This window comes from Streptomyces sp. NPDC052040, from assembly GCF_044548405.1.
In the GTDB taxonomy this organism is placed as follows: Bacteria; Actinomycetota; Actinomycetes; order Streptomycetales; family Streptomycetaceae; genus Streptomyces.
On sequence record NZ_JBIUBV010000001.1, the window covers coordinates 1,141,494 to 1,197,088 of the forward strand.

At 73.4% G+C, this 55,595-nt stretch carries 53 protein-coding genes (2 of these 53 cut by a window edge); 24 read left to right on the forward strand and 29 right to left on the reverse strand.

Annotated elements, in window-relative coordinates; genetic code table 11:
- The 3 genes in view from argC to ACIHAA_RS04810 are tightly spaced (each overlapping or abutting the next) and all read left to right on the forward strand, a layout consistent with a single transcriptional unit that may run on beyond the window.
- A protein-coding gene (argC, locus tag ACIHAA_RS04800) for an N-acetyl-gamma-glutamyl-phosphate reductase (protein WP_399813100.1) crosses the window boundary here: on the forward strand, positions 1–406 show its 3' portion. 686 nt of this gene lie to the left of the window's left edge; only the last 406 of its 1,092 coding nucleotides appear in the window; the start codon falls outside the window, past its left edge; its stop codon occupies positions 404–406.
- Positions 396–1,613: a phosphoglycerate kinase gene (pgk, locus tag ACIHAA_RS04805; protein WP_399813103.1), complete on the forward strand. Its 1,218-nt coding sequence runs from the start codon at positions 396–398 to the stop codon at positions 1,611–1,613. Before argC ends, pgk begins: the two co-directional genes overlap by 11 nt.
- A complete protein-coding gene (locus ACIHAA_RS04810; protein WP_399813105.1) occupies positions 1,610–2,731 on the forward strand; it encodes an iron-containing alcohol dehydrogenase in 1,122 nt (373 codons plus the stop codon). Before pgk ends, ACIHAA_RS04810 begins: the two co-directional genes overlap by 4 nt.
- A 172-nt stretch (positions 2,732–2,903) precedes the next feature.
- On the opposite strand, the gene ACIHAA_RS04815 is transcribed toward ACIHAA_RS04810, so the two are convergent.
- The 11 genes from ACIHAA_RS04815 to ACIHAA_RS04865 form a co-directional block, all read right to left on the reverse strand.
- The gene (locus ACIHAA_RS04815; protein ID WP_399813108.1) at positions 2,904–3,962 is read right to left on the reverse strand and encodes a threonine aldolase family protein; all 1,059 of its coding nucleotides are present in this window, start codon (positions 3,960–3,962) and stop codon (positions 2,904–2,906) included.
- Positions 3,963–4,032: 70 nt separating this feature from the next.
- Positions 4,033–5,328 carry an MFS transporter gene (locus ACIHAA_RS04820; RefSeq protein WP_399813110.1) on the reverse strand — a complete coding sequence of 432 codons (1,296 nt, stop codon included), beginning with the start codon at positions 5,326–5,328 and terminating at the stop codon, positions 4,033–4,035.
- Positions 5,321–6,574, reverse strand: coding sequence for an acetyl-CoA carboxylase biotin carboxylase subunit family protein (locus ACIHAA_RS04825; protein WP_399813112.1), 1,254 nt, complete (start codon positions 6,572–6,574; stop codon positions 5,321–5,323). The genes ACIHAA_RS04820 and ACIHAA_RS04825 overlap by 8 nt, the downstream gene beginning before the upstream one ends.
- A complete protein-coding gene (locus ACIHAA_RS04830) occupies positions 6,571–8,196 on the reverse strand; it encodes a class I tRNA ligase family protein (RefSeq protein WP_399813115.1) in 1,626 nt (541 codons plus the stop codon). The genes ACIHAA_RS04825 and ACIHAA_RS04830 overlap by 4 nt, the downstream gene beginning before the upstream one ends.
- The gene (locus tag ACIHAA_RS04835) at positions 8,193–9,287 is read right to left on the reverse strand and encodes an NAD(P)/FAD-dependent oxidoreductase (RefSeq protein WP_399813118.1); all 1,095 of its coding nucleotides are present in this window, start codon (positions 9,285–9,287) and stop codon (positions 8,193–8,195) included. The genes ACIHAA_RS04830 and ACIHAA_RS04835 overlap by 4 nt, the downstream gene beginning before the upstream one ends.
- Complete coding sequence (locus tag ACIHAA_RS04840; protein ID WP_399813121.1) at positions 9,280–9,630, reverse strand: cupin domain-containing protein; 351 nt, start codon at positions 9,628–9,630, stop codon at positions 9,280–9,282. Before ACIHAA_RS04840 ends, ACIHAA_RS04835 begins: the two co-directional genes overlap by 8 nt.
- Positions 9,627–10,871: a lysine N(6)-hydroxylase/L-ornithine N(5)-oxygenase family protein gene (locus ACIHAA_RS04845; RefSeq protein ID WP_399813124.1), complete on the reverse strand. Its 1,245-nt coding sequence runs from the start codon at positions 10,869–10,871 to the stop codon at positions 9,627–9,629. The genes ACIHAA_RS04840 and ACIHAA_RS04845 overlap by 4 nt, the downstream gene beginning before the upstream one ends.
- A 15-nt stretch (positions 10,872–10,886) precedes the next feature.
- Positions 10,887–12,146, reverse strand: coding sequence for an ATP-grasp domain-containing protein (locus ACIHAA_RS04850; protein ID WP_399813127.1), 1,260 nt, complete (start codon positions 12,144–12,146; stop codon positions 10,887–10,889).
- Positions 12,147–12,363: 217 nt separating this feature from the next.
- Positions 12,364–13,104, reverse strand: a complete 741-nt coding sequence (locus ACIHAA_RS04855; protein ID WP_399813129.1) for a class I SAM-dependent DNA methyltransferase — start codon at positions 13,102–13,104, stop codon at positions 12,364–12,366.
- 155 nt (positions 13,105–13,259) lie between these two features.
- Entirely contained in the window at positions 13,260–14,195 is a 936-nt protein-coding gene (locus ACIHAA_RS04860; RefSeq protein ID WP_399813131.1) for a pyridoxamine 5'-phosphate oxidase family protein, read from the reverse strand.
- A 3-nt stretch (positions 14,196–14,198) separates the two neighbouring features.
- Entirely contained in the window at positions 14,199–14,828 is a 630-nt protein-coding gene (locus ACIHAA_RS04865) for a hemerythrin domain-containing protein (RefSeq protein WP_399813133.1), read from the reverse strand.
- 269 nt (positions 14,829–15,097) lie between these two features.
- On the opposite strand from ACIHAA_RS04865, the gene ACIHAA_RS04870 reads away from it, so the two are divergent.
- Positions 15,098–18,451, forward strand: a complete 3,354-nt coding sequence (locus ACIHAA_RS04870) for a BTAD domain-containing putative transcriptional regulator (RefSeq protein ID WP_399813135.1) — start codon at positions 15,098–15,100, stop codon at positions 18,449–18,451.
- 91 nt (positions 18,452–18,542) lie between these two features.
- Here ACIHAA_RS04870 and ACIHAA_RS04875 read toward each other — a convergent pair whose 3' ends face one another.
- Positions 18,543–19,121: a TetR/AcrR family transcriptional regulator gene (locus ACIHAA_RS04875; protein ID WP_399813137.1), complete on the reverse strand. Its 579-nt coding sequence runs from the start codon at positions 19,119–19,121 to the stop codon at positions 18,543–18,545.
- Between the two features lie 283 nt (positions 19,122–19,404).
- On the opposite strand from ACIHAA_RS04875, the gene ACIHAA_RS04880 reads away from it, so the two are divergent.
- The 4 genes from ACIHAA_RS04880 to ACIHAA_RS04895 are packed head-to-tail and all read left to right on the forward strand — an operon-like array spanning position 19,405 to position 24,239.
- The gene (locus tag ACIHAA_RS04880; protein WP_399813140.1) at positions 19,405–19,977 is read left to right on the forward strand and encodes a (2Fe-2S)-binding protein; all 573 of its coding nucleotides are present in this window, start codon (positions 19,405–19,407) and stop codon (positions 19,975–19,977) included.
- A complete protein-coding gene (locus tag ACIHAA_RS04885; protein ID WP_399813142.1) occupies positions 19,974–20,966 on the forward strand; it encodes an FAD binding domain-containing protein in 993 nt (330 codons plus the stop codon). Before ACIHAA_RS04880 ends, ACIHAA_RS04885 begins: the two co-directional genes overlap by 4 nt.
- Positions 20,963–23,104 (forward strand): xanthine dehydrogenase family protein molybdopterin-binding subunit, encoded by a 2,142-nt coding sequence (locus ACIHAA_RS04890; RefSeq protein ID WP_399813144.1) that lies wholly within the window; start codon positions 20,963–20,965, stop codon positions 23,102–23,104. Before ACIHAA_RS04885 ends, ACIHAA_RS04890 begins: the two co-directional genes overlap by 4 nt.
- Entirely contained in the window at positions 23,097–24,239 is a 1,143-nt protein-coding gene (locus tag ACIHAA_RS04895) for an XdhC family protein (protein ID WP_399813147.1), read from the forward strand. Before ACIHAA_RS04890 ends, ACIHAA_RS04895 begins: the two co-directional genes overlap by 8 nt.
- Positions 24,240–24,314: 75 nt before the next feature.
- Here the strand turns inward: ACIHAA_RS04895 and ACIHAA_RS04900 are convergent, their stop codons facing one another.
- The 3 genes from ACIHAA_RS04900 to ACIHAA_RS04910 are packed head-to-tail and all read right to left on the reverse strand — an operon-like array spanning position 24,315 to position 28,732.
- The gene (locus ACIHAA_RS04900) at positions 24,315–25,928 is read right to left on the reverse strand and encodes a GMC oxidoreductase (RefSeq protein ID WP_399813150.1); all 1,614 of its coding nucleotides are present in this window, start codon (positions 25,926–25,928) and stop codon (positions 24,315–24,317) included.
- A 9-nt stretch (positions 25,929–25,937) separates the two neighbouring features.
- Positions 25,938–26,858, reverse strand: coding sequence for a cyclase family protein (locus ACIHAA_RS04905; protein ID WP_399813726.1), 921 nt, complete (start codon positions 26,856–26,858; stop codon positions 25,938–25,940).
- The gene (locus ACIHAA_RS04910) at positions 26,855–28,732 is read right to left on the reverse strand and encodes a glycoside hydrolase family 15 protein (protein WP_399813152.1); all 1,878 of its coding nucleotides are present in this window, start codon (positions 28,730–28,732) and stop codon (positions 26,855–26,857) included. Before ACIHAA_RS04910 ends, ACIHAA_RS04905 begins: the two co-directional genes overlap by 4 nt.
- A gap of 335 nt (positions 28,733–29,067) precedes the next feature.
- On the opposite strand from ACIHAA_RS04910, the gene ACIHAA_RS04915 reads away from it, so the two are divergent.
- The 4 genes from ACIHAA_RS04915 (at position 29,068) to ACIHAA_RS04930 (ending at position 31,899) form a co-directional block, all read left to right on the forward strand.
- Positions 29,068–29,862, forward strand: a complete 795-nt coding sequence (locus ACIHAA_RS04915; RefSeq protein ID WP_399813728.1) for an SDR family oxidoreductase — start codon at positions 29,068–29,070, stop codon at positions 29,860–29,862.
- Positions 29,863–29,928: 66 nt separating this feature from the next.
- A complete protein-coding gene (locus tag ACIHAA_RS04920) occupies positions 29,929–30,603 on the forward strand; it encodes a HemK2/MTQ2 family protein methyltransferase (protein WP_399813154.1) in 675 nt (224 codons plus the stop codon).
- Entirely contained in the window at positions 30,587–30,850 is a 264-nt protein-coding gene (locus ACIHAA_RS04925; RefSeq protein ID WP_399813157.1) for a CDGSH iron-sulfur domain-containing protein, read from the forward strand. The genes ACIHAA_RS04920 and ACIHAA_RS04925 overlap by 17 nt, the downstream gene beginning before the upstream one ends.
- Positions 30,847–31,899, forward strand: coding sequence for an iron-containing redox enzyme family protein (locus tag ACIHAA_RS04930; RefSeq protein ID WP_399813160.1), 1,053 nt, complete (start codon positions 30,847–30,849; stop codon positions 31,897–31,899). Before ACIHAA_RS04925 ends, ACIHAA_RS04930 begins: the two co-directional genes overlap by 4 nt.
- Positions 31,900–31,905: 6 nt before the next feature.
- Here the strand turns inward: ACIHAA_RS04930 and ACIHAA_RS04935 are convergent, their stop codons facing one another.
- Positions 31,906–32,310, reverse strand: coding sequence for a DUF5997 family protein (locus ACIHAA_RS04935; RefSeq protein WP_399813163.1), 405 nt, complete (start codon positions 32,308–32,310; stop codon positions 31,906–31,908).
- Between the two features lie 58 nt (positions 32,311–32,368).
- Here ACIHAA_RS04935 and ACIHAA_RS04940 point away from each other — a divergent pair, with 58 nt between their 5' ends.
- Positions 32,369–33,154, forward strand: coding sequence for a LysR family substrate-binding domain-containing protein (locus ACIHAA_RS04940; RefSeq protein ID WP_399813170.1), 786 nt, complete (start codon positions 32,369–32,371; stop codon positions 33,152–33,154).
- 33 nt (positions 33,155–33,187) lie between these two features.
- Here the strand turns inward: ACIHAA_RS04940 and ACIHAA_RS04945 are convergent, their stop codons facing one another.
- Complete coding sequence (locus tag ACIHAA_RS04945) at positions 33,188–33,664, reverse strand: Lrp/AsnC family transcriptional regulator (RefSeq protein WP_399813173.1); 477 nt, start codon at positions 33,662–33,664, stop codon at positions 33,188–33,190.
- A gap of 228 nt (positions 33,665–33,892) precedes the next feature.
- On the opposite strand from ACIHAA_RS04945, the gene ACIHAA_RS04950 reads away from it, so the two are divergent.
- Both ACIHAA_RS04950 and ACIHAA_RS04955 read left to right on the forward strand, forming a co-directional pair.
- Positions 33,893–35,380, forward strand: coding sequence for an FUSC family protein (locus ACIHAA_RS04950; protein ID WP_399813730.1), 1,488 nt, complete (start codon positions 33,893–33,895; stop codon positions 35,378–35,380).
- Between the two features lie 75 nt (positions 35,381–35,455).
- A complete protein-coding gene (locus ACIHAA_RS04955; protein ID WP_399813175.1) occupies positions 35,456–36,475 on the forward strand; it encodes a lactonase family protein in 1,020 nt (339 codons plus the stop codon).
- A 114-nt stretch (positions 36,476–36,589) separates the two neighbouring features.
- On the opposite strand, the gene ACIHAA_RS04960 is transcribed toward ACIHAA_RS04955, so the two are convergent.
- From ACIHAA_RS04960 to ACIHAA_RS04975, 4 genes are all read right to left on the reverse strand, one after another.
- Complete coding sequence (locus ACIHAA_RS04960; protein ID WP_399813177.1) at positions 36,590–37,513, reverse strand: sirohydrochlorin chelatase; 924 nt, start codon at positions 37,511–37,513, stop codon at positions 36,590–36,592.
- A 167-nt stretch (positions 37,514–37,680) separates the two neighbouring features.
- Entirely contained in the window at positions 37,681–38,688 is a 1,008-nt protein-coding gene (locus ACIHAA_RS04965) for an N-acetylglucosamine kinase (RefSeq protein ID WP_399813179.1), read from the reverse strand.
- Complete coding sequence (locus tag ACIHAA_RS04970; protein ID WP_399813182.1) at positions 38,685–39,362, reverse strand: uracil-DNA glycosylase; 678 nt, start codon at positions 39,360–39,362, stop codon at positions 38,685–38,687. Before ACIHAA_RS04970 ends, ACIHAA_RS04965 begins: the two co-directional genes overlap by 4 nt.
- Positions 39,363–39,491: 129 nt before the next feature.
- Positions 39,492–40,634 (reverse strand): WD40/YVTN/BNR-like repeat-containing protein, encoded by a 1,143-nt coding sequence (locus tag ACIHAA_RS04975; protein WP_399813185.1) that lies wholly within the window; start codon positions 40,632–40,634, stop codon positions 39,492–39,494.
- Positions 40,635–40,814: 180 nt separating this feature from the next.
- Here ACIHAA_RS04975 and ACIHAA_RS04980 point away from each other — a divergent pair, with 180 nt between their 5' ends.
- On the forward strand, positions 40,815–41,411 hold the full coding sequence (locus tag ACIHAA_RS04980) for a hypothetical protein (RefSeq protein ID WP_399813188.1): 597 nt from the start codon (positions 40,815–40,817) through the stop codon (positions 41,409–41,411).
- Positions 41,412–41,456: 45 nt separating this feature from the next.
- On the opposite strand, the gene ACIHAA_RS04985 is transcribed toward ACIHAA_RS04980, so the two are convergent.
- Positions 41,457–42,899: an FAD-dependent oxidoreductase gene (locus tag ACIHAA_RS04985; RefSeq protein ID WP_399813191.1), complete on the reverse strand. Its 1,443-nt coding sequence runs from the start codon at positions 42,897–42,899 to the stop codon at positions 41,457–41,459.
- 226 nt (positions 42,900–43,125) lie between these two features.
- On the opposite strand from ACIHAA_RS04985, the gene ACIHAA_RS04990 reads away from it, so the two are divergent.
- Complete coding sequence (locus tag ACIHAA_RS04990; protein ID WP_399813194.1) at positions 43,126–43,632, forward strand: DUF6214 family protein; 507 nt, start codon at positions 43,126–43,128, stop codon at positions 43,630–43,632.
- A 35-nt stretch (positions 43,633–43,667) separates the two neighbouring features.
- On the opposite strand, the gene ACIHAA_RS04995 is transcribed toward ACIHAA_RS04990, so the two are convergent.
- The gene (locus ACIHAA_RS04995; RefSeq protein WP_399813197.1) at positions 43,668–44,351 is read right to left on the reverse strand and encodes a TetR/AcrR family transcriptional regulator; all 684 of its coding nucleotides are present in this window, start codon (positions 44,349–44,351) and stop codon (positions 43,668–43,670) included.
- A 224-nt stretch (positions 44,352–44,575) separates the two neighbouring features.
- Here ACIHAA_RS04995 and ACIHAA_RS05000 point away from each other — a divergent pair, with 224 nt between their 5' ends.
- Positions 44,576–44,821: a DUF2630 family protein gene (locus tag ACIHAA_RS05000; RefSeq protein WP_399813199.1), complete on the forward strand. Its 246-nt coding sequence runs from the start codon at positions 44,576–44,578 to the stop codon at positions 44,819–44,821.
- 21 nt (positions 44,822–44,842) lie between these two features.
- Here ACIHAA_RS05000 and ACIHAA_RS05005 read toward each other — a convergent pair whose 3' ends face one another.
- The 3 genes from ACIHAA_RS05005 to ACIHAA_RS05015 form a co-directional block, all read right to left on the reverse strand.
- A complete protein-coding gene (locus tag ACIHAA_RS05005) occupies positions 44,843–45,541 on the reverse strand; it encodes an HAD family hydrolase (RefSeq protein WP_399813202.1) in 699 nt (232 codons plus the stop codon).
- Positions 45,542–45,627: 86 nt separating this feature from the next.
- Positions 45,628–46,563: a M56 family metallopeptidase gene (locus ACIHAA_RS05010; protein ID WP_399813205.1), complete on the reverse strand. Its 936-nt coding sequence runs from the start codon at positions 46,561–46,563 to the stop codon at positions 45,628–45,630.
- Positions 46,564–46,692: 129 nt separating this feature from the next.
- The gene (locus ACIHAA_RS05015; RefSeq protein WP_399813208.1) at positions 46,693–47,250 is read right to left on the reverse strand and encodes a DUF5134 domain-containing protein; all 558 of its coding nucleotides are present in this window, start codon (positions 47,248–47,250) and stop codon (positions 46,693–46,695) included.
- Between the two features lie 186 nt (positions 47,251–47,436).
- Between ACIHAA_RS05015 and ACIHAA_RS05020 the strand changes: the two genes are divergently transcribed.
- Both ACIHAA_RS05020 and ACIHAA_RS05025 read left to right on the forward strand, forming a co-directional pair.
- Complete coding sequence (locus tag ACIHAA_RS05020) at positions 47,437–49,080, forward strand: FUSC family protein (RefSeq protein ID WP_399813211.1); 1,644 nt, start codon at positions 47,437–47,439, stop codon at positions 49,078–49,080.
- Positions 49,077–49,646, forward strand: coding sequence for a MarR family winged helix-turn-helix transcriptional regulator (locus tag ACIHAA_RS05025; protein WP_399813213.1), 570 nt, complete (start codon positions 49,077–49,079; stop codon positions 49,644–49,646). The genes ACIHAA_RS05020 and ACIHAA_RS05025 overlap by 4 nt, the downstream gene beginning before the upstream one ends.
- Positions 49,647–49,815: 169 nt before the next feature.
- Here ACIHAA_RS05025 and ACIHAA_RS05030 read toward each other — a convergent pair whose 3' ends face one another.
- Complete coding sequence (locus ACIHAA_RS05030; RefSeq protein ID WP_399813216.1) at positions 49,816–51,003, reverse strand: FAD-dependent monooxygenase; 1,188 nt, start codon at positions 51,001–51,003, stop codon at positions 49,816–49,818.
- A 104-nt stretch (positions 51,004–51,107) separates the two neighbouring features.
- On the opposite strand from ACIHAA_RS05030, the gene ACIHAA_RS05035 reads away from it, so the two are divergent.
- On the forward strand, positions 51,108–51,704 hold the full coding sequence (locus ACIHAA_RS05035) for a TetR/AcrR family transcriptional regulator (RefSeq protein ID WP_399813219.1): 597 nt from the start codon (positions 51,108–51,110) through the stop codon (positions 51,702–51,704).
- Between the two features lie 97 nt (positions 51,705–51,801).
- Here the strand turns inward: ACIHAA_RS05035 and ACIHAA_RS05040 are convergent, their stop codons facing one another.
- On the reverse strand, positions 51,802–52,194 hold the full coding sequence (locus ACIHAA_RS05040; RefSeq protein WP_399813221.1) for a VOC family protein: 393 nt from the start codon (positions 52,192–52,194) through the stop codon (positions 51,802–51,804).
- Between the two features lie 73 nt (positions 52,195–52,267).
- Here ACIHAA_RS05040 and ACIHAA_RS05045 point away from each other — a divergent pair, with 73 nt between their 5' ends.
- The gene (locus ACIHAA_RS05045) at positions 52,268–52,816 is read left to right on the forward strand and encodes a GNAT family N-acetyltransferase (RefSeq protein WP_399813224.1); all 549 of its coding nucleotides are present in this window, start codon (positions 52,268–52,270) and stop codon (positions 52,814–52,816) included.
- A gap of 66 nt (positions 52,817–52,882) precedes the next feature.
- On the opposite strand, the gene ACIHAA_RS05050 is transcribed toward ACIHAA_RS05045, so the two are convergent.
- A complete protein-coding gene (locus tag ACIHAA_RS05050; protein WP_399813227.1) occupies positions 52,883–53,566 on the reverse strand; it encodes a glycerophosphodiester phosphodiesterase in 684 nt (227 codons plus the stop codon).
- Between the two features lie 450 nt (positions 53,567–54,016).
- Between ACIHAA_RS05050 and ACIHAA_RS05055 the strand changes: the two genes are divergently transcribed.
- Positions 54,017–55,414, forward strand: a complete 1,398-nt coding sequence (locus tag ACIHAA_RS05055; RefSeq protein ID WP_399813231.1) for a DUF6421 family protein — start codon at positions 54,017–54,019, stop codon at positions 55,412–55,414.
- 53 nt (positions 55,415–55,467) lie between these two features.
- A protein-coding gene (locus ACIHAA_RS05060) for an SDR family NAD(P)-dependent oxidoreductase (protein WP_399813234.1) crosses the window boundary here: on the forward strand, positions 55,468–55,595 show its beginning. 625 nt of this gene lie beyond the right edge of the window; only the first 128 of its 753 coding nucleotides appear in the window; its start codon is at positions 55,468–55,470; its stop codon lies beyond the right edge, outside the window.

Consider the following 55,595-nt stretch of genomic DNA (forward strand, 5'->3'; position numbering starts at 1 on the left):
CCCCGTCGAGATCGACCTCAATACGACGCACGGCGACTTCGCCCGTGGTATCCACTTGCAGGCCAACGTGGACGTGCCCGAGGGGACGACCCGGGACGATCTCATCGCGCTCTACCAGCAGCACTACGGCGCGGGCGCGGACGGCGAGTACTTCGTCCGCGTCAACGCCCGTGCCGCGCAGGGCGGTCTGAACGTCAAGGACTACTCGCTCTACCCGTCGATCGCCGCGGTGAACGGCTCCAACTTCTGCCACCTCGGCCTGGACGTCGACACCGAGCGCCACATCGCCAAGGTCGTCGCGGTGACGGACAACCTCGTCAAGGGCGCGGCCGGTTCCGCGATCCAGAACATGAACGTCATGCTGGGCATCGACGAGACCACGGGGCTGCGCCATTATGCGCTCTGAGGCCGCCCCGCCCGCTGTGTCCCGCGCGGCGCCCCTTCCGCTCCTGCGGGAGCAGCGGATCTCGGCCGGTGAACGATGGATCTTCTCCGCGGGCTTCAACGTCGGTCCGGGCCTGCCGGACACCACCCGGATCGACTGCGAGGTCCCCGACCTCCTGCGCCTCGTAGGGGCGGGGGCCCGCGTCGCCGTCCTGGCCCACCAGGGCAGCCACCGCGACGGCACCGCGCGGTCCCTGGAGTACGTGGCCGCCCACCTCGGCCGGGTGCTCGGCCACGAGGTCGGATACCACCCCGGGTCCACCGGGGACGGGGCCGTCGAGCGGGCTCGCGGGCTGCGGGACGGCGAGGTGGTGCTCTTCGGCAACACCCGGCAGCACGCCGGGGAGGAGGCCGACGACCCAGAGCTGGCCCGGCAGTTCGCGCTCCTCGGCGACCGCGTCGCCGTCGGCGGCTTCTCCAAGGCCCACCGGGTGAACGCCTCGAACACCGGCATCCTGCGCCACCGGCCCGGGTGGGCGGCCGACAGCCTGCTCACCGAGACCGAGGCCCTGGCCCCCTGGGCGGGCCGCGCGCCCGGCACGCGCTCCCTCGCCGTCCTCGGCGGCGTCAAGCCGGAGAAGACCCTCATCGGCCTGCGCCGCCTGACCGAGACCTACGACGTCGTCGTACCCGGCGGCGTCGTGCTGAACACGCTGCTGCGCGTCCTCGGCCACGAGATAGGGCGCTCGGAGATGGGGCAGAGCCCCGGCAAGTGCGCCGAGGCCGCCACCCGCGTCCTGTCCGGCTGCCGCGCGGAGATCCACCTCCCCGAGCGGCTCGTCGTCCGCGGGCCCGACGGCGCGGCCCGCACCGTCGACCTCGCCGACGGCGTCCCCTCCGACTGCGCGATCGTGGACTTCGAACTGCCGGCGCGCACCCGGGAGTCGCTGCGTCGGTTGCGCGAACACGGTGGCCGGGCGCTCATGGCGGGAACCCCGTGCCGCTGGACCGACGGCTTCGGCGCCGCCGCCCGCCCCCTGCTCGACGCCTTCGCCGCGCCGGCCGTGCGGGCCCTGCTGCTCGGCGGTGACACCGTGGCCGAACTGCCCTGGGACGGGCCGGTGTCGGGCGGGGGAGGGTCGGCTCTCCAGTACCTCGCGGACGGTACCTGCGCGGTGTTCGACGCCCTGCGGTCCCAGCACTCCACCGAAAGGACGACGACACCGTGATCATCGACCTGAGCATTCCCACCACCGTGCGCTTCGGTCGGGGCCGCCTGGCCGAACTGGGCGCGATCACCGCGGAGCGGGGCCGTGACGCCCTCCTCGTGTGCGGCCGGACCTCGGCCCGTCGGCATGGACACCTGGCCGCCGCCCTGTCCTCCCTCACCGACGCCGGGGTGCGCGTCACCGTCTTCGACGAGGTCTCGCCCGACCCCCGGGCGCACGAGATCGACGCCGCGGTCGCGCAGGCCCGTGCCGCGGGCTGCGACGTGGTGGTCGGCCTCGGCGGCGGCAGCGCACTCGACGCGGCCAAGGCGGTGGCCGTGAGTCTGCGCCACGGCCCCTGTGGCCCGCTCGTCGGCCGCACCCTGGAGCGGGTCGCGGATCCGGTTCCGGTCGTCGCGGTCCCGACCACGGCGGGCAGCGGGGCCGAGGTCACCAAGGGGGCGATCATCACCGACACGGACCGCGACCTCAAGGCGGGGATCCGCGGTGACGACCTCTTCCCCGCCGTCGCCCTGATCGACCCCGCCCTGCTGCGCAGCGTCCCCGCGCGGGTCGCGGCGGAGAGCGGGTTCGACGCGCTGGCCCACGCGGTCGAGGGATACGTGGCCCGGCGCTCCAACGTGATGACCCGGCACCACGCGGAGTGGGCGCTCGGTCTGCTGGGCCGCCACCTGCCCCGGGCCGTTGCCGGAGACCTCTCCGACGAGGTGCTCGACGACATGGCGCTGGCCGCTCTGCTCGGCGGCCTGAACGTCGCGAACGCCAGCACCTGTCTGCCGCATCGCGTGCAGCAGGCCATGGGGGCGGTACCGCGCCTGCGCATCTCGCACGGCCGAGGGCTGGCGGCCGTCTATCCCGCCTGGCTGGATCTGACCTACGCGCATGCCCCCGCGGCCTTCGACCGGATCGGCGAGCTGCTCGGCGGCCCCGACGCCGGTCTGGCCCTCGGCCGGATCATGGAGAGCACGGGCGTCCGGGAGGGCCTGGACGCGCACGGCTTCACGGCGGCCGATCTGGAGACGGTCGCGGCGTCGGTGGTCGGCAACACGGCGAACGACCCGAACCCTTCGGTGGACGACACCGCCGTCAAGGCCATCCTGGAGGGCTCACTGGTGTGACCACCGGCCCCGCCCGCCCAACGGGCCGGTCTCGTACGGGTTCTGCGCGACGGCGGGTCCGGCACCGGGGATCTGCTGCGCCTGAGGGATCCCTCCGGAGGTGACGGGGCCTGTCGTGCGCGGCGCACGACAGGCCCCGTGGCCCCTGCGGGCGCGGTCGCCGCCGGGCCGGTCAGCCCGCGGCCAGTTCCTCCGCGACGGCGGCGGCGAACGTGTCCACGTCCTCCTCGGTGGTGTCGTAGGACGTCATCCACCGCACCTCGCCGGACTGCTCGTCCCACACATAGAAGCGGAAGCGTTTCTGCAGGCGCTCGGTCACCGGCGCGGGGAGCACCGCGAAGATCTGGTTGGCCTGCACCGGACGCGGGATCGAGAGCCCGGGCAGATCGCGCACCGCCGTGTACAGCCGCTGGGTCATCGCGTTGGCGTGGGCGGCCGAGCGCAGCCAGAGATCGCCGCCGAACAGCGCCTCGAACTGGACCGACAGAAAGCGCATCTTCGAGATCAGCTGCATGCTCGACTTGCGGATGTGGGGCATGCCCCGCACCGACTCCGGGTTGAGGACGACGACCGCCTCCCCGAACAGCATGCCGTTCTTGGTGCCGCCGAGGGACAGCACATCGACGCCCGCCTCGGTGGTCATGGCCGACAGCGGTACGCCGAGGGTGGCGGCCGCGTTGGCCAGCCGGGCCCCGTCGAGGTGCACCAGCAGGCCCAGCCCGTGGGCGTGGTCGCACAGGGCGCGGATCTCCTCGGGGGTGTAACAGGTGCCCACCTCGGTGGACTGGGTGATCGAAAGGACCCGGGGGTGTGCCCGGTGCTCGTCGTCGAAGCCCCACGCCTGCCGGTCGACCAGCTCGGGGGTGAGCTTGCCGTCCCAGGTCGGCACGGTGAGCAGCTTGATTCCGGCGACCTTCTCCGGCGCCCCGCACTCGTCCACGTTGATGTGCGCCGACTCCGCGCAGACCACCGCGTCCCAGCGGCGCGTCATGGCCTGGAGGGCGACGACGTTCGCGCCGGTGCCGTTGACCACGGGGTAGGTCTGGGCTGTGGGGCCGAAGTGCGCCCGGAAGACCTCCTGGAGACGCTCGGTGTAGAGGTCGTCGCCGTAGCTGGTCTGGTGGCCGCCGTTGGCCGTGGCGATGGCCTCGAGTATCTCGGGATGCACGCCCGCGTAGTTGTCGCTGGCGAAGCCTCGGGCCTCGGGGTCGTGCCGTCGTGTCACGGTCATGATGCTGGTTCATTCCCAACGTGTGGTGCGGTGGACCGGTGGAGCGTACCGGCCCGGGAGAGCGGCAGGGTCAGGGTGTGGCCACCGGGGCGCGCCGGTCGCCGGACCGTCCGTGCGCGCGGACCAGCGGTGGGGCGAGCAGGCCCAGCACGGCGAACAGGGCGGCCAGGACCAGCCAGCCGGTCCCGTGCGAGCCCGTCACCACCAGCGAGGTCATCAGCCAGGGACCGGCGAACTGCTGGAAGCCGCGCCCGAGGGAGAACACCGCCTGGTACTCGCCCTGGCGGTCGGCCGGGGCCAGGCCGAAGGCCAGCCCCCACCCGGCGGCCGCCTGGTACAGCTCGCCCAGGATCAGGGCCGCCGCGCCGCCCAGCAGCACGGCCGAGTCCAGCAGGGCACCGCGGCCCGCGCCCAGCGGGAACACCAGGCAGGCGAGGGCGAGCCAGAGACCGGCCCGGCGCAGCGTCCGGGCGGCCGCGGCGGGAGTCTCGGCACCCCGGCTGACGGCGACCTGGAAGAGCAGGACCAGGACCGTGTCCAGGATGAGAATGCCGGACACCATCGGGGTGGGCGCGTCGGTGGTGGTGACGATCCACAGCGGCAGGCCGACGGTGAGCAGCGGCTGGTACAGCTCCAGCGCACCGCACACGAGGGCCACGGCGACATAACGGACGTCCCGCAGCGCCGAGTTGCGGGACAGGCGCGGTGCGCCGTCGGCCGGAGCCTCGTCGGCCGGCTCGGACCGGTCCGCCGTCCGGGCGGCCCGCATCGGCCACAGAACGGCGACCGAGACCAGTTGGAGCGCCGCGTTGGTGAGCACGGTGCCGTAGAGCGCGGCCGGGGTGCCCACCGAGAGCGCGACCCCGGCCAGCGTGGCGCCGCCGAGGAATCCCAGGTTGAACAGGCTGCGCATCTGCGCGCTGACCCGCACCCGTTCGTCCCCGCCCATCAGGGCGTGGGTCAGCGAGGCCTGGAGGCCTCCCGCCGATGTCTCCAGCACGGCGACGCACGAGGCCAGGACCAGGAACTCGGCGAACCCGTCGACCAGGCAGTAGGCCACGAAACAGCCCGAGGCCAGCAGGAAGTTGGCGATCAGGACGGGGCGTGGGCCGAAGCGGTCGGCCAGTCGCCCGATCGGCACGGTGCACAGCAGACCGCACAGCCCGGCGACGGACAGGGCGAGGCCGACGCGCTGCGCTGGGATGCCCATCGTGCGGGTGAAGAACACGGCGCTGGCGGTGATGAACACCCCGAGGCCGAGGGACTGGATGAGGGTGAGCAGCCCGAGCCTGCGCGCGGCTCCCGGCGCCGGTACCGTCTGCCGGACCCAGCCGCGCAGCACACCCGGGGGGTTCGGGTCAGCCATCGTGCCGCCCGGGCGCGGCCGCCGGGTGGCCATGCGGCTCCGTCCGCACCCGGTACTCCCCGAGCACCGTGTGCACGGCCCGGCGGACCGATGCGGCGTCGGCGCCGCGGAAGCGGAAGATGCCGGTTCCCTCGTCGTAGCTGCCGGGTGTGGTGAACACCGTTCCCACGGGTGGGAGTTCGTGGTGGTACAGCTCGGCGACCCCGACGGGCGGCCCGGTACGGTCGCTGATCCGGGCCGGGATCCGGCCGGGTGCCGGGTAGATCAGCCAGCCGCCGGAGCCGGGACCGCGGGTGCCGTGCCACAGCGGGGGCAGGCCGATGGCGGCACGGAAGGCCTCGGCGAACAGATCGATGCCGTACAGATCGGCGTGCAGGAAGGGCACTTGGGCGCCACCCGGCCGCAACCCGACCTCCAGGAAGACGAGTTCGCCGTCGGGGCGCCGGATGACCTCCAGATGGAAGGCTCCGTCGGTCAGACCGAGGGCCCGCAGGCAGTCGTCCGCGAAGGCGGTGACCCGGTCGAGTTCCGGGCCGTGGTCCAGCAGGACCGAGCCGAGCGGCACTCCGCGGGTGTAGTCCAGGCAGGTGTGGACGTACTGGGAGGCGGTGACGAAGTGGCGGGTGCCTGCCCGGTGGACGCCGTCCACATGCAGGATGTCACCGTCGACATACTCCTCGCACTGGTAGACGGCCGGGTCCAGTTCGTCGAGGGACGCCGCCAGCTCCGCCCGGCTGCGGACCACCCGGACGCCCTGCGAACCGGCCGCCGAGCGGGGCTTGAGCACCAGCGGGAACACCTCACCGAGGTCGGCGAGGACAGTGGCGGCGTCGGGCGCGTCGTCCAGCCGGCGGAACCGGGGCACCCGGACGCCCGCTTCGGCGACGGCCTGCTTCATGGCCGGTTTGTCCTTGAACCTGCGCACCAGCTCCAGGTCGTAGCCGCCGGTGACACCGAGAGCAGCGGAGAGCCGGGCCGCGGTGAGGATGTCGTACTCGGACTGCCCGAAGACCGCGGCGGGCCGCCCGTGCCGCTCCGCGACGGCCCGGACCAGCGGCAGGACGTCGTCGTGGGCGAGGCTGTCCAGGACGTGCAGTTCGGTGGCACCGTCCCGGTCGAGCGCGGGCAGCCCGCCGGGCGTGGTCAGATGGACCAGCCGGGCGGGCGCGCCGTCGAGGAAGCGGTGGTACTCGCCGAACTCGTCCCCGGAGCGGTTGAGGACGACATACAGGGGGGCGTCGGTCACGTGCGGCTCTCCGGGCGCAGGGTGGGGGGCAGACAGGCGGCGAGGTCGGCCGCCGCGGGCCGGGACAGGGTCGGAACCCCGGCGCCGGGTACGGGCACGGTGGCGGTGAGGAAGTCGTGGGCGCGCGGCTCGCCGGTACCGCCCAGCAGCCGCCAGATCCGCTCGGCCAAGCCGGGCATCACGGGGAAGCCGAGGAGGGCGAGGCCCTTCAGCCACCAGTGGGCGCCCGCCTCGGCGGCGGCGGTGTCGGAGGCCCAGGCGTCGAAGGCGTCCACGGCGCGGCGGGTGGAGATCCGGGTGCCGTCGAGAGCGGCGGACTGCTCTGCCAGGAGCCCCTCCAGACGGGCCGTCAGGGTGGATGACGGCGCCGCGGGAGCGGCGGACGGCAGGGTCCGGCAGGCGTCCGCGATCCGCTTGCCGAGGTCGTTGGCGAGCATGGTGCGGGCGGTGGCCAGGAAATCCCCCGGCTCGAAACTGGCCGGACCGGCCTCCAGGTCCGCCCGGGCCAGGTGGTAGCGGACGGCGTCGACGTCCAGGGCGGGAGCGGCGGCCACCTCCGCGGCCCAGATCGCGTGCCGGGCACTGGTGGAGAACTTCCGCCCGGCCAGCTGGTAGAAGTGGTTGATCAGGCAGCGGTCGTAGGGCTTCATGCCTCCGTGCAGCAGGCTGGTGCCGACGATGCCGACCAGGGTGGGGATGACATTGTCGATGCCCAGGGTGGTGATGGTGGTGACGCCCGAGTCCGGGTCGAAGGCGTTGACGCCGGTGCCGGACAGCTGCCCGTGCACGGCCCCGGCCAGCCGGGCGAACATCAGGATGCCCGCGTACGGGAACAGGGCGTGCGGCACGCCGGGCTGGGGTGCGGGCAGGGCCACGCCCCACTCCTGGGGGGCCGTGAGCCGGATGGTGAGGCCGTCGCGGTCCAGGAAACGGGCCACGGTGTCGCGGTAGCGGCGGGCGATGCCCCGCTCGGCGAGCACGCCGTCCAGGACGTCGGCGGGGGGCACCGTGAGGAAGCGGCTGGTGATCTCCCGCCAGGTCAGCGGGCCCTCGTCGAGCAGCGGACGCGGATCGAGGACGGCCTCCGGGAGGAAGTGCGCGCTGCACTCCTCGCAGAAGTAACTGGCCACACCGGCCCCGCACTCGGGGCAGCGGCCCTGGAGCCAGCCGCCCACGACCCAGCGGCCGGAGTCCGCGCAGTGGGGGACGCGTTCGGTGCGGGTGAGCACGGCGCCGCGTTCGTCCAGGCGGGCGATGCAGGCGGTCACCTCGGCCTCGAACTGCGCCTTCCACGGCTCCTGGTCGGGGGTGATGAACGCGTCGATGCCGATGTCCATCGCCGCGAGGTCGTCCTGGACGCGCCGTCCGTAGCGGGCGGCGACCTCGGCCGGTGTGGAGTCCTCCGCATGGGCGCGCAGGGTGACATACGACTCGTACACATCACTGCCGGTGATCACCAGCGGCAGGTCGCCGCGGACCCGCAGATGCCGGGCGATCATGTCGGACCACAGGAACGGGCCGCCGATATGGCCGAGATGGAGCGGTCCGTTGGGGGTGGCCTCGGGCGGGACGAGCAGATAGTGCCGGGGTGTGTGCGTCCCGGTCGTCAGCAGGGTGCTCATGGGGCGGTCGTTCTCCCGTACAGCAGGGTGAGGGCTTGCTCGGCCAGAGCGGGGGCGAGCCGGTAACCGGAGCCCGAGCCGCCGATCGCCATGACCACCCCGGGCACGTCGGTGGTGTCCACGATGGGCAGATGTCCGGGCGTGAAGCAGTCGCTGAAGACCCGACCCCCGGTCAGGTGGGGCACGAATCCCGGCACATGACGGTCGAGGAGGGCCAGGGCGAGGGCGCGGTCGTGCGGGCCGATGGCCAGCGGGCCGTCGGGGCCCCGGTCCCAGTCGGGCGAGGTGATGCTGAGGATCCAGCGGCCGCCCGCTTCGTCCGGCAGCAGGAACGCGTCCTCGTCCTCGAACACCAGGGCGGGGGCGCCGGGCGGGGGCGGAGTGAGGACGTGGAACGCCACCACCTTCTTCACCCGGGCGCCGCGAGCCCGGGCCGCGTCGGCGACGGGTCCCTCCAGCGCCCAGGGGCCGGGGGCGACCACGGTCCGGAACGCGGTGAGGACGGAGCCGTCGGCGCCGACAAGTTCCAGCCGACGGCCGTCGCGGCGGATGCCGGTGACCCGGAAGCCCTCGGCGAGGGTGTTGCCGGGCCGGTCGAGGACCTGGTCCAGGAGCAGATCGGCGAGGGCCCGGGGGCCGCCCACCGCCATGGGGGCGGTGGACAGCAGGACCTGGTCGCCGCCGACCCGCAGGCCGGGGAAGACCCGGCTCAGCGCCTGGTGCCGGTCCGCGTCCACGGGCGTGGTGCGGCTGCCGTCGGCGAGAGTGGCGTCGAGGGCGGTCGCGCCGCTGCGGGCGACGATCCAGTGCACCGGCAGGTCCCGGCGCGGCAGCCCGGGCAGCTCCCCGGCCAGCTTCGCGAACAACGCGGTGCTGCGCAGGGCCAGTTCGCGCTGGGCCGCATCCCGTCCGGTCGGGGTGTCGAACCCCGCCGACAGAGCGGTGGCGCCGTGCCCGCGGGAACCGTGGGACACCAGCAGGATCCGCAGCCCGGGCTCGCGGCGGCAGGCGTAGTAGGCGGTGAGGGCGCCGATCACCCCGGTGCCGACGACAGCCAGGTCATGGCTCTCGGCCGTGAAGATCTCACGCATCGGGCGCGTCCCACCACAGCGAGAGGAGGTGGAGGTCCTCGCCCTGGTCGGCGAAGGCCTCGTGCACGGCGTGCGAGGGGAAGCCGACGACCGATCCCGCGGACAGCCCGGTGCGGGTGCCCTCCACGACCAGGGTGCCGGAGCCCGCCTCCACGACCCAGATCTCCTGGACCGCGTGCACATCGGGCGAGGTGGTTCCCCCGGCGGGCACGGTGACCCTGGCCATCTTGAACGGGGCCCGCGGCACGACGGAGCCGGTCAGGTCCGCGTCCGCGACCGTGACACCGTCCTCCTCGACCTCGGCCGGGAGAAAGGGGATGTGTGCGGTGGGAGCCGTGGTCATACCGGGTACCTCGTTTCGCCCAGGATGCTGTTGAGGATGACCGCACTGCGCCAGGCGAGCAGGCTCAGATTGGGGTCGGCGACGCCCCAGGCGTGGCGGGCGCCGTTCTGGAGGTAGATGCGATGTCCCTCAGGGCCGTCCCAGGCTACGGAGAAGTCCGCCTGGACGTCGAGGAGATGGCCGGAGCGGTGCAGCCGGGGGAGCAGCGGGGCCATGAAGTCCGGGACCCGGTAGCCGTATCCGGTGCACAGCACCACGACGTCCGCGCCGAGCACGGCCGGGACGTCACCGCCGCGCCCCTCCAGGGACAGTTTCCAGTCGCCGTCCGCGCCGTCGAGCGCGGTGACGTCGGTGTCCGGCACGAAGCGGAGCCGGCCGGGGGTGCCGTCGAGGAAGTCCGCCCGGTAGCTCAGCTGGTGGATGTCGCGCAGGATCGGCAGGTCGACGCCGTCGCTGGTGAGCGTCTGCTGTTCCAGCAGCCGGGCCTTCTGGTCGGCGGGCAGCGCGTGGAAGCGGCGTACGTAGTCGGGGGTGTAGAGGTCGTTGGCGAAGGGCGAGTCGTCGATCGGCTGGAACGACGGGCGTCGGCTGATCCAGGTGATCGTGGCGGGCGCGGCCGGGGCGGCGGCGAGATGGCGCACCACCTCGGCGCCGCTCTGACCGCCGCCGACCACCGCCACCCGCAGACCGGTGACATCGGGCAGCCGCGGCAGGAAGTCGCCGGAGTGGAAGACCGTCCTGCCGAGGTGTTCGCGGAACCGCTCGGGGACGTTCGGGGTCGGACCGGTGCCGAGCACCAGGTGCCGGGCGGCCGACTCGCCGTCGGCCGTGCGTATCCGGAAGGCGCCTGACCGGAAGTCGACCTCGCGCACCTCGGCACCGAAGACGAGCGTGGGCAGCTGTCCGGCGACCCACTGGAGGTACTGGTTGAACTCGGCGCGCAGGACCGCGGGGAACTGGGCGGCGAGGAACCGGTAGAGGCGGCGGTGCGCGGCCAGGAAGGACAGGAAGGAGAAGGGGCTGGTGGGATCGACGAGAGTGACCAGGTCCTTCAGCGGGGAGACCTGGAGGGTGGCCTCGGGCAGCAGCAGACCGGGATGCCAGGAGAAGGTCTCCCGGCGCTCCAGGTGCAGGGAACGCAGGCCGTCGACCGGATGGGCCAGGGCGGCCAGGCTCATGTTCGCCGGGCCGACGCCCACGGCGACATAGTCGAGTACGGGTGTGTCTCTGGATTCGCTCATGGTCTTGGCGGCGGCTCAGTTCGGTCTGACGGAGTCGCCGAGGTGACGCCAGCGGGACAGCGCCTGCGCCGGGGAGTCGGCCGTGAACAGGGCGTGGCCGAGCCGGGAACGGCAGTCCTGGACGGCCGGGATCTCGTCGCCCGGCGCGAAGTAGAGTGCGGACTCGGTGACTTCGGGCAGCTCGGTGATCTGCTGCCAGCCGGTCAGCCCCTGGAAGGAGGCGAGTTTCTCGGCGGCGAAGAACCGGATGCCCGCGGCGGCGGCCTCGGGCCCGGCGAAGGCGCCCATGCCCTCGGGGTCCACTGCGAGCGCGTCGGCCAGCGCGACCTTGGGCAGGCTCACCCCGGTCACCAGACGGACCAGCTCCACGATGCGGTCGCCGGGCAGCCGGGCGCCGATCTCGATCAGGACGGGCCCGTCGGCGGCCAGCCGCAGTTCGCAGTGGAAGGGACCCGAGGTGAGGTTCACGGCGGCCACCACGTCGGCCACATAGGACTCGACCGTCTTCAGGGCGGTGTCGTCGACGTCGGCCGGGGTGAGGTGGCCCATCTCGACGAAGCCGGGCTCCGGGCCGAGCAGGGTGCGGGTGAGGGCCACCACGGTGGTGACGCCGTCCGCCGTGTATCCGTCGGCGCTGAACTCGGGCCCCTCGACGTACTCCTCGACCAGGACCCGGTGCTCGTGGAGCTTGCCCATGTCGGGAACCGGGTCGGTGACCAACCGGCGGAAGGCGGAGAGCAGTTCGTCCGGCGTGTCGGCACGGCTGACATGGATGCTGCCGGAGCAGGCGACGGGCTTCAGCACGCACGGGAAGCCGATGTGCCCGGCTGCGGCGCGGAGTTCGTCCTCGGTGGTGACCTCGGCGAAGCGCGGGGTGCGCAGTCCGGCGGCGGCCACGGCGGCCCGCATGACGCTCTTGTCGCGGACGCGCTCGACCGTGTCCACCGGCAGTCCGCGCAGGCCGAGGGAGTGGGCGACGCGGGCGGTGACCGCGACATAGATGTCCGAACCGGCGAGTACGGCGTCGAACGGCTCCCGCTCGTGCGCCTCCCGTACGGCCGCTTCCAGCGCCGCCTGGTCGTTGGTCTCCACGGTCAGCACCTGCTCCGCGGCGGTGCGCACGGCGTCGGAGAGGGCGCGGTCCCCGGTGTCCGCACTGGCCACCACGACACGCAGCCCCGACTCGGCGGCCACACCGATCAGGGTGGCGCCGCCGGAGGAGGCCGGTTCGACCACGAGGACGCGAGGGGCGTTCGGCAGGGAGGCTGAGGACAAGACGGCATCTCCGGGTCACGGATGAAGGGACTGGGGTGGTGTGGGGGTGCACCGTTTGTATCCATGACCTGGTCAGTGCGTCAATGCCTCACCGTAAAAAAGAAAGGTGAACACCCGTATTGCGCACCACATTTGCAGGCTACCGGGGGAGCGGAAGGAGATCTTCCGTTGTTGGCCCGTCTTGTCGTCATCATTTCCTCGGGCCCGGCGGACGTGGTCAGGCGGGCTTGCGCCAGACGGAGATGTGCTGGGCGGAGTCCTGGGTGAACGGTGTGCCGTGCCAGTCCGCAACGCGCCGCTCCCGTGTGAGCCCCGCGATCCGGGCCATCAGATCGAGCTCCGCCGGCCAGGCGTACCGGTGCCGGGAGGCGTCGCGGCGGTAGCGGCCGTCGTCGCCGTCGCGCGTCAGGTGGTGCGAGACGAGTATCTGCTCGACCAGTTCGAAGGTGTCGAAGCCGACATGCCGCGCGGAGACGTCGAACGGCACCGCCTGCTGCCCGGGCGGCAGGAACCGCAGCGGAGGCACCCCCAGTTCGACGACGAAACGGCCACCGGGCGCCAGATGGCGCGCGGCATTGCGGAAGCACTCGACCTGTTCGTCCTGGGTCAGCAGATTCGAGAGGGTGTTGTAGACGAGATAGACCAGGGTGAATTCGCCCGGGACGACAGTGGTGGCCATGTCCCCGAGAGTGACCGGGAGCGTGTCCTCGTCGACCTTGCGCCGCAGAACCGCCGCCATGTGCTCCGACAGTTCGATTCCGGCCACCGCAACGCCGCTGTTCCGGAGGGGAATGCCCACCCGACCGGTTCCGATCGCGAACTCCAGCGCCCGCCCCTCTCCGGCGAGTTCCGCCAGGAAGGCGACCGTCGGCCCCAGCACGGCGGCCGAGGACATCTCGCCCTCCTCGGCGTCGTAGCGGTCGGCGGTCGCCCGGGTCCACAGCTCACTGCTGGTCACGAGCAGTCACTCTGCCGGACCGGGCGGGACACTGTCCACGGAATTACCCGCCTCGGGTCGCGCGCGTCACGGCCGGGAGAGAAGCACCGTTCCGGGCCCGTGGACCGCGGCCCACAGGCCGCGGTCCCGCCCGGCCCGGCCGAGAGCGCGCCCGGTCAGGAGGCCTTCCGCCGCCGGGCCGCCGCTGCCAGCGCCCGGAACTCGTCCCACTGCACCCGGGGCCGTTGCAGTCCGCGCCGCTCCAGATAGCGGTCGGTCGCGCGCCTGGTGCGGCGCAGCACCCGTACGGCATCGCTCGGGCGCCCGGAGCCCATCGGCTCCACCACGGTGGCGGGCACCAGCAGCCAGCCGTCGCCGGTCCGGTGCAGCACACCGCGGACGAGCGCGTTCTGCATATGGTTGATCAACTCGTCGTGCCGGTGCACCAGCAAAGAGGCGGGGCCCGGCGCCACCGCGCAGTCCTCGGGCACCTCCACGGCGTAGCCGCCGTCCGTCGGCACCGGCCGGGTCCGGGCCAGCACGGGCGCCCCGGAGCTGTCGCAGGCCGCCAGCACCGCACTCGGGAACCGGGCGAGGTGACCGGCACCCGGCAGCGCGCTCCGGGCGGCCGGGCCGTCCGGAACGGGCGGGGGAGAGGGCGCGAGCGGCGGTCGCACCGTCACCTGCTCGGGAGTGACGGTGATCAGCAGCCGCAGGTAGTACCAGTCCATCAGCCGCCGCAACGGCAGGGAGAGGTACGAGCGGCTGTGCGGCTGCCGTTCGAAGAGCATCCGCCAATATTCCTCGGCCCCCTGAGGGCCCGTCATGATCTCGTCGGGGCATGCGGCCCGGCCGACGACATGGAGGTGCGGCGGGCGGTCGAGGCCGCTGCCGGTGGGATCGGAGAAGAGCAGGGCCACCCGCCCGTCCCGGCGTATGTTCAGCGCCTTCTGCGCGAACGCCAGGGAGGTGCTCAGCAGAAGCGTCCCGTCCTCGCGGCGGAGGACCGCCGTGGGCCAGGCCAAGGGGGTGCCGTCCCGGCCGAGGGTGACGAACTCGCAGGTCCGGTAGGCGTCCAGGACATCGAGGGGAGCGGAGTCGAGTACGGTCACGGTCTACTCCCCGTCCAGCGGTGCGCGCAGGGCGCGGCAGGCGGCCGTGTACTGGCGCCGGCCGACGGCCTTCCACAGCAGTCGGCCGACCAGCGGGGCCTTGCCCAGGAAGTAGGCGCGCTCCTCGGGCGTCGCCTCCTCCAGGAGCGCGCCGAGCGCGAGCAGAAGCTTGTTCTTGGGCAGCCGCTCCAGGCCGCGCCGCCCGACCAGGTCCCATTCGGCGACGGTCAGATGCTCGGCGACCAGCGGAAGGATCAACCGCTCCTCGTCATCGAGGTGTTCGAGCAGCGCGGCACGGTGCTCGTCCAGCGCCAGCGCCAGTTCCTCCCCGGCGATACGGTCCGCGGCCCGCCCCCACACGGGCGCCCACTCGGCGATCGCGGTCAGGCTCCGGTCGATGCGCTGGTGCTGCTCCTCCATGCGGACGACCAGGTCCTCACCCGTGGCGCGCGCCCGCAGCAGGGGCCAGATCAACTCGTCCTCAAGGGTGTGGTGATGGTGCAGCCCCGTCACGTACTCGTCCAGATGGGCCCCTACCTCCACCGCCCGTCGCGTGCCGCCGTCGGGCACGGCACGCACCAGCCGGGGGAGCAGGGCCGACTCGCGCCGGAAGACCCGATGCACCACGACCATCTCGTGGGTGTAAGGACGCTCGGCGACGGGAAGGTCATCCGTCGTGCTGCTGGGGGAGTCATCCGTCGTGCTCCTGGGGGACATGCTCGCTTGCTCCAACGATCGGCTTTCGGTAACGGCCTCCTAGGCTTCGGGCGCCCGCTTGTCATCCCCTTGCCGTCCACTTGGCGTGCGCTTGGTGGGCTTGGTGCGCTTCGCGCGGGCCGCCGGATGCCGCGTTCATCGTCCGTTGACGGACCCGGGACAGGGCTCGGGTAGATTCCCCCGATGTGCTGCGTATCCGAGTCCTGGGTTCCCTGGGTGCCGACGCCGGGGGGAAGCCGGTCGAACTCGGTGCTCCACGGCAGCGGGCCGTCCTGTCCCTGCTGACGGCGGCCCGGGGCAGTGTCGTCCCGGTCGACCGGTTGGCCGACGACCTGTGGCGGGGACGGCCCCCGGCGAGGGCCCTGGTGTCCCTGCACACCTATGTCTCCCAGCTGCGCCGCTCCCTGGAACCGGACCGACCGCCCCGCACCCCGGCACGCGTCCTGGTCACCGAGGCCCCCGGCTATGCCCTGCGGCTGCCCGACGACGCCGTGGACGCCTGGCGCTTCGAGATCTGGGTGGGCCGGGCCCGGCAGGCCCCGGCCGAGGAGGCGCGGGCGCTGCTCGCCGAGGCCCTGGGCTGGTGGCGGGGGCCCGCCTTCGCCGAGCATGCGCACGAGGCGTGGGCCGGGACGGAAGTGGCCCGGCTGAACGGGCTGCGGGCCGAGGCCGCCGAACTCGCCGTGGCGGCCGATCTGCGTACCTCCCGCGCGCCCGAGGCCGCGTCGGGCGCCGGTGTCCTGGTCCGGGAGCACCCCCTGCGGGAGGAGGGCTGGCGGCTGCTCGCCCTCGCCCAATGGGCCTGCGGACGACAGGCGGACGCCCTGTCCACCCTGCGCCGTGCCGCCCGGACCCTGCGTGAGGAACTGGGCTGCGACCCGGGCCCGGCGCTGGCGGAGCTGGAGCACGCCCTGCTCAACCAGCGACTCGACCTGCTGCGCGCCTGGGCGCCGGAGCCCCCGGTCACACGGCCCGCACCGGCCGCCGCCCCCGCCGAACCGCCGCGGACCCGGCCCGCTCTCTTCGTCGGCCGGAGCGGCGAACTGTGCGCTCTGGACACCGCGGCCCGGGACGCCCGGGACGGGGGCGGGCTGGTGCTCGTCACCGGGGAGCCCGGTGCGGGGAAGTCCGCGCTGCTCGCCCGGCTCACCGAGCGGCTGCGGTCCGGCGGATGGCGGGTGGTGATCGGGCGCTGTCCCGAGTACGAGGGTGCGCCGCCCGCCTGGGCCTGGGTGGAGGCGCTGGGCGCGCTCGCCCACGACACACCCCCGGCGCGGCCCGGAGAACTCGCGGTGCTGCTGCGGGAATCGGGCAGCGCCGCCGCCACGACCCGGGACGAGGCGACCGCGGGCCGCTTCAGGATGCACCGCGCGCTCGCCTCCTGGCTGCGGGCCGTGGCCGCCGAACAGCCGCTCGCCGTGCTCCTGGAGGACCTGCACCGGGCCGACGGCGAGACGCTCCTCCTGCTCGAAGCGGCCGCAGCCGTCACCGGAGTGCCGCTGCTGACCGTCGCCAGCTACCGTCCGGCCGAGGCGGGCGAGCACCTGGGCAAGACCCTCGCCAACCTCGCGCCCGGCGCCCCGCACCGGATCGCGCTGCGCGGTCTGCCGCCCCATGACGTCGCCACCGTGGTCGGTGCCGTCTGCGGAACGGCGGTGGACGCGACGACCGTGGCGGCGCTCGCCGAACGCACCGGCGGCAATCCCTTCTACGTCCTGGAGAGCGCGCGGCTGCTGGCCAGCGAGGGCGCCCTCGTCGCGGTCTCCGAGGTCCCCCAGGGCGTGCGCGATGTCCTGCGCAGGCGGCTGGCGCTGCTGCCCGCCGCCGCCCGCTCCGCCGTCCGGCTCACCGCGGTGATGGGCCTGGAGGCAGAAGTGGCCCTGCTCACCGACACGTCCGACGCGGCCGAGGACGAGGTGCTGGAGGGGCTCGACGCCGCCCTGGCCGCGGACCTGCTGACCGAGCCCCGCCCCGGCCGGGTCCGCTTTGTGCACGCACTGGTGCGCGACACCGTCTACACCGATCTGCCCGGAGTGCGGCGGGCCCGGCTGCACGCCCGGGTCGCGCAGGTGCTGCGCCGCCATCACCCGGACGACCTCGCCGCCCTGGCCCACCACTTCGCCCGCTCGGGCAGCAGGGAGCACGCCCCGCTGGCCGTCGACTACGCGGTGCGCGCGGCCGAGGTCGCCGAGCGGCGCTACGCCCATGACGTCGCCATCGGGCTCATCCGGCAGGCCATCGAGGTGCACACCGCCGCCGCGGGCGAGGCCGAGGAGGCGCCCGACCGCATGGTCGGCCTGCTGGTGCGGCTGCTCGGCACCCAGGTGCGGGCCGGTGCGACGGAAGCCGCCCTGCACACCCGGCGCCGGGCGGTCGAACTGGCGGAGCAGGCCGACCGGGGCGACCTGCTCGCCACGGTCTACGGCGCCTGGACCGAGCCCTCCCCCTGGCGGAGCAGACTGGAGGGCTTCCACGACCGGGCGTCGCTGGCCCGTCTGGAGCGGCTGGTGGCCGATCCGGGCCTCGACGACCCCACGCGCGCCCGTCTGCTGCAAGTGGTCGTCGACGCCGTGGCGGCACAGGACGCCCCGCGCGCCCTGGAGGCGGCTCGTACCCAGCTCGCGCTGGCCCGGGCCAACGGCGAACCGCGCCTGATGGCCGCCGCGTTGATGACGTCCGCCAAACTGCTGCCGCACGAGGCGCAGGGACCCTCCCGCACCCCCATGGTCGCCGAACTCCGGCGGCTCGCCCGCGCGCACGACCTCCCCGCATACCGCTGGGTCTGCGAGCACCTGGACGCCATGACCGCCGCCACCCTCAACGACCCCGCGGGCGTCCGCCGCCGCACCGCCGAGGGACTGGCGCTCGCCCGCCGGTACCGGATGCTCTGGGCACAGGGCCTGGGCGCCGCGACCTCGGCCATGCTGGACACCGTCGCCGGACGCTTCGACGCGGCCGAGGCCGGATACGCCGAGGCGGCGGGACTGCTCCAGCGCGCCGGGGCGGGCAAGGCCGCGGGCCTGCGCACACTCGGTCTGTTCACCATCCGGCTCGCCCAGGGCCGCACCGCCGAGGTCGAGCCGATGATGCGCGAGGTCTACGAGACCGCCGGCCCGGCGGCCGGCATGTCCCTCGCCCTCGTCCTCGCCCGGCTCGGCAGACTCGACGAGGCACGGGCGGTGTGCTGCCCTGCCGAACCCGTCACGGACCATCTCTACGGGATGGAACTCGACTTCCGCGCCGAACTCGCCGTCCTCCACAACGATCCCGGCACCGCGGCCGCCCTGGCCGTGCGCCTTGAGCCCCTCCGGGAGCAGCTCGGCGGCGCGGCGGGCGCGGCCTATGCGACCCGTCCGCTCGCCCATGCCCTCGGCGATCTGTACCGGCTGCTCGGTGAGGAAGGGGCCGCGGCCGAGAACTACGCCCTGGCCGAGCGCACCGCGCTGGCCTGGGGATCGCCCCACCTCGCCGACCGTGCCCGCCGGGCGGCGGCGGATCTCGCCGAGCCCCGTGCGCGACGGCGGACTTTCGCACCGTAACGGTGCAAGTGGCCCTCCCTGCCCCGCCGACCGCGGCGGGGTGGCGTGGCCTCCTGGCTCCGCCGGCCGCGGCGGGCCGCTCAGTGTCCCGTCAGTGTCCCGCGGCTCCCGCGCGCAGACCGTCCATCACCAGGTCCAGCAGCCGGGCGACCCGCGGCTGCCAGTCGCCGTGCGGGTCGATCTGCCAGAGTCCGGCGATGGCCAGCAGGAAGTCGTCCGCGGTGACTCCGGGGCGGATGGCACCCGCGTCCTCGGCGGCGCGGAGCAGGAGTTCGGCCGCCGCGGACACCGGGGCGTGCCCCGGCTTCCCCGGGCTGTCCGGGGCGCTGGTGGCCTGGCGGATCGCATCCGCCAGTCCGGCCTTGGCCATGGCGAACTCGGCGAGGCGGTCCATCCATTCCCGCAGGGCCCGGTCCGGGTCCCGGCTCCCGAGCAACTCGGTCGCGCTGTCGGCGACCTGGTGCATCTCGTACCGGTAGATCTCCAGGACGAGTGCCTCGCGATTGGGGAAGTTGCGGTAGAAGGTGCCCTGCCCGACGCCCGCCTTCCGGGCGATCACGCTCAGCGGGGTCTCCGCGGAACTCGTCAGTTCGGCGAGTGCCACTTCCAGGATGCGTCCGCGATTGCGCTGCGCGTCCGAGCGCTGGGGGGCGTCCTTCTTCTGCTGCACGCGTCCTCCTTCCGGGTTACAGACCGAACCCGGTCTTGCTAAGCGGACAGCTGTCCGTTACGTTCGTGCTGTAGCGGACAGCTGTCCGTTTCACTCCCACCTTAGCGGCGAACGCGGTCGGCGGGAACGGCGGGCCCTCTCAACGGCCCACCCGCCCCCACCGTGTACGCCTCCGATGCGCCTCGCCCGTGCGAGCGCCCCCTCCGCGCCCCGCCGTCTCCGCCCGCCGGACCCCCCACCTCGAATGCCTTCCGACCACCGGATCCCCGAAAGAAGGCTGATCATGGCCCCAGCCCCCACGTCGACGTACAGCGCCATCACCCTGAACATCAACGGTGAGAAGTACCCGCTGACCGTCGACCACCGCACCACCCTGCTCGACGCACTGCGCGAGCGCCTCGATCTGACCGGCACGAAGAAGGGCTGCGACCAGGGGCAGTGCGGAGCGTGCACCGTCCTGCTCGACAGACGGCGGGCGGTCTCCTGTCTGCACCTCGCGGTGGCCGCCGAGGGGCGCGAGATCACCACCATCGAAGGGGTGGCCGACGGGGAGCGGCTGCACCCGGTGCAGCAGGCGTTCCTCGACCTCGACGGATACCAGTGCGGCTACTGCACACCGGGGCAGATCTGCTCGGCCATCGCGGTGATCGAGGAACACGCGGCAGGCTGGCCCAGCGCCGCCACCGACGACGTCCGCCCCGCCGCGGGCCCTCCGCCGCTCACGGACGACGAGATCCGGGAGCGGATGAGCGGCAACCTGTGCCGCTGCGGAGCGTATGTGTCGATCGTCCGGGCCGTCGCCCAGGCGGCCGCCGTCCGGGCCGAGGGCGACGAGACGGCGGAGGCGGCGGCATGAGGGAGTTCGACTATCGGAGGGCGTCCGACGTCGCCGGTGCGGTCGCGCTGCTCGACGCGGACCCGGACGCGCGCTTCCTCGCCGGGGGCACCAACCTCGTGGACCTGATGAAGACCGGGGTCGAACGGCCCTCCCGCCTCGTCGACGTCCGGGAACTCCCCCTGGACCGCATCGAGCCGACCGAGGACGGCGGGCTGCGCATCGGCGCGACCGTCACCAACAGCGACCTCGCCGCCCACCCCGCGATCCGCGAGCACTACCCGGCCCTGGCCCAGGCGGTGCTGGCCGGTGCCTCCGGCCAACTGCGCAACATGGCCACGGTCGGCGGCAATCTCCTCCAGCGCACCCGCTGCGGCTACTTCACCGATGTCACCCGCCCCTGCAACAAACGGCTCCCCGGCAGCGGCTGCCCCGCCGTCGAGGGCGAGCACCACAACCACGCCATCCTGGGCGCCTCCGAGCACTGCGTGGCCGTCCATCCGTCCGACATGGGCGTGGCGCTGACCGCCTTCGACGCGGTGGTGTCGTATGAAACGTCCGACGGGCCGGGGGAGTTGCCGCTCACCGAGTTCTATCCGCCCGTCGGTGACTCCCCGCACCGGGAGACCGTTCTGCCACCGGGGGCGCTCGTCACCGGAGTCACCCTGCCGCCCGCCCCGGTCGCCGCCCGCTCCCGCTACCGCAAAGTGCGCGAGCGCGCCTCGTACGCCTTCGCCATCGGTTCCCTCGCCGCCGCGCTCGACGTCCGGGACGGGACCGTCGGCGAGGTGCGTCTCGCCTTCGGCGCGGTCGCGTCCCGGCCGTGGCGGGCCCGGACGGCCGAGCGGCTGCTGACCGGGGCACCGGCCGACGCCGAGACGTTCGCCGCCGCCGCGGACGCCGAACTGGCGGCGGCCAGGCCGCTGCCCCACAACGGATACAAGGTCACACTGCTGCGCAATCTCGTGGTGGCCGTGCTGACCGAACTCGCAGCGGAGGCCGCCCGATGACCACCACCACGACCACCACCAGGCGCGGCTTCGTCGGCACCGCGCACACCCGGCTGGAGGGCAGGGACAAGGTCACCGGAGCCGCACGCTACGCGGGCGAGATCCCCTTCACCGGACTCGCCCACGGCTGGCTGGTCCTGTCCACCGTGGCCCGCGGCCGCATCCGCTCCCTGGAGACCGCACCCGTCCTCGCCATGCCCGGAGTCCTCGCCGTCCTGCACCACGAGAACGCCCCGCGCGTCGACAGCGACTACATCGGCATGCTCGGCGCCCCGCCGGACCCGAGCGTGGCCCTCTTCCAGCACGAGCGCGTGCCGCACCTGGGCTGGCCGGTCGCCCTGGTCGTCGCCGAGACCTCCGAGCAGGCCAGGGAGGCCGCCGAAGCGCTGGCGGTGCACTACGAGCAGGAGCCGCACGACATCGCCTTCCACTCCGGGCGCCCGGAGGCGTATCCGCTGGACGGCCATATGCCCGGGGTGGCGGAGAAGGGCGACCTGGAGTCCGCGCTCTCCGCGGCCGCCGTCGTCGTGGACGCGGAGTACACCACCCCGGAAGAGCACCACAACCCGATGGAACCGCATGCCGCGACGGCCCACTGGGACGGCGGACGACTCGACGTCGTCGACTCCAACCAGGGCACCACCTGGGTCGCGGGCGAACTCTCCAAACTGTTCTCGCTCGACCCGGCCGCGGTGCGGGTGCGCTCCGAGCACATCGGCGGCGGCTTCGGCAGCAAGGGCGTCCGCGCCCACCAGGTGGCCGCCGTGATGGCCGCGACCGTCCTCCAGCGCCCCGTCCGGGTCGTCATGACCCGACGTCAGATGTTCTCCCTGGCGGGCTACCGCAGCCCCACCACCCAGCGGGTCAGGCTCGGTGCCGACGCCGACGGGCGGCTGCGCGCCCTGGAGCACCAGTGCCTCAGCGTCACCTCCACCGTGCACGAGTTCGTCGAGCCGGGCGCCGGACCGGCCCGGGTGATGTACGACGCCGACGCCCATCACACGGCCAACCGGGTCCTGCGTCTCGATGTGCCGACCCCCACCTGGATGCGGGCGCCCGGCGAGGCCCCCGGATCCTTCGCACTGGAGGCGGCGCTCGACGAACTCGCCGGGAAGTGCGGCATCGACCCGATCGAACTGCGCGTACGCAACGAACCCGAGCGGGGCCCGGTGTCCGGACTGCCGTTCAGCAGCCGCAACCTGCTCGGCTGCTTCCGTGAGGGCGCCCGCCGTTTCGGCTGGGCCGACCGGGACCCCCGTCCCGGCAGGAGCCGCGACGGGCGCTGGCTGCTCGGCACCGGCACGGCCGCCGCATCCTTCCCGGTGGGAGCCGCACCGTCCACCGCCGCCCTCACCGCGGAGCCGGACGGCACCTTCACCGTCCGCATCGCCGCAGCCGACATCGGAACGGGCGCGCGCACCGCACTCACCCTGGTCGCCGCGGACGCCCTGGAGGTGGCGCCGGACCGCATCCGGGTGCGGGTCGGGGACAGCGACTTCGGTCCGGCGATGATCGCCGGCGGCTCGATGGGCACCCGCTCCTGGGCCTGGGCCGTCCTGACCGCGGCGGGTGAGCTGCGGGAGCGGCTCGTCCCGGGGGCGGCCGTCCCCCCGGAGGGGGTGACGGTGCGCTCGGACACCTCCGCGGCCGTCGGAGCCCTCGCGAGCAAGGAACGGCACTCCTTCGGGGCGCAGTTCGCCGAGGTCGCGGTGGATGCCGCCACCGGTGAAGTGCGGGTGCGGCGCATGCTCGGCGTCTTCGCGGCAGGACGGATGGTCAATCCGCTCACCGCGCGCAGCCAGTTCGTCGGCGGCATGGTCTGGGGCATCTCCATGGCCCTGCACGAGGAAGCCGTACGCGACCGGTCCTCGGGCGGCACCGTCGGTGCCGACCTCGCGGGCTATCACGTCGCCACCCACGCGGATGTGCCCGAGATCGAGGCGCACTGGATCGACGACCCGGACCCGGACGACCCGGTCGGGATCAAGGGCGTCGGCGAGATCGGCATCGTGGGCGCCGCGGCGGCGATCGCCAACGCGGTCTGGCACGCGACGGGCGTCCGCCACCGGAACCTGCCCATCCGGCCCGACCGCGTCCTGGCGGGCCTCCCTGACGGGGACGGGGCAAGCCGTGCTTGACATCGCCGAGGAGCTGAACCGCTGGTGCGCCGAGGGCCGGTCCTTCGCCGTGGCCACCGTCGTGGGCGTCGGCGGCAGCGCCCCGCGCGGCCCCGGCGCCGCCCTCGCCGTCGACCAGGACGGGGCGGTCATCGGCTCGGTCTCCGGCGGCTGTGTCGAGGGAGCGGTGTACGACCTGTGCGTCCAGGCGCTGAGCGACGGCGAGACCGTCCTCGAACGGTTCGGCTTCAGCGACGAGGACGCCTTCGCCGTGGGCCTGACCTGCGGCGGAGTCATCGATGTCCTGGTGACCCCGGTCGACGCGCGCTCGTCCGCCGCCGCGGTCGTCCATACGGCGCTCTCGGCGGTAGCCCGGGGTGAGCCGGTGGCCGTCGCCCGGATCGTCCGGGGGCCCGCCGGACTCCTCGGCGCGCCCCTGCTGGTCCGCCCCGATGGAGCCCGGGAAGGCGGCCTCGGCGGCCACCCGGAGCTGGACCGGACGGCGGCGGCCGAGGCCCGGGCCCTGCTGCAGAACGGCCGCACCGGCACGGTCGCCCTCTCCGAGGACGGCTCGCACTGCCCCGGCGGTCTCACCCTGTTCGTCGAGTCGAGCCTGCCCAGACCCCGCATGATCGTCTTCGGCGCGGTCGACTTCGCGGCGGCGCTCGTCCGGACGGGGTCGTTCCTCGGCTATCACGTGACCGTGTGCGACGCCCGTCCCGTCTTCGCCACCCGGGCCCGTTTTCCGGAGGCCGACGAGATCGTGGTGGACTGGCCGCACCGCTATCTGCAACGCACCGCGACCGACGGACGCACCGTGCTGTGTGTGCTCACCCATGACGCCAAGTTCGATGTGCCGCTGCTGAAGGCGGCCCTGCGGATGCCGGTCGCCTATGTCGGGGCCATGGGCTCCCGCCGTACCCATGAGGACCGCATCCGACGGCTGCGTGAAGCGGGCCTGAGCGGGCGGGAGCTGGCCGGGCTGAGGTCGCCGATCGGCCTCGACCTGGGCGCGCGTACGCCCGAGGAGACCGCCCTGTCGATCGCGGCGGAGATCGTGGCCGCCCGGCGCGGAGGCACCGGCACCCCGCTGACCGGCTCGGGAACACCCATCCACCACGACAACGGCGGAATAGGCAGCGTGGCGGCCGCCTGAGGAGCCGACAAGCGCCCGCCCCGCCCGGCGGAGGTCCGAACGACGGGTCGGCGGTCGGCGTTTCGCAGCGGTGCGTCACCCGTTCACGCCGAGGCGTTCGGCGAGGTGGTCGCCGACGCGCAGGGCGTTGGCGATCGCGGTCAGGGACGGGTTCACCGCGCCGATGCTCGGGAAGAAACTCGTGTCCACCACATAGAGGTTGTCCAGGTCATGGGCCTTGCAGTGGACGTCAAGCGCCGAGGTGCGCGGATCGTCCCCGAAGCGGACGGTACCGGCCTGGTGGGCGGTGGCGCCGATGGGCATGCCCTTGTGCAGATAGAGATGACGGGGCAGCAGATGGTGCCGGTGCATGCCCAGACTGCCCAGCATTCCCTGGAGTCTGTGCCGCAGTCGGGTCACCCCGGCGATGTTGTTCCCCTCGTCCAGGGCCAGATGGATGGAGCCCTCGCGGTCCACGGTGACCCGGTTCTCGGGGCGGGGCAGATCCTCGCCGCAGAGCCAGAAGTCGACCGCATGGTGGGCGAGCGTCTCGAACGGCAGATCCGGCATCGCCAGCGCCGCCCAGTGCGGAGCCTCACCGCGGATCTGCTCGGCGTCCGACTTGCCGAGCATCTGGATGCCGCCGAGCGGGTACTCCCAGTCGTCGGCGCCCAGATACCAGTCGTTCAGCGCCAGTGTCTTCTGGAACCGGGTGTCGTTGGGCTCCAGCGACACCGCCATCAGGGCCAGATTGTTGTGGCGCAGGTAGTGGCGGCCGACCACGCCCGAGGCGTTGGCCAGCCCGTCCGGATGCCGGTCGCAGGCCGAACGCAGCAGCAGGGCGGCGGAGTTCACCGCCCCGCACGCCACCACCACGATGTCCCCGTGATAGCGCACGGTCGCGGGACCGGCGGTGCCGTCCCGCTCCGCGGGGGCGTGTTCCGCGACGACGGCGGTGACGGTGCGTCCGCTGCCGTCCGTCTCCAGCCGCCGCACGGTGGCGCCCGTGACCAGAGTGACGTTGTCGTGGCGCAGCGCGGGATCGACACAGATGACCTGGGCGTCCGACTTGGCCAGCAGCAGACAGGGGAAGCCGTCCACCCGGTCGCAGCGGATGCACGACCCGTCCGCGGTCGGACGGCCCTGCGCGTCCTGCACCAGATCGACCCCGATGGGCAGATGGAACGGATGCAGGCCCTGCTTCTCCAGATCGTCGCTGAGCCGCTGGATCCTGGGCTCGTGCCGGACCGGAGGGAAGGCGTAGGGGGCGCTCGCGGGCCCCTCGGTGGGATCCTCGCCATGGCGGCCGTGCACCCGGTAGAGATGCTCGGCCCGGGTGTAGTAGGGCTCGAAGTCCGTGTAGTCCAGGGGCCAGGCGGGAGAGACGCCGTCATGGTGGCGCAGCTCCCCGAAGTCCTCGGGACGCAGCCGGAAGAGGGCGGCGCCGAAGAACTTGGTGTTCCCGCCGACGTAGTAGTTCACCTCCGGCGGGAAGGCCTGGCCGTGCCGGTCGTACCAGACCTCGGGCGCCCGGTACTTGGCCCGGACGAAGACGGCGGAGGAGTCCCAGTTGTCGCGCTCCCGCGGCAGGTAGTCACCGCGCTCCAGGATGAGGACGCGCGCGCCGGTGGGCGCCAGCCGGTGGGCGAGGGTGCCGCCCCCCGCGCCGGATCCGATGACGATGACGTCGTAGTGCCGGTCCTCGGACATGGGCCCCCTTCACAGGATCGCGATCGGATTGACGGGACTGCCGGTGCCCCCCGGGATCCTGAGCGGTGCGACCACGCACAGGAAGGACCAGCGCCCCCGCTCGGCGCAGAGCGGCACGAGGTCCTCGAACTGGAGATAGTCCAGCAGATGGACCCCCATGGCATGGATGGCGAGCACATGGACGGGGAAGGCGACCCCGGGGATCGTGCCGGGCGCGGCGTCGCTGTTGCTGTCGCAGCCCAGGACCGCGACCTCCCGCTCCGCGAGGAACTCCAGCGCGCCCGGGTGCAGACCGGCCCGCGCCTGCGCGGCGTCCCAGGGCCCCATGGCCCTGCGCCGCCGCCGGTGCCCGACCCGCACGAACAGCAGGTCCCCCGGGCCGACGCGGACATTCTGCGCGGCCTCCGCGGCCCTCAGGTCCTCGGCGGTCACCTGGGCGCCGGGCTCCAGCCACGGCACCCCGTACAACCCCGGGATGTCCAGCAGGACTCCCCGGCCGGTGATCCCGTCGCGGGCGAGGTCGACGGAGAGCGCGGTGGCCCCGTAGGTGGTGAGGGCGCTCAGCGGGGTGCCGCCGTAGAGGGTTCCCTCCCAGATGACATGGCACAGCGCGTCCAGATGGCTGTCGGCGTCGCCGTGGATGTTCATCGCCAGCCGGTCCAGGGCGAAGTGCAGCCCCTCGGCGGCCGAGGCGGGCGGGACCGGGGCGGTCAGCCAGTGCCGCGCCGGGTCGGGGTCGTCGGGCTCCTGCCGGGTCTCCACCGGGGCGGCCATCGACACCGTACGCCCGCTGCGGACCTCACCGGCCGCCTGCCGCACCAGCTCGGGTGTGATGCGGTCCAGGGCACCGCGAGGGGAGGGACCGGCCGCCCGCAGACGCCGGTACAGCGCCCGGAAGCCGTCCGGCCCCAGGGCGGGCGGATCGCTCATACCGGTGTGATGCGCCACGGAGGTGACTCCTCGTCTTCCGGCGGGAGGACGGGCCGGTCGGCGGCCTCGTCCAGGGCGTCGTCGAGAGAGGAAGCCGCCATGATCAGCGAAAGATGGGTGAAGGCCTGCGGGAAGTTGCCCAACTGCTCGCCGCCGGGGCCGATTTCCTCGGCGAACAGGCCGACGTGGTTGGCATAGGTCTGCATCTTCTCGAAGGTGTAGCGCGCCTTGGCCAGCTGGCCCGAGCGGGCCAGGGCGTCGACATAGAGGAAGGTGCAGAGGCTGAAGGTCCCCTCCGTGCCGCGTAGTCCGTCGGGTGAGGCGCCGGGGTCGTAGCGGTAGACCAGGCTGTCCGAGACCAGGGTGCGGTCGATGGCGTCCAGGGTCGTCAGCCACGCGGGGCTGAGCGGGGCGAGGAAGCCCAGCCGGGGGAGCAGCAGCAGCGAGGCGTCCAGGACATCGCTGTTGTAGTGCTGGACCAGCGCCTGTTTCCGCTGGTTCCAGCCGCGCTCCATGACCTGGTCGAGGATGGTGTCGCGGGCGGTGGTCCAGCGCGTGGTGTCCGCCGGGCGGCGCCAGTCCTGGGCCAGCCGCAGCCCGCGGTCGAAGGCCACCCAGCACATCACCCGGCTGTAGGTGAAGTCCCTGCGTCCGCCGCGGGTTTCCCAGATGCCTTCGTCGGGCCGGTCCCAGGACTCGGCGAGCCAGTCCAGGGTGCGGCCGAGCCCCTTCCAGCCGTGGTAGCCGACATGGGTGCCGATGTTGCTGCTCTCGGCGAACGCGTAGAGGGCCTCCCCGTAGATGTCCAGCTGGAGCTGGTCGGCCGCGCCGTTTCCGGCGCGGACCGGTGCGGAGCCCTGGTAGCCCTCCAGATGCCCGAGGATCTCCTCGGGCAGATGAGGGTCCCCGTCCACCCGGTACATGATCTGGAGCGGTTCCCCGTCGGGGCCCGCCTGGTCGTGCAGCCGGTCTCCCAGCCAGCGGACGAAGGCGTTCGCCTCCTCGACGAAGCCCAGGTCGAGCAGGGCGCGCACGGACAGGGAGCCGTCCCGGATCCAGGTGTAGCGGTAGTCCCAGTTGCGCTCCCCGCCGATCTGTTCCGGCAGGCCCATGGTGGCCGCGGCGATCGGGGCTCCGGTGGGCGCGTAGGTGAGCAGTTTGAGGGTGATGGCCGAGCGGTGCACCATGTCGGGCCAGCGTCCCCGGTAGCGGCAGGTGCGGACCCAGCGCTGCCAGAAGCCGACGGTCTTCCAGATCTCGCCGGACACCTGCTCCGCGGTGGGCTGCGGGGGCGGGGGACCGCCGGGCTCGCAGACGGTGAAGACCGCGGCGGCGACCTGGCCCTCGTGCAGGGTCACCTCTCCGGTGACGTCCTGCCCGTCGCGCCGCAGCGGAAAGGTGCTCCGGAGATGGGCGGCGATGGCGGGGGAGTGGAAGGACGCGGCGTTCTCGCCCAGTTCGAGGGTGTGCTCGGCCCGCGCGTAGTCGAACCGGGGGCGGCACTCCAGGGCGAAGCGGACCGTGCCCCGCACGGTCCGCACGGCCCGGACCAGGGTGTGGCGGTCGCCGGCCCGGTGGGGCTGGTGGACGGGCATGCAGTCGATGACCTCGCCCACACCGTCCGCCGACATGAACCGGGTCACCAGCACCGCGCTGTCCGGGTAGTACAGCTGCCGCCAGTTGCCGCCGTCCCCGCCGACCGGCGCCAGCCGGAAGTGGCCCCCGCGGTCGTGGTCCAGCAGGGCCGCGAAGATGCTCGGCGAGTCGAACCGCGGAGCGGCGAACCAGTCCACGACACCGCGCGCGGAGACCAGGGCGGCGGTCTGGAGATCACCCACCAGTCCGTGATCGGCGATCGGCGGATAGCGATCCATGCTCCCAATGTGAGCCATGGGGTGAGGCCGCGCGCGGCGAGTCCGGGCGCCCCCGGACGGTCACGCACACCACCCCGCAGCCCGCCGCGGACCCGCCGAACGGGGCCCCTCCAAGCCGCCCCGCAGCCCGTAGGACGGCGTTCTTCCGGGCGCCGAAGGAGTGAAGGCGCGGCCGAGTCGGGTTTCGCGGCGCGCCGCGTGCCGCCCGAGGTGGTGTCGTCGGGGGTGGTCGGCCGGAGGGCCGAGGCGGTCCCGGCCGGGTTCCGGGACCCCGGCGACGGGAGGCGAGCGTGGGCACCAGCGTGGAAGAGGCCCTGAAGACCGGCGGCATTCCGCTGCTGAAGGGGCAGAAGGCGCTGGTCACCGGCGCCAACTCCGGGATCGGCAGAGCGACCGCCATCGGCCTCGGCCGGGTGGGCGCCGATGTCGTCGTCAACTATGTCGCCGATGCGGACTCCGCGCAGGATGTGGTCCGGGAAATCGAGGGCTTCGGCGTACGGTCCTACGCCCATGAGGCGGATGTCTCCCAGGAGGACCAGGTCGTGGGCATGGTGTCCCGCATGGTGGAGGAGATGGGCACCCTCGACATCCTGGTCGCCAACGCCGGTCTCCAGCGGGACGCCGCCCTCACGGACATGACCCTCGCCCAGTGGCAGAAGGTCCTGGACGTCAACCTCACCGGGCAGTTCCTGTGCGCGCGCGAGGCGACCAAGGAATTCCTGCGCCGGGGCGTGGTCCCCGAGGTGTCGTCCTCCGCCGGGAAGATCATCTGCATGAGTTCGGTGCACCAGATCATCCCCTGGGCCGGACATGTGAACTACGCGTCCTCCAAGGGCGGTGTCCTGATGATGATGGAGACCATGGCCCAGGAGCTGGCACCGCACCGGATCCGGGTCAACGCCGTCGCGCCCGGCGCGATCCGCACCCCCATCAACCGCAGCGCCTGGGACACCCCGCAGGCCGAGGCGAGCCTGCTGAACCTGATCCCCTACGGCAGGGTGGGCGAACCGGAGGACATCGCCCGCGCGGTCGCCGTACTCGCCTCCGACCTGCTCGACTACGTCGTCGGCGCCACCCTCTACGTCGACGGCGGGATGACCCTGTTCCCCGGCTTCGCCACGGGCGGCTGACCCGCCGGGAGGTGTCGATCGGCCCCGGTTGGGCACTCGGATGAGGTGTCCTCTACGGAGAAGCCCGTGACCGTCGCGACCAGTCCGGCTCCGCGGGAGCGTGCCTGGGTGCCACCCGGGGTGTACGAGCCCCAGCAGGACACCTGGCTGCTGCGCCGGGCCCTGCACCGCGAGCCGATCGCCCCGGGCGCGAACGTGCTGGACCTGGGGACCGGCACCGGAACCCTCGCCCTGACCGCCGCCCGGCTCGGCGCGCGGGTCACCGCGGTCGACATCTCCCGGCGGGCGGTGTTCGCGACCCGGGTGAACGCGCTGCTCAGCGGGCAGCGCATCAGCGTGCGCCGCGGTGACCTCACCTCGGCCGTGCCCGGGCGCAGCTTCGACCTGGTGGTCAGCAACCCGCCGTACGTCCCGTCACCCCGGCGCGCCGCGCCCCGCGGTGCCGCGCGCGCCTGGGACGCCGGAGGGGACGGCCGCCTGCTGCTGGACCGCATCTGCGACGCGACGACCACCCTGCTGCGCCCGCACGGCGTGCTGCTGGTGGTGCACTCCGCGCTGTGCGGGGTCGAGGAGACACTCGCACGGCTGTCCGGGTCGGGGCTGAACGCCGTCGTCACCGACCGGGCGCGGGTGCCCTACGGCCGGGTGCTGCTCTCCCGGCTCGGCTGGCTGCGGCAGCGCGGACTGGCGGGCGACGGCCTGGAGGAGGAGTTGGTGGTCATCCGTGCCGTACGAACCTGAAGACGGAGCCGATGCGCGGCCCGGTCGCGCGCGGGTCTGCCGGATACGTGTCGAACGTGACGGCCCGCTGCTGGTCGAGGGGCCGGTGGAGATCACCGGCCCGGACGGGGTGCCGGTGGTGAGCCGGAGGTTCGCCGTGGCCGTCTGCACCTGTCGGCGCAGCCGTGCCTACCCCTGGTGCGACACCAGCCACCGCCGCCGGGAGCGACGGGGGCCCGGGCCCGGGGAGGGGGGGAGACCCGAGTGACGCTCACCCGGACCGAACCGCGCCGCTTCAGCCCGCCCCTGCCGCCGCCGAGGGGCCCGCTCTCGCGGGCGGTGATCGCGGCCCTGCGGGAGAACTCCCCGCTCCGCGAGCCCGAGGAGAGCGATCCGTACGGGGAGGACCTCCAGCTCGCGCTGTATGTGCTCTACGAACTGCACTACCAGGGGTTCGACGGGGTCGACGACGACCGCGAGTGGGAGCCCGCGCTCCTCGCCTTCCGCCGCGCCCTCGAAGCACGCTTTCTGGCCGCCCTGCGGGACGACGTCCCCGACGACGGTACGGGCGCGCAGCAGGCCCTCGACGAACTCCAGCTCGAACCGGTCGGCGACGACGGCACCGGCGTCTCCCACTACCTCAGAAGCGGGAGCAGGCTGGAGCACCTGCGGGAGTACGCGGCGCTGCGCTCGCTCTACCACCTGAAAGAAGCCGACCCGCACGCGTGGGTGATCCCCCGGCTGCACGGCCGGGCCAAGGCGGCCATGGCGGCGGTGGAGTTCGACGAGTTCGGCGCGGGGCGGGCCGACGAGATCCATGCCGGGCTGTTCGCGGACCTGATGGCGGAACTGGGGCTGAGCACGGCCTACGGGTACTACCTGGAGGCCGCCCCCGCCGAAGTGCTCGCGACCGTCAACCAGATGTCCCTGTTCGGACTGCACCGAAGCCTCAGGGGCGCGCTGACCGGCCACTTCGCCGCCGTCGAGGTGACCTCGTCGCCGGGCTCGCGTCGCCTTGCCGAGGCGCTGCGCCGGGCCGGTGCGGGCGCGGCCGCGCTGCGCTTCTACGAGGAGCACGTGGTGGCGGACGCCGTCCATGAACAGGTCGTACGCCATGAGGTGGTCGGCGGACTGCTGGAGAGCGAACCCGGTCTGGAGGCGGACATCGTGTTCGGCATCCGGACCACCGGCTTTCTGGAGGACCGGCTCGCCGCGCGGCTGCTCGGGGCGTGGCGCGCGGGCCGCCCGGCCCTGCGCACGGGGGCGCTGCCGCCGTACGCGGGCCCCGGAACACGCGGCGGCCCCGCCACCGCGTGACGGGCGTCAGGAACGCGTGTCGGATTCCTGCTCGGCGCGCTCGGCGTCCCGCTTCCGGAGCCGGGCGGTCTCCTTGCGGACCTCGGCCTGGGTGGCGCGCTCCTTCTCCAGCCACTCGGGCCGGTCCTGCTTGAGCGCCTCGATCTGCTCGGTCGTCAGGGCTTCCGTCACACCGCCGCGGGCGAGTCCCGCGATGGAGACGCCCAGCTTCGACGCCACGACCGGGCGCGGGTGCGGGCCGTTGAGTCGCAGCTCCCGCAGCCACTCCGGGGGATTCGCCTGGAGTTCGTTCAGCTCGGCACGCGAGACGACACCCTCCTGGAACGCGGCGGGGGTGGCGGGGAGGTACACACCCAGCTTCTTCGCCGCGGTCGCGGGCTTCATGGTCTGGGTGGTCTGGTGCGACGTCATGGTGTCCAGACTATCGGCCGTGTGGGGGACCTTCGACCACGCCCGGTAACCTGGCGGGGTGACAGGCTCGGAAACATCCCCCTCCTTCCGGCTCGCGTACGTCCCCGGGGTGACGCCCGCCAAATGGGTGCGGATCTGGAACGAACGCCTGCCCGACATCCCCCTCACCCTGCTCCAGGTCCCGGCGGCCGAGGCCACCGGGATGCTGCGCGAGCGGACCGCCGACGCGGGACTGGTGCGGCTCCCGGTGGACCGCACCGTCTTCAGCGCGATCCCCCTCTACACCGAGACGACGGTCGTCGTCGTCCCCAAGGACCATCTGGTGACCGCGGTGGACGAGGTGTCCCTCGCGGACCTCGCCGAGGAGGTCGTCTTCCACCCCCTCGACGACGTCCTGGACTGGGAGCGGCCGCCGGGGCAGCCCGCGTTCGAGCGGCCCGCCACCACGGAGGACGCGATCGAGCTGGTGGCGGCGGGAGTGGGGCTCCTGGTCGTGCCGCAGTCCCTGGCGCGCCTGTACCACCGCCGGGACCTCACCTACCGGACCGTGGCCGACGCCCCCCAGTCCGGGGTCGCCCTGTCGTGGCCGGAGGACGCCACGACGGACCTGGTCGAGGACTTCATCGGCATCGTCCGCGGCCGGACGGTGAACAGCACCCGGGGGCGCACCCCGGCAGGGGCCGACACCCGGTCCAAGGAGAAGCGCCCGGACGCGTCCGGAGCCCGGCGGGGGTCCGCGGCGGCCGGGACGGGCAAGCAGGGGAAGCCGACGGCCAGGAGCCCGCGGAGCGGATCCGGCGGCGCGGGGGGCAGCCGCCGCGGCAAGCCCCGCCGCCGTTCGTAGCCCCCCGGAGCTCCGGGGGCCGGAAGCCGGGCGTCAGCTCGCCGCCGAGCGGCCGATCGACTCCACCAGCGGAAGCAGCCGGTGCGGAACCCGCTCGCGCAGTGCCACCTCGGTGCGGGTGCGGACGACCCCCGGCAGGCTGATCAGCTTCTGGATGACGTCCTCCAGATGCGCGTTGTCCCGCGCCACCACCCGGGTCATCAGATCGCCGCCCCCGGTGATCGAGAACGCCTCGACGATCTCCGGCACGGCCGCGAGCGCATCGCCCACATCGTCCAGATGCCCCTGGGTGACCTCGATGTGCACAAAGGCGAGCACCGGGTGGCCGAGCGCGGCGGGGGACAGGGAAGGGGTCGTCCCGGTGATCACCCCGTCGCGCTCCAGCCGGTCCAGCCGGGCCTGGAGCGTGCCGCGGGCGACGCCCAGGATCCGGGCGTACTCCCGCACGCTGGTACGCGGCTGCTGGAGCAGCAGCCGCAGGATGCGTGTGTCGAGTTCGTCCACGGCCATGGTCCGTTGGCCTCCCCGTTGCCTGAGTGGATCAGGGATGACTGTACCAATGGCCCAGTGAACGGGGCACCGCTTGAGCCACTGCCGTACTGATGCTTTCCTTACGGGCATCAATGGCGCCGCGCAGCGCAGGACCGGTGACGAAGCCGGAAACCGTGCCCGCGGCGCCATTCTCATGTCCGGGCGGCACCACAGACAGGCAGGGGGCGGAACTCCGCAGTGAAGAAGATGTTCATGGCTCCGGATCCGGGGCTGTTCCGGCTCAGGGTCGCGCTGCGCGCGGTCCTCGGCATCGGCCTGGCCGTGACCCTGTGCGAGGCGGCCGGGCTGTCCCTGCCCGCCTCCGTCACCGGCGGTCTCGCCGCGCTCCTGGCGCTGTTCACGGTCGCCGACCCGACGGTGCGGGGCCAGGCGGTCACCACCGCGCTGCTGCCCGTCGCCGGACTGCCCGTCCTCACGCTCGCGACCACCCTGCACGGCATGCCCGCGCTGCGGGACGCGGCCTGGCTCGCGGTGGTCTTCGCCGGGGTGTACGCACGCCGCTGGGGGCCGCGGGGGAATGCGCTCGGCATCTTCGCCTTCATGAACTTCTTCGTCGCGCAGTTCCTGCACGCGGTCCCGGCCCTGCTGCCGGAGCTGTTCGCGGCCGTGGCGCTGTCCCTGGCGGCCTCGGCGGCGGTCCGCTTCGGCCTGTGGTGCGTGGAGCGCCGCACTCCGCCGCCCGCGGCACCCGCGCCGCTCGACGGGCGGGGCTGGGACCGGCCCGCCGTGCGGCAGGCCTTCCAGGCGACCGCCGCCTGTGCCTTCGCCGTCGCCGCGGGCCAGCTGCTGTCCGACCAGCGCTGGTACTGGGCCGTCGGCACCACCTGGTGGATCTTTGTGAACACCGCCTCGCGCGGCGAGACGCTGGTCCGGGGCTTCCGGCGGCTCGTCGGCACGGTCACCGGCATCGCCGCCGGACTGCTGGTCGCCGTACCGCTGCACGGCGCGCCCGCCCCCACGGCTCTGCTCATCGCCGCCTGTGTGTTCGGGATCTTCTACACGGCGGCGCTGTCCTACAGCTGGATGATGTTCTTCGTCACCGTCATGGCGGGCCTGCTGTACGGGCTGCTCGGTGTGCTGCACCCGGGGCTGCTCGGACTGCGCCTCGCGGAGACCGGCGTCGGGGCGCTCGGCGCCGCGCTCGCCGTCGTTCTCGTCCTGCCGGTCACCACCCATGCGGTCACCGACCGGTGGGTGCACCGGGCCGTGCACGCCGTGCACGGCTGCACCACCGCGGCGGCACGGCGGCTGGCGGGCGACGAGGCGGCGGACCCCGCCTCCCGCGCCACCGAGCTGGAGACGCTGCTCGGGCGGGTGCGAGCGGCCCTCGCACCGCTGGTGCACCCGCTGAACCCGCTGGTGGCCCGTAAGGCCCGGGCCCGCCAGGTGCTGGCCCTGCTCGACCGCTGCGTCCGGGAGGCCCATGGCCTCGCGGCCGTGGCCGCCGACCCCGACGCCTCCCACGACGCCCGCCTCACCGCGGCCTGCCGACGCGTCGAGGCCGCGGTGGAGGCCCTGCTCGGAGCTGTCCCCGAACGCCTCCTCGCGGCGGACCAGGGCGTTCCCGGCCACCACCCGGGCGCCGAGCGGGCCCTCGGGCACCTCCACGACCTGGAGCGGGCCCTGCTGGCGCTGGCCACACCGCTGCGCGGCCCGATCCCGGCCGGGATCTGACCTCCCAGAGGCCCCCCTCGTGGTCTAGACCTGCTGCTACGGTCGTCCCGGCGACGTCGACGAGAGGGGACGGCAGTGGCGGACGGCAGCAGGCGGAGGGCGTACATCGGCTCCTTCACGACGGCGGGAGGGCACGGCATCCGCACGGCGGACGTCGACCCGGACAGCGGAGCACTGACCGCCCTCGATGTCCACGAAGGGCTGCCCGACCCCTCGTACCTGGCCCTGTCCGGGGACCTGCTCTACGCGGTCAGCGAGGCGCCCGACGGCGCGGTCGCCGCATACCGCGCCGACGGAGACCGGCTCGAACCCGCGGGCCCGCCGGTCCCCGTCGGCGCGGGCCCCACGCATCTCAGCCTGCACTCCGGTCATGTCCTGACCGCCGACTACGGCTCCGGCAGCGTCACCGCCGTCCCCCTGCGCGCCGACGGCACCCTGGCGGACCGCGCGTCCGGCGTGCTCCGGCACCGCGGCTCGGGCCCCGACCCCGAGCGCCAGCAGGAACCCCACGCCCATCAGGTACAGCCGGATCCCGGCGGCCGCTGGTTCCTGACGGTCGACCTGGGCACCGACTCCGTCCGGGTGTGCACCCTGCGGGACGGCGTCCCCCGGCTGCACCGCGAGACCCGGCTGCCCGCCGGATCCGGTCCGCGCCATCTCGCCTTCCACCCCGGCGGCGACCGCGTCTACGTCCTGAACGAGCTGACGCCCACCGTCGCCGTCTGCCGCTGGGACGCCGTATCCGGAGCCCTCGAACCGGTCTCCGAGACCCCCGTGCTCCCGGAGCCGCCCACCGGCGACGCCTACCCCTCCGGGATCGCCGTCTCCCCCGACGGACGCTTCGTATGGACCGCCACCCGGGGGCAGGACCTGCTGTCGGTACTCGCCGTCGAGGGCGGCGGACTGCGTCCGGTGGCCGCGGTGGCGTGCGGGGGCGTCTGGCCACGGGCGATCACCCTGGCGCAGGGACGCCTCTACGTCGCCAACGAGCGCTCCGGTGACGTCACCTGGTTCGTGCCGGACCCGGAGACGGGGGTGCCGCTGCGGGGCGGTTCCCTGCGGGTACCGGCCGCCTCCTGCGTCGTCCTCGGCTGACCGGCGGCTTCGACCGCACCGCCGCCGCTGTCGGCCGTCCTCGGGGGCCGACAGGGCGAAGGGCCCGCTCCTCCACGGGAGCGGGCCCTTCGTCGTACGGACGCCGGGGCGGCCTCAGTGCGCCGGAGCGCCCTGCGGCTGCTGCGGGGCGATCCCCAGGGCCGTCGTGTACTTGGCCAGCGCCAGCTTGCCGATCGCCGGGTAGGCGCCGAGCGCCTCGGCGGCGGCGCAGCCCGCCTCCTCGGCGGCCGCGGCCAGCAGACCGGCCTCCAGCTCAGGACCGATCAGATACGGTGCGAGCGCGAGCTGCTGCGAGCCCGAGGAGCGCAGCTGCTCGGCGACGGCCGTGATCGAGCCCTCCTGGTCGAGCGCCGCCGCCATCACCGGCACCGCGAGCCGCGCGGCCAGCAGCATGCCGGTGATCCCGGCCGCCTGCACCGCCTCCTCGCCGCCCACGGACGCGAGGACAATGCCGTCCGCGGCCGTCGCCACGGTGAACAGGCGGGCCCGGTCGGCGCGGGCGAGACCGGCCTCCGACAGGCGCACGTGCAGCGCCTCGGCGAGCAGCGGGTGCGGGCCGAGCACATCGGTCAGATCGGCCGCGACACGGCTGTCCATCACGGCCTGGCGGACACGGCGCAGCAGCGCGCTGTCCGGACCGGCCAGCAGAGGCACCACGACGGCGACGGGGCCCTCGGGCTCCTTGGCCTCCACACCGGCCGCGACGGCCTGCTCATAGCGGGCGGTGCGCTCCTCGGAGGCATGGGTGAGGACGGACCCCAGCATCGGGAACTCGGCGTCGTCCCCGTCCAGGTACCCGATCCGCGCGTCGAGACCGGGCAGCTCGGAACGCGCGATGCTCACGACCTCCTCGGCGAGGCTGCGCGTGGCGGCGCTGGGCGTGCCCGGCACCGCGAGGACAAGCGCGGGTGCGCCCTCGGGAGCCGCCAGCGGTTCGGGACGGCGGTGCCTCCCGGGCTGACGGGGTCGCGGCATTCGTACAGGCAGGCCAGATGCGGGCCCAGTGGAGGAGCTCATGGCGCCGCATGCTACTGGCTTGGTGGGCTCCCCTGTTCGGGGAGGGTGCAGGTGAGCGGTATCCGTCCGGTTTTGTCTGATGAGTTACGTACGGAGGAGAAGTGATCGATACCGTGTGACATTCCCGTCGTGCACCCGCGACAACACCCCGCCTCCGGCAGGCGGAATCACGCGCCCGGCACGGTCACGACGGTGAGCAGCCGCTCGTCGTGCGGCAGCTCCAGTGCGCCGTCCGCGAGGGCGAGGGCGATCCGCACGGCGCCGTGCAGCGGGTCGCCCTCGGCGGAGACCGGCCGGGCGTGCGGAAGCCGCCGCGCCAACTCCTGACGCAGCGGCACGAGGAGCGGGTCGCCCAGGCGGAACAGGCCGCCGGTGAGGGCGACATGAGGATGCCCGGAGTCGGGGCAGACGGCGGCCGCCGACTCGGCCATGTGGTGCGCGGCGGCCGCCAGGATGTCCGCCGCCACCGGGTCCCCGGCGGCGCACGCGGCCACCTCGGGCGCGAAGGAGGCCAGCACCGCGGCCCGGTCCTGGCGCGGATACAGCTGGCCGGGCAGTCCGGCCACCGGGCCGAACAGCGCCTCCGCCCGGCTCCGCAGGCGGTGCGAACCGCCGGGCCGCCCGTCGTGGGCGCGCAGCGCCGCCTCCAGACCCGCCCGGCCGATCCATGCCCCGCCGCCGCTGTCGCCCAGCAGATGGCCCCAACCGTCCGCCCGGCGCCAGCTCTTGAGGTCCGTGCCCAGCGCGATCAGCCCGGTTCCGGCCGCGACCACCGCCCCGGGGCGCGCGCCGAGCGCACCGGCGTAGGCGGTGACGGCGTCCGCGGCCAGGGCGACCCTGCGCACCCCCAGCGCACCGGCCAGTGCGTCCGGCAGCACGGTCCGCAACTCGTCGCCCAGGGTGGCCAGACCGGCCGCACCGATCACGGCCGCCCCGATCCGGGTGCCGCCCCTGCCCGCCCCCAACCGCTCGGCCAGCGGCAGCAGTTGCTCCAGCAGATGTCCGGCGTCGATGCCCCGGGGACCGGTCCGCACGGGCTCCCGGGAGATGAGGGGAGCCGTCGCCGCGGACGCCGGACCGCCCGCCGGGGCCAGGGCGACGCGCAGGCCGGAACCCCCGGAGTCCACGGCGAGGACGGCCTCCGGGACCGGCGGACCGTCGCCCGGAGGCGTCACGGCAGACGCCAGTCCACCGGCTGTGCGCCCTGCCCCAGCAGCAGATCGTTGGCGCGGCTGAAGGGCCGCGAGCCGAAGAAGCCCCGGTCCGCCGACATCGGGGACGGATGCGCGGACTCGACCGACGGCACCTCACCGAGCAGCGGCCGCAGATTGCGTGCGTCGCGGCCCCACAGAATGGACACCAGCGGCTTACCGCGCGCCGCCAGCGCCCGGATCGCCTGCTCGGTGACCTCTTCCCAGCCCTTGCCCCGGTGCGCTGCGGGACGGCGGGGGGCCGTGGTCAGCGCCCTGTTGAGCAGCAGCACCCCCTGCTGGGTCCAGGGGGTGAGGTCACCGCTCGACGGCTGGGGCAGGCCCAGGTCGGTGTTCAGCTCCCGGAAGATGTTGATCAGGCTGCCCGGCAGCGGGCGCACGTCCGGGGCGACCGAGAACGACAGGCCCACCGCATGTCCCGGTGTGGGATAGGGATCCTGTCCGACGATCAGCACCCGGACGTCGTCGAAGGGCTGCTGGAAGGCCCGCAGGACGTTCGGCCCGGCGGGCAGGTAGGTGCGCCCCGCGGCGATCTCCGTGCGCAGGAAGTCGCCCATCTCGGCGATCCTTCCGGCCACGGGCTCCAGAGCCTTCGCCCAGCCGGGTTCGACGATCTCATGCAACGGTCGTGGTGCCACGGGCGTCACCCTACTGCCGGGCAGGGGCCGACGATCAACCGGTGGCCCGAGGCCGACCGGGAATGACCGGCCCCGGTGCCGACCGGGGCCGGAAGGCGCCTTCTTCGGTCCATACCCGTCACCGTCGGGTCAGCCGATCAGCGCGGCCCGTACACACAGCACGTCCGGCAGATGGGAGGCGAGCTGCTGCCAGCTGTCGCCGTCGTCCGCCGACGCGTACAACTCGCCGTTGCGATTGCCGAAGTACACGCCCGCCGGATCCCCGTCGTCCGTGCAGAGGGCGTCGCGCAGCACCGTGCCGTAGTGGTCCCCGGCGGGCAGGCCCGCCGTGAGCGGCTCCCAGCTCCCGCCCGCGTCCGCCGTGCGGAAGACACGGCAGCGGCGGTCCGCCGGGACCCGGTCCGCGTCCGCGTTGATCGGGAACACATAGGCGGTGTCCGCGCGGTGCGGATGGGCGGCCGCCGCGAAGCCGAACGTGGAGGGCAGTCCGTCCCCGATGTCCGTCCAGTGCGCGCCGGCGTCGTCGCTCCGGTACACCCCCCAGTGGTTCTGGAGATACAGCCGGTCCGGCCGTGCCGGGTCCTGGGCGATCTTGTGGACGCACTGGCCGAACTCCGGGTCCGGGTCGGGCAGGAAGACCGCGGACACACCCGAGTTGGACGGCTCCCAGCTCGCGCCGCCGTCCCGGGTCCGGAACACCCCGGCCGTCGACACGGCCACGGTGACGGCCCGCGGGTCCCGGGGGTCGGTCACCACCGTGTGCAGGCCCTCACCACCGCCGCCCGGCACCCATCGGTCGCGTGTCGGGTGCTCCCAGAGCGGGCGCACCAGCTCGAAGCTCTCCCCGCGGTCCTCCGAGCGGTACAGCGCGGCAGGCTCCGTACCCGCGTACACGACGTCCGGCTCCGCGGCCGCCGGGTGCAGCTGCCAGACCCGCTCCAGCGAAGCCCCGGTGTCCTTGGGGAACTTGACCGCGGGCCGGGCCGGCTCGGTCCAGGTGCGGCCCAGGTCGTCCGAGTGGAAGACGGAGGGCCCCCAGTGCGCGCTGTCCCCGCCCGCGAGCAGTCGTGGGGTCGCACCGCGGGTGTCGATGGCGACCGAGTACACCGCCTGCGCGTTGAAGTACGGACCGTCGCCGAACTCCCATGTGCCGCCCTGGCGCCGCGCGATGAACAAGCCCTTGCGCGTGCCCACGGCGAGCAGTACCCCGCCCACGCCGACCACCTCCGAAACGCCTTCGTCCCAGACACCGGCCAGTCTGCACCCCGGCACTGACACTCGCTCCCCGCGCCCTGTTCGCGCAGGTCGGAGGCCGTGTCGCCGCCGGGCGCACAGGACTCGGCCCGGCATCCGGTGCCCGGGACCGCGGATGTCATATGAGCAGCGGCGGCGCGTCTCCCGTATGGGAGGGCGGTCGGGGGTATGCGTGTGTACGTGAGAAGGAGGGCATCGATGAGGCGGCCGGCATCGGTGACGGCGTTCCGCGGTCCCGGGGTGTGGTGGTGGCGATGGCGGCGCAATCCGCTGCGGCGGCGCAGTGACGCGCTGGAGGCCTGGGTGGTGCTGGCGGTGTGGCTGGCGACCGTGGTCGGGGGCGTGCTGACGGGGATCGCGGCGACGCACTCCGTGGAGCACGGCCTCGCCCGGGAACGGGCCGAGTGGCGCCCGGTGGTGGCCCTGCTGACCCGGGACGCGCCCAGGGAGACGGCGTCCGCGTCCGACCCGGAGCGCGTCTGGGCGGATGTGCACTGGACGGGGCCGGACGGTCGCTCCCACGCGGGCCGGGCGCGGGTGGCCGTCGGCAGCCGGACGGGTACGGCCGTGACCGTGTGGACGGACAGCCGCGGCTCCCTGGTGACCCCGCCCGTCTCGGGGTCCGAGGCGTGGATCCGCGCCGCGATGGTCGGGGTGCTGGTCGGGGTGAGCATCGCGGCGGTTCCCTATCTGGGCGGACGCATCGTCCGGGAACGCCTGGAACGGCGCCGGATGGCCCAGTGGGACGCCGCCTGGGCCCGCTTCGGCCCGATGTGGGGCCGCACGACAGGCTGACGCGGCCCGGCGGCCGGGGCCGGGTCCGGGACCCGGCGGGCCGCCTCAGGCGGGTTGCTGGTTCCGGGGCGGTTGCTGCCGTGCGGCGGTGCGCGCGGCGGCTCCGTCCGCGACCTGCCGGGCGGCCGTCATCAGGGCCTGCCAGTCCGGGAGCTTCACCACCGACCGGCCGAGCGAGGCGCCGAGCTCCGCTTCCGCCCGCTCGATCGCCAGCCACCCGGGCCATTCGACCGGCGCGGTGCCGTCCGCCCGCAGCAGCGGCAGCGCGTCCTCGGGCACCGCGCGCTCCCCGAGCGCGGGGGCGTCCTCGAGGAGCGAGGTCACCGTCTCCTTGGCGCAGGGCCGGTTGGTGCCGATCACGCCCGTCGGGCCCCGCTTGATCCAGCCCGCCACATACTCGCCGGGCGACACGGCGCCCTCCCGCAGCACCCGTCCCGCCTCGTTCGGCACGGTCCCGCTCCCGGCGTCGAACGGCAGTCCTTCCAGGGGCACTCCGCGATAGCCCACCGACCGCAGCACCAGCTGGGCCGCCACCTCCTCGTAGCGCCCGGTGCCGCCGACCCCGCCCGCGCCGTCCGGCGCCGTCCGCTCGAAACGCACCGCGCCCACACGGCTCTCCCCGCACCCGGGGCCCTGCTCGTCGAAGGGGCAGCCGTCCTGGGCGGCGAGCACTTCCACCGGCCGCAGGAAGAAACGCAGCCGGATCCGGCGCGGGGCGCCCCGCAACGGCGCCGCGGCCCAGGAGCGCAGCACCTCGATATTGCGGCGCTGGGCGGCGGGCAGTCCCGACGGGTCGGCGTAGTGCGGATCGAGGGCCAGCTCCTCCTCGTCCACGATCACCTCGGTGTCCGGCAGGGAGCCCAGCTCGCGCAGTTCCTTGGTGGTGAACCGGGCCTGGGAGGGGCCGCGCCGCGCCACCATGTGGATCTCCCCGACCGCGCTGGCGGCCAGCGCCGTGAGCGCGGCCTGCGGCATGTCGGTGGGGCTCAGCTCCGTCGCCCCCCGGGCCAGCATCCGGGTCACGTCCACGGCGACGTTTCCCGCTCCGATCACCACCGCCGTCCGCGCGCCCAGCACAAAGCCGTCGGCGGCGGAATCCGGGTGCGCGCTGTACCAGGACACGAACTCGGTCGCCGACCAGCTGCCCGGCAACTCCTCGCCGGGGATGTCCAGATGCCGGTCGGTGGCGGCGCCCACGCAGTAGACCACCGCGTGGTACAGCTCGCGCAGCCGGGCGGGCGGCACTCCGCCGGTGCCCACCTCGACGCCGCCGAGGAAGCGGATCCGCTCGTGCTCCAGCACCGTGCGCAGATTGTTCTGGAGCGACTTGATCTTCTCGTGGTCGGGTGCCACGCCGTAGCGCACCAGCCCATAGGGGCAGGGCAGCCGGTCGAGGACGTCGACACGCACCTCGGGGTCCTGCTGGACAAGGCTCTGGGCGGTGTAGACCCCGCTCGGCCCGGAGCCGACGACGGCGACATTCAGCACGGCGGAACTCCCTCGCTGAGGAGATCGCTGGTGGCTCCAGCATGGCACCGGGCACGGCGGGAGGGGAGGGATCGTGGCGCTGGGCCGACGGGGTACGGAGCGGGACCCTGCCGTGCGTGGCTCTTCGCATGGTATGTGATCGCTCGCTTACGTTACGTATATGTTGGAAGCGTCCTTTGGGGATTTTTCCGATCACTTCCGATCCGATGTCTCCTCCGACGGGCCGGTGTCCGTATGGCCCGCGTGGGAGGTGCAGGAGTGCGGAAGCGTCACGTCATGGTTCGCGGTCCGGCTCGATCTCCCCGACGGGGGACGGGTGGACGTGCTCGCGGTGGCATCCGGCGGATGCGTGGGGATCGAGGAGGTCAGGGCGCAGCCGCCGCTGTCCCTCGACGATCTGACGGCGCTCGCCGACTGGATCGAGGGGCCCCTGATCGCCGCCTGCGGCGGCGATCCCGCACCGTCCGACGAGCCGCTCGAGTCCTCCGGGTCCGCCGGGGACGCGGGAGCGACTCCCGGGTCCGGCGGGACCCTGGTGCGGGACGCCTTCTGGCCGTCCGGCGCCGAGGGGATGCGCCTGGTGGCCGAGGAGTACCTCGCGGCCCAGGGGCAGGGGGCCGACCCGGTGCTGGCGGTGATGGCCGCGACCGGCCGCAGCCGCCGCGGCTCTCTGAAACTGATCGGCGGGGCGCGGGACGCGGGCTTCCTGACACCACGTCACACCCGCGACTGAGCAGGGCCGTCGGCACCCACGGCGGGAGCGCGGCGCTAGCCGTCCCGGTCGGGCTGCTCCGGGGAGCGGCTCTCCGTCGCGAAGAACCGTGACAGATCGGTGCCGTGCGGCTCGCCCGCGCCCGCGATGTCCTGCGGCGCCCCCATCTCCGGTGCGAGTCCGTACCGTTGGAACAGCTCCGCCCGCAGCACCGGCAGCGGCATCGGGGCGCCGGGCACCAGTGCCGCGTAGACCGCGCCCATCAACAGCGCCCGCAGTCTCGGATAGTCGCTGTCGGGGTCGGGCGACCCGTACCGGGCGACCGTGTCCCGCAGCAGCTCGGCCAGCCGCTGCTGTTCGGGGCACTGCACAAACCCCTCCGCCTGCAAGATGCCCGCCATGTGCTGGCGCATCAGGACGGGGTGACGGACCGTCAGTCCGAGGACGGCGTCGACGGTCCGCGCCAGCCGCTCCCGGCCGTCCCCGGTGCGCGGCTCGCGTTCCAGGGCCTCTTCCAGGGTGCGGTGCATCAGCCGGTGCACGGCGGACTGGAGGAGCTGCCGCTTGCCGGTGAAGTAGTACGACACCAGGCCGCGCGCGGAACCGGCCCGGTCCGCGATGTCGCCGAGCGTCGTCGCGTCGTAGCCGCGTTCGCTCACCAGCTCGACCGCGGCCTGGAGAAGCCGCTCCCGTGAGCGCCGTCGCAACTCTTCATTGACCGAGGGGCTGCGCGGGGACATCCTGGACTCCTGCGTTGACTGGCTTTCAGCCAATATACTCAGCGCATCCGGACCGTGCCTCGGAGGCCGGTCTCCGGGTGAGGTCTGCCCTGGGCCACACGGGGGATGGTCCAGGGCAGACCCCGCACTCCCGCCGTCCCGTCCCTCTCACGGCCCGGGGTCAGGTGTCGCAGCAGCGCTCCACCCTTCCTAGAGTGGGCACGAGCCCCCGAGGAGGCGTACCCATGGACCAGGAGCAGATCCTCACCCGGATCTCGGCGATGGTGGACGAGGAGCGCGGACTGCGTGACGCGCTGCGGTCCGGCCGGATCGACAGCACCACGGAGCACGAACGCCTCGCGGAACTGGAACGCGCGCTCGACCAGTGCTGGGACCTGCTGCGCCAGCGCCGCGCCAAGGCGGAATTCGGCGACAATCCCGACGACGCCCGGGTCCGCCCGGCGTCGCAGGTCGAGGACTACGAGGGCTGACCCGGGGCCGGTCCGGCAGGTTCAGCCCACCAGGTCCAGCACGGGACGCAGTGCGTCCGGGCGCTCGGCGGCCGGCCGGTGGTCCACGAAGTGCACCGCACAGCCCAGGTCCGCCGCACCGCCGTCGGCCCGGCGGTCGTCCCCCACCATCAGCGCCTGCCCCGGAGCCACCCCGAGCGCCTCGCAGGCCAGCGCGAACAGCCGGGTGTCCGGCTTCTGGACGCCGTGCTCGTACGACAGCACATAGGCGTCCACATACGCATCCATGCCGTGCTCCCGGAAGACCGGGCGCAGATCCCAGCCGATGTTGCTGACCACTCCGACCGCCAGGCCCCGCTCCCGCAGCGCCGACAGCACTTCGGCCGCATCGGGGTAGGGCTCCCAGGCTGCGGGCGTCATATGGCGGTCGTACAGCGCCTCATGGAGCCGCGGATCGGGCAGCGGCACCCGACGGGACAGACCGGTGTACGCGGCCCGGTGCGCCTCGGCGCTGCGGTCGCGGACCGCCCACAGCGCCGCCAGACCGTCCGGCAGGGGAGCCGTGGGACCGGCGCCCCCGGCCAGGGCCCCCGCCGCCTCCAGCCGCGCGGCGGTCCGCGTCAACTCGGCCTCGGACAGGGCGAGTCCGGCCTCCGCCACCACGGCACGCAGCCATGACCCGGTCGACTCGATACGGAAGAGGGTCCCGGAGAAGTCGAAGAGCACACCCTTGATCGCCATGGCACCGATCCTCGGGTGAGCCGTTCGGGCGGGTCAAGAGTCGTCCCGGCGGGCCCAACGGTCGGCCGTACCGTAGCGCCGCGCGACTAGCCCAGGGCGCGCAGCCCCGGAACGAACGCCACCAGCACCGGAATCACGGGCACCAGCGCCGCGGTCGCCGTCAGTCGGAGCCGGTGCGCCGCCGGAAGCCGGTCCGGGGGAGTGAGGAGCCGGTGGACGCGCTGGGGCACATGGGCCTGCGGAGTGGCGCAGGGGCCGAACACCCCCCGGTCCTCGTTGAGTTCCACCAGCGCGAGCGCGGTGGTGAGGCGGCCGTGACGGCGGGACGCCATGTCGTCGGCGGCGAGTTCGACCAGCCGGTGCATCTCGTCGCGGAACGCGGCGAAGACCGGCACCTGCGGAAACCCGTGGGCCAGCGCCGCCGAGGAGTGCAGAAGCCAGTCGTGGCGGGCCCGTGCGTGGCCCTGTTCATGGGCGAGCACCGCGTCCAGCTGTCCGCCTTTGAGGCGGCGCAGCGCGGCCGTGGTGATGACCAGCCGGGGTGTCGCCCCGGGCAGCCACCAGGCGTCCGGGCGCTCCCCCTCCAGAACCACCAGCCGGTCGCCACCGGGCCTCTCCCCGGGCAACTCCGGCGCGCGGACGAGCAGTTCGGCCCGGCTGCGCCGACGGTGCGCCCGGACCCGCAGAATCTCCCGCGCCAGCATCAGCGCGCTCCACACCCCGGCGGAGGCGAGCGCCACGGCGGTCGTCGCGGCCCAGGGGCCTCCGGTGCCCGGCGCGTAGGCGTCCATGACACCGCGCGGTGCGGAGGCGAACACATGGCCCCGCACGGCGCCCCAGGCCACGGCCGCGCTGAGGGTCATCGACAGTGCGCAGCACACCAGAACGGCTGCCACCACGCACTGCCACACCCACAGGGCGACCACCGGCTCCCGGTCCGGCCAGTCCGCCCGGGCGAGCAGCCGCGGAGCGAGCATGGCGGCCAGCGCGCCGAGCAGCAGCAGTGCCGCGGGGACCATCATGGGCCGAAGCCTATGAGCGGGGCGGCGCCCCGGGATACGTACTCTCGCGGCAAAGTGACGTACGCCACGGTTTCGTTGACCCGTACCGCGCCGGGCCGGTGCGGCCGTGTGCGGGCACCGCGGGGTGCTTCAGAAGCCCAGAAGCATCGCCAGCATCGCGATGGCCATGGACAGGCGGCAGGCGCGCGCGAGTTCGGGGCGGTCGCCCCAGCCCGCGGGGCGGCCACCCCCGGGCGCGGCCACCGCGGCGACCGGCACCAGCCGCACCCCCGACCACAGCACATACGCCGTGAAGTAGAGCAGCAGCACCCCGGTCAGCGGGGCGATGCCGCCGTGTTCGTGGTGTTCGTGGTGACCGGCGGAGGAGGACATCGCCGCCGCCATGTAGGCCATCGCCCCGCTCCCCATCGCATGGTGCAGATGACCGGCGTCGCTGCGCGCCGCCCACAGGGCGTGCAGGGTCACCCCGCCGAAGACGAGCGCGCAGCCGATCCAGAGTCCCCGCGGCGGAGCCGCGACAGCGGCGGGCACGGCCATCATCGCCATGCCGAACCCCATCAGCGCCTCGCCTCCCGCGGCCCGGCGCTGCTCCTTCGGGCCGCTGCGCATGCGCAGCAGGCAGTAGGCCCCGGTCGCCGCGCACAGCGCGACGAGCAGCCAGCCGGGTGAAGCCGGTTCTCCGTGCACCGCGCGCCTCCCCCTCCAGTCGGCGACAGACGCAGGGGGTTATGCCCGTGACCGTCGGTGCGCAAGCGAGCGCACAGGGGTACGCCGGGGGAGCGCGGAGCCGGAGTCGCAGGTGGCGGCGGTCGAAGGACCGCTTCGGCAGGCATTCCGCGAATACATTTTACGAGTAAAACACCTGTTAATCTTATGGGTATGAGCCGTCCGTCCCACAGAGCCTCCCGTGTCCGCCCGCTGCCCCTGACCGGCCTTCTGCGCCTCAAAAGCCCCTCGGAGATCTGGTTCAAGCCCGCGCTGAGCGTGGTCGCCGCGGCCGCCCCGCCCAATCTGGCCCTGCTCGCCCTCGGCCGGCTCGACCTCGCCGTCTACACCATGGCCGGCTCCCTCTGCGCCCTGTACGGACACAGCCGCCCCTATGCCGCCCGCGCCCGCACCCTCGCCCTGGTCGTCCTCGGCATGCTCGGCGGCCTTGCGACCGCCCTGCTCACCGCCGCGTTCACCACCGAGGCGGTGGTGCTGGTGGCCGTGGGCGCGCTGCTCGCGGCCGTGCAGAAGGCGCTGTGCGACGCCTCCGGCATCGGGCCGCCCGGAAATGTGATCTTCACCTTCATCAGCTCGGCGTCCCTCTTCGCCCCGCAGACACCGGGCCAGGTGCCCGGCCATCTCGCCCTCGCCGCGGCGGCCGGTGCCTGGGCCTGGATCGTCTGCATGGCCCCCGGGCTGCTGCGGCCCCATGGTCCCGAGCGCCGGGCCACCGCCCATGCGCTGGGCGCGGCCGCCGCGTTCGCCGAGACCGGTACGGCCGCCGCCCGGGCGGGCGCCGCGGCCGCCGTGCACACCGCCTGGCAGTCGCTGCTGTCCGCCGGGGCCCGCCCGGCGCCCCGGCGCGCCCTGGAGTTGCTGGTCGTGCGGGCGGAGATCGCGCTCGCGGCCCCAGCCGACAGCGAGCCCGAGACGCTGCGCAACTGGGCCCGCGCCCTGCGGGGCACCGGCCCGGTGCCCCGGCCGGACGACCTCGGCGAAGCCGCCGACGAACTCCTCGGCGCCGAGGCGGAACTCGACAGCCCCGCCCCTCCGCTGCACCGAAGGCTCGGCCCGCTGGCCCCCCTCGCGCTGCGCACCGCGCTCGGCTGCGCCCTCGCCGGATACGCCTCGCTCGCCTTCGGTGTCGGCCGCCCCTACTGGGCGCTGGTCACCGCGGCCTCGCTCTACCAGGCCAATGTCACCCTCACCTGGAGCCGTGGAGTCCAGCGCGTCGTCGGAAACCTGGTCGGCGTCCTGCTGTTCGCGGCCATCGTGCCCCTGGCCCACCAGAGCGGGCTGGCCCTGGTGCTGTGCGGTCTCGCCCTCAACTTCGGCGCCGAGGCCCTGATCACCCGCAACTACTGGCTCGGCAGCGTCTGTGTGACCCCGATGGCGCTGATCGTCACCGAGTTCGCCCGCCACCAGGAACCGGGCGCCCTGATCACCGACCGCGTCCTGGACACGCTGCTCGGGGCGCTCTTCGGCTTTGTCGCCGCGGTCGCCGTCACCAACCGGCGCGCCGGGAATCGCCTCGAACGCGCGCTTGAGGACCTGGAGCGGTCCCGGGTGCGCGCGGCCGGTGCCCTGGCCGCCGACAACCCCGGTGCGGGCGCCCTGGAGACCGCGCGGCGGGACCTCGCCGCCGCGGTGGTGGACCTGCGTGCGGTGGCCGACGCGGCGGCGGGCGAATGGTGGCAGCGCGCCCTGCCGGAGGAGCGCGTACTGCGCGCCGAGCAGGCCGGACACCGTACGCTCGCCGCGACGGTACGACGGCAGCGACGGCGCACTTCGGAGGGCACACGGGCATGACGGCAGGCAAGGGACGGGCGGAGGCCGGCGGTGACGGCACGGAAGGACGCGGCCGGGCGAGCGACACCGTCGCCACCGTGGTGCGCCAGTGGCAGGCCGTCCGCCCGGACATCGACACCGGTCCCATGGAGATCATCGGCCGCGTCAACCGCTGCGCCGCCCTCCTCCAGCAGGCCGAGGACGCGCCGCTGCGGCACGCCGGGCTCACCCGGCCCGAGTTCGACGTCCTCGGCGCGCTGCGGCGCAGGGGCCGCGAGCTGACCCCCAGCGAGATCGCCCGCGAGACGTTCTCCTCCGGTGCCGCCGTCACCAAGCGCCTCAAGCAGCTCACCGAACGCGGACTGGTCGAACGGCGCGGCGACACCCGGGACCGCCGCGTCGCCCATGTCCGCCTCACCGAAGCGGGACGCGACCTGGTCGACGGCGTCCTGCCCGAGCAGCTCTCGTACGAGCGGACAGTGCTCTCCGGCCTCAGGGACCAGGAGCAGTCCGAACTCGCCTCACTGCTGGGGGAACTGCTCGTCCAACTGGAGGGACGCCTGGGCGCATCACGTCTCGCGCCATGAGCGGCCCCGGACCTCGGCTCCCGGGCATCGGCCGTCCTGGACCGCGGCTCCCGCGCCGCAAGCGGTCCGAGACCCCGGGCTCCCGCGCGTCGGCCGCCCGGGCACCGGTTCCCGCACCGCCGGTCAGCGGCGCCGCCCCCGGCACCGGCCCCCCAGTGAAGCAAGCCCCTCAGGCCGCCACCTCGTGGCCGCGGCCCGCCATCAGGCGGCGGAAGACCTTCTCCAGGCGGGGGTCCTGCACCTGGCGGATCAGCCATGCGGTGGCGTGGATGCCGAACTCGGTGCGCGGTGCCGCCTGCCGGACCCGGCCGGGGAACAGCCGCTGCGCGGCAAGGGCGCGCGGCCGCATCTCGCGCTCGAACGCCACCAGCGCGTCGGACAGGCGGTGCGGCAGCCGCAGCGCGTCGGCGGCCTCGATGGCGTCGGCCAGTTCGGCGGCTCCGCGCAGCGCCAGGGCGGTGCCCAGACCACTGAGGGGACTGGCGCACCAGGCGCTGTCCCCGAGCAGGACCACGCGGCCGTCGTACCACGTGGGGACGTGGATCTGGTCGAAGGTGTCGAGCGCGAAGTCGGGTGCGGAGCGGGCCGCCGCGAGGAACTCCGGCGCGCGCCAGCCGACATCCGCGAACACCTTGTCGAGAAGCGCCAGTTGGGCGGCGCGGTCATGGCGCGGCGGCAGCGCGGTCGCGGGGAAGGTGAATCCCACCTCCTGCTTCCCGGGGTGTCCAGGCCGCACCTCGGTGGACCGGCTGCCGGGTGTGTTGTGCGTGAGGAACCAGCCGTCGATGGAGGGTGTCTCGGGGGTCTCGTCCATGGTGAACCAGGCGTGGGCGAGCCCGAGGGGGCGGCGGAAGGACTCCTCGGGGCCGAAGCGCAGCCGCCGTACCCGCGAGTGTGCGCCGTCGGCGCCGATGACGAGGTCGAACTCCGCGGTCGGTGCGGTGCGGAACCGCACGGACACGCCGTTCGGGGCGTCCTCCAGGGCCTCCACCGTCTCGCCGAAGAGATGGGTGACCTCCGGGCCGGCCGCGTCGTGGAGGACGCGGGAGAGGTCGGAGCGGAGCAGCTCCTCCTTGGAGACATAGCCGTTCCCGTCGAACGCCTCGACGGGCATGGTCGCCAGCGGATGCCCGTCGGCGTTCACCCATGCCGCCCCGCGCTGGAAGAGCAGCTTGGTGCGGACCTCGTCCAGCAGTCCGAGCCGGATCAGCACCTCACGGCAGTCGCCGCGCAGATCGACGGCCTGACCCCCGCCGCGCAGCCCGGGTGCGATCTCCGCGACGGTCACCTCCCACCCGGCCCGGCCGAGCATGAGGGCGATCGTGTCGCCCGCTATTCCCGCACCTACCACGAGCACCCTTGGCATCGCCTGCCGCCTCTCTTCAAATGCGAATGGGTCGCGTTAGAGACCCTACATGCCCAGGGCTGCTAACGCGAGAGGCTCGCAGTAATGTGGATTCCATGACACAGGCAACAGGGACGACCCGTCCCGGCGGCAGATCCGCCCGCACCCGGAGGGCCGTGCACGAGGCGGTCCGGTCGCTGCTCGACGAGTCCCCGGACGGGGTGATCTCCGTGGCGGACGTGGCGGAGCGGTCCGGTGTGCACCCCGCGACCATCTACCGGCGCTGGCGGGGTCCCGAAGGCCTCGTCCTCGACACCCTCTTCGAGGAACTGAGCAGGCGCTCGCCCCTGCCCGTCACCGGGGACCTCGGAGCGGACATGCTGGCCTACGCGCGCAGTCTGCTGACCGACCTGCACCAGGAGGTCAACCTTCTCTTCCTCAGGTCGCTGGTCACTGCCGCCCGGCCCGAGAACGGCGGTCTGGCCGGGCTGGGCGAGTACGCCGAGCCCCGGGTGCGCCAGATCGAGGCCATCCTCACCGCGAGCGGGGCGGCCGAGATCGGGGTCGAGGATGTACTGGAGCTGATGCTGGCCCCGGCGTACATGTGCGCGCTGCTGGATTACCCGATGGACCCCGCCACGGATGCCGAACGCCTCGTGGACAACCTCCTCGCCGTGCTCGACCGCCGGAGATCGCGCTCCGCGTCGTCGTAGCCCGGAACCGCCGCCTGTTCCCCGACGCCCTCAGATCCCGGACGCCCTCGGATCCCGGACGGCCTCGGATCCCGGACGGCCTCGGATCCCGGCGGCCTCAGATCCCCGGCCGGTGGCGCAGCGGATGGTCGGCCGGGATCTCCACCAGCACGATCCGGGTGCCGTCCGGGTCCGCGATCCACATCTCGATCAGCCCCCAGGGCTCCCTGACGGGCGGCCGTACGATCTCGACACCCGCCTCGGCCAGTTCCGTCCGGGCGGCCATGACGTCCCGCACCTGGAGCCAGAGCTTCAGCGCGGGGGACGGCGGCTCTTCGCCCCGGCCGGAGACCTCGAGGAAGCCGCCACCGAGGAAGTACACAACACCGCGCTCCGGGCCCGTGCCGAACTCCCGGTAGACCGCGAGCCCGAGCTTCTCGCCGTAGAAGGCGCGGGAGCGCTCGGGGTCGGTGGGGCGCAGCAGTACACGGCTGTTCAGTACGTGGACCATGCAAACGCAGCCTAGTAGTGCCGCTAGGCTCGTCCGTGCCCGCGCCGCGCCACTGATCGACAGGAGCATCCCCATGGACAGCGCCGCCACCGCGACGACCGGTCTGACCTTCCGCGAGGCGACCGAGGCCGATGTCGACGCCCTGGTCGCGCTGATCGAGTCGGCGTACCGCGGGGACTCCAGCCGGGCCGGATGGACGACCGAGGCGGACATCCTGGAAGGGCAGCGGACCGACCCGGAGGGCGTGCTCCAGGTGGTCGCGTCGCCCGACAGCCGACTGCTCATGGTCGAGCGCGACGGGACGGCTGTCGCCTGCTGCCAGCTCGAACACCGGGGGCCCCATGCCTACTTCGGCATGTTCGCGGTCAGCCCGGCGCTCCAGGGCGAGGGCATCGGCAAGGTGGTGCTCGCCGAGGCGGAGCGCACGGTCCGGGAGGCCTGGGGCGCCACGGAGATGCAGATGACCGTGATCTCCGTCCGGGACGACCTCATCGCCTGGTACGAGCGCCGCGGCTACCGCCGTACGGGCCGGATGAGCCCCTTCCCGTACGGCGACGAGCGGTTCGGCATTCCGCAGCGCGACGACCTCCAGTTCGAACTGCTGGTCAAGCCGCTGGCGTGAGCCCCGGCGCGCCACCCGGCACGGCGTGCGCGCCGGGTGCGCGAACCCCGTACCGGTCCGCGGCCCTCACGCCGTGAAGCGGCCGGTGCGCTTGATGTCGGGGTAGTCGGTGGTGGCGCCGTCCAGCTCCAGGGCGCGGACGAGCCGCAGATGGTCGTGCGTGTTCACCACCCACCCGATGATCCTGAGGTCCGCCCGGCGCGCGTACTCGACGACCTCCAGGGTCAGCCGCCGGATGTTGAGGCAGACCGTCTGCGCGCCCGCCGCCCGGGCCTGGTCCACCACCTCGGTGCCGTAGCGGCTGGCGACCAGCGCGGTCCGCACCCCTGGTACCAGCCGGGCGATCTCGGTGATCGCCTCCGGGTGGAACGACAGGACCTCGACCCGGCCGACGAGGTCCCGGCGGTGCATCAGCTCGGCCAGCGCCTGCGCCGCGGCCACGTCCTTGATCTCCGCCTGGAGCGGTGTGCGCACCGCGTCCAGGACCTCCTCGAAGACGGGGATCCGCTCCCCGCCCCCCGCGTCGAGCGCGCGCAGCTCGGCGAGGGTCTTCTCGGCGATCGGCCCGGTGCCGTCGGTCGTACGGTCCACCTCGGCGTCATGCATGATCACGAGGGCGCCGTCCTTGCTCAGATGCAGATCGAGCTCGATCAGATCGAGTCCGGCGCGCTCGGCGGCGACAAAGGACCGGAGGGTGTTCTCGGGCTCGATGCCCATGACTCCGCGGTGACCGATGGTGAGGAAGTTCAAGGTTCAACTCGCTTCCGTCGACGGCGGCTCGGCTGCCGCGAGGCGTTCCCGCACCGTCGCGGCACGGCGCAGCCTAGTGCGCCGGGTGCGCGGTGAAACCGGTTCTGCGGGGGCAACGGGCGCATGGTGCGGCGCGAAAGCGGGTCGGCGGGGCCGGGCGGGTGTCACTCCTGGGTGGGCGCGTCATCCCGCTGTTGACGGCCGCCCGCCGTCGGGCGTCCGGCCCCGGGTGCGCGGTGGTGGCCGGAACTATGCGTTCGCCCGCCCGCCGACTCCCCCTCCCGACGCCGAGAGCTGATGGTCAGATGTCACGCATACCCTGGTTTCCGACAGGAAAAAGAGCGGTGTGGGTGGGAGCGGGCAGGATAATTTCCCGATCGTCCTCTTGCTGGAAGAAACAGTCCCCGCTTACGGTGTCCCTACTTGAGGTTCTCCCGTGGAGGATGGGTCATGACGGAAATTCTTGTGCAGGTGGGTACGGAGGGGAAGGTTCCTCCGCAGGGCAAGGTGGTGGACCACCCGGCTTGGCCTGTACTCAAGGATGCCGTGGAACGAATCCGGCCATGGCAGACCAAGGACGGCTCGATCGACTTCGACGCCGAGGACGCCCCCGAGCGCACCGCCGTCGAGGCCGCCGTAGCCGATGTGGTGCGCGCCGTCGAGGAGCTGTCCCCGCTGCTGCCGCACGACGCCGCCTACCACGAGGCGCTCGTCAAGGACCTCGGCCGGTGGGCCGAGGACGGCTTCCGGGTGCCGGACTTCCTGGACTCGCTGCTGGCCTTCCAGCCCGCCGCCGACCGCCGGGACGGCCTCCAGCACCTGGTCGTCTTCCCGATGTACACCCAGAACGGCAACCCCGACCGCAACCTGGAAGCGGTCGTGCTGCGCATGGTCTGGCCCGAGTGGCTCGCCGAGCTGGAGGCCACCCGCTACGACAACCCGCTGTTCTGCGGCATCACCTTCGAGGACTTCACCGCCGGGTACGACACCAACTCGGCCGTGCTCTTCCCGGAGACCATCGCCGTGCGCGAGGCGCCGGAACGATTCTCCTGGGGCGGTATCTTCTGTGACCGCGAAGCCGCGCGCTTCCGCCGGGTCACCGCGGCCGCGGTCGGCATACTGGGCCTCGAACTGCCCGAGGACATCGCGGCGATGGTGGGCGACCAGGAGCGGTGCCAGCAGGCGTTCGTGCTCTGGGACATGGTCCACGACCGTACTCACAGCCACGGCGACCTGCCCTTCGACCCGTTCATGATCAAGCAGCGCCAGCCGTTCTGGATGTACGGCCTGGAGGAGCTGCGCTGCGACCTCACCGCCTTCAAGGAGGCCGTGGCGCTGGAGGGCGACGGCGTCGCGCAGGGCCGCGACGTCCAGTACGCGGTGCTCTTCGACCGCATGTTCCGCTTCCCGGTCACCGGTGAGCGCGTCCGCAACTACGACGGGCTCGGTGGCCAGCTGCTCTTCGCCTATCTGCACAAGCACGACGTGCTGCGCTGGACCGACAACAGGCTGTCCATCGACTGGGAGCGCGCTCCGCAGGTCACCAACCAGCTCTGCGCCGAGATCGAGAAGCTGTACCGCGACGGCATCGACCGCCCCAAGCTGGTGCACTGGTTCGCCGCCTACGAGCTGGTCTCCACCTACCTCGCCCCGCACCCGGGATCCAAGTGGGCCAAGGGCCCCGACGCCCTGGACCTGTCCCTGCCGCCGCGCAAGCTCGTGGACGACGTGCTTCCGGACGAGTTTCCCCTGAGCATGTTCTATGAGGCGCTCCAGAAGAAGCTCAAGAACGTGATCGCCTCCACCAAGGGCATCACCGCGGAGACCACCGAGCAGGCCGCCGCGTGAGCGCCCGCGCCGTGGGTACGGATGCAGCGGACGCTGTTCGGGAGGCGAAGACCATGCGGAACGGGAACGGACCACTCAGTGGCGCGGTGATCGCGGTGGCCGGTGCGGGCGGAGCCGCCGGCCGGGCAACCCTGCTGCGACTGGCCGAGGCAGGCGCGACCGTCATCGCCTCGGACAACGA

Coding starts and splice junctions, on each gene's coding strand:
- ACIHAA_RS04960 (WP_399813177.1), bottom strand. CDS start 37,513: ATGAGCTCCTCCACTGGGCCCGCATCTGGCCTGCCTGTACGAATGCCG.
- ACIHAA_RS04835 (WP_399813118.1), bottom strand. CDS start 9,287: ATGCGTGAGATCTTCACGGCCGAGAGCCATGACCTGGCTGTCGTCGGC.
- ACIHAA_RS04980 (WP_399813188.1), top strand. CDS start 40,815: ATGAGGCGGCCGGCATCGGTGACGGCGTTCCGCGGTCCCGGGGTGTGG.
- ACIHAA_RS04820 (WP_399813110.1), bottom strand. CDS start 5,328: ATGGCTGACCCGAACCCCCCGGGTGTGCTGCGCGGCTGGGTCCGGCAG.
- ACIHAA_RS04830 (WP_399813115.1), bottom strand. CDS start 8,196: ATGAGCACCCTGCTGACGACCGGGACGCACACACCCCGGCACTATCTG.
- ACIHAA_RS05005 (WP_399813202.1), bottom strand. CDS start 45,541: ATGGCGATCAAGGGTGTGCTCTTCGACTTCTCCGGGACCCTCTTCCGT.
- ACIHAA_RS05025 (WP_399813213.1), top strand. CDS start 49,077: ATGACGGCAGGCAAGGGACGGGCGGAGGCCGGCGGTGACGGCACGGAA.
- ACIHAA_RS05000 (WP_399813199.1), top strand. CDS start 44,576: ATGGACCAGGAGCAGATCCTCACCCGGATCTCGGCGATGGTGGACGAG.
- ACIHAA_RS04845 (WP_399813124.1), bottom strand. CDS start 10,871: ATGAGCGAATCCAGAGACACACCCGTACTCGACTATGTCGCCGTGGGC.
- ACIHAA_RS04900 (WP_399813150.1), bottom strand. CDS start 25,928: ATGTCCGAGGACCGGCACTACGACGTCATCGTCATCGGATCCGGCGCG.
- ACIHAA_RS05020 (WP_399813211.1), top strand. CDS start 47,437: ATGGGTATGAGCCGTCCGTCCCACAGAGCCTCCCGTGTCCGCCCGCTG.
- ACIHAA_RS04945 (WP_399813173.1), bottom strand. CDS start 33,664: ATGGCCGTGGACGAACTCGACACACGCATCCTGCGGCTGCTGCTCCAG.
- ACIHAA_RS04905 (WP_399813726.1), bottom strand. CDS start 26,858: ATGAGCGATCCGCCCGCCCTGGGGCCGGACGGCTTCCGGGCGCTGTAC.
- ACIHAA_RS04950 (WP_399813730.1), top strand. CDS start 33,893: ATGTTCATGGCTCCGGATCCGGGGCTGTTCCGGCTCAGGGTCGCGCTG.
- ACIHAA_RS04885 (WP_399813142.1), top strand. CDS start 19,974: ATGAGGGAGTTCGACTATCGGAGGGCGTCCGACGTCGCCGGTGCGGTC.
- ACIHAA_RS04815 (WP_399813108.1), bottom strand. CDS start 3,962: ATGACCGTGACACGACGGCACGACCCCGAGGCCCGAGGCTTCGCCAGC.
- ACIHAA_RS05040 (WP_399813221.1), bottom strand. CDS start 52,194: ATGGTCCACGTACTGAACAGCCGTGTACTGCTGCGCCCCACCGACCCC.
- ACIHAA_RS04935 (WP_399813163.1), bottom strand. CDS start 32,310: ATGACGTCGCACCAGACCACCCAGACCATGAAGCCCGCGACCGCGGCG.
- ACIHAA_RS05055 (WP_399813231.1), top strand. CDS start 54,017: ATGACGGAAATTCTTGTGCAGGTGGGTACGGAGGGGAAGGTTCCTCCG.
- ACIHAA_RS05035 (WP_399813219.1), top strand. CDS start 51,108: ATGACACAGGCAACAGGGACGACCCGTCCCGGCGGCAGATCCGCCCGC.
- ACIHAA_RS04880 (WP_399813140.1), top strand. CDS start 19,405: ATGGCCCCAGCCCCCACGTCGACGTACAGCGCCATCACCCTGAACATC.
- ACIHAA_RS04840 (WP_399813121.1), bottom strand. CDS start 9,630: ATGACCACGGCTCCCACCGCACACATCCCCTTTCTCCCGGCCGAGGTC.
- ACIHAA_RS05045 (WP_399813224.1), top strand. CDS start 52,268: ATGGACAGCGCCGCCACCGCGACGACCGGTCTGACCTTCCGCGAGGCG.
- ACIHAA_RS04995 (WP_399813197.1), bottom strand. CDS start 44,351: ATGTCCCCGCGCAGCCCCTCGGTCAATGAAGAGTTGCGACGGCGCTCA.
- ACIHAA_RS05010 (WP_399813205.1), bottom strand. CDS start 46,563: ATGATGGTCCCCGCGGCACTGCTGCTGCTCGGCGCGCTGGCCGCCATG.
- ACIHAA_RS04910 (WP_399813152.1), bottom strand. CDS start 28,732: ATGGATCGCTATCCGCCGATCGCCGATCACGGACTGGTGGGTGATCTC.
- ACIHAA_RS04890 (WP_399813144.1), top strand. CDS start 20,963: ATGACCACCACCACGACCACCACCAGGCGCGGCTTCGTCGGCACCGCG.
- ACIHAA_RS04865 (WP_399813133.1), bottom strand. CDS start 14,828: ATGGTCGTGGTGCATCGGGTCTTCCGGCGCGAGTCGGCCCTGCTCCCC.
- pgk (WP_399813103.1), top strand. CDS start 396: ATGCGCTCTGAGGCCGCCCCGCCCGCTGTGTCCCGCGCGGCGCCCCTT.